Here is a 55,959-nt window from a genome sequence, read left to right as displayed (position 1 = left end):
GCACATCATCTCCGCCACCGGGCGGATGCGATCGCCCGGGCTGATCGGCGGCCCCGCCGCGGCGGTGGCCGCTGCGCCCGCGCGGCTGGTCCGCTTGCCCGGCCTCGCGGCGCGGTGCCGGGCCTCCCGTTGTGAGCAATGGATGCGGCCGGCGCGTCGCTCAGCGCTTCTTCACGAACACCGTGCCGGCCGAGTAGCCGGCGCCGAACGAGCAGATCAGCCCGAGGTCGCCCTGCGCGAGGTCGTCCGAGGTCTTGTGAAACGCGATGATCGAGCCGGCCGACGAGGTGTTGGCGTAATCGTCGAGGATGATCACGTTCTCCTGCGGCGTCGGATCGCGGCCCAGCACCTTGCGGCCGATGATCTCGTTCATGTTGATGTTGGCCTGATGCAGCCACATCCGCTTCAGCGCGTGCGGATCGATGCCGAGTTCGCGGGCGTGCTCGATGATCATGTCGGAGACCATCGGCACCACTTCCTTGAACACCTTGCGGCCCTGCTGGACGAACAGCTTGTCGATAGTGTCGCGGCCTTCCGGCGCGGCGCGGTTGAGGAAGCCGGAATTGTTGCGGATGTTGTTGGAAAACTGCGTCTTCAGCCGGGTGCCGAGGATGTCCCAGCCTCCCTGCGCATCGTCGGCGCGCTCGACGATCGCCGCGGTGGCGACGTCGCCGAAGATGAAGTGGCTGTCGCGGTCGCGGAAGTTGAGATGGCCGGAGCAGATCTCCGGATTGACCATCAGCACCGCGTCGACCGAGCCGCCGCCGACGAAATCCGCCGCGGTCTTCAGCCCGAACGTCGCCGACGAGCAGGCGACGTTCATGTCGAACGCGAAGCCGCCGAGCCCGAGCGCGTTCTGCACCTCGATCGCCATCGCCGGATAGGCGCGCTGCATGTTGGAGCAGGCGCACAGCACTGCACCGATCTTTTCGCGCGGCTTGCCCCAGCGCTCGATCGCTTCTTCGGCAGCCTTGACGGCGATCTCGGCGAGGATCGAGATCTCCTCGTTCGGCCGCTCCGGGATCACCGGCCGCATGATCTGCGGATCGATGATGCCGGGCTTGGCGACGACGTAGCGCGACTTGATGCCCGACGCCTTCTCGATGAATTCGGACGACGACGGCTGCAACGGCTGGGTGGTGCCGGCCGCGATCGCGTCGGCATGCGCCGCGTTGAAGTTCGCCACGTAGCTGTTGAACGCCTCGACCAGTTCCGCATTGGAAACGCTGTCGGGCGGGGTGTAGAGGCCGGTCGCGGCAATGACGGCAGGACGCACGGAAAGCTCCGGTCACGATGGCTGAGTGAGGACCGCCGGCCCAAAGCCATCCGTCGCGCCCCGCCGGGATCCGACGCCGAACGGCCGTCGTCTTCTTTGACGCCGGACAAAAGGCGGCAGCGGCCGGATCGTCCGTTGGTCGAGCGAGGCCGCCGGGCAAGGCGCGCGGGCGTTCTGGCCGGCGCGGGCCGATGCGGTATGAAACGGCCTGCGGCGAAACACAAGCCAATTGCCCGCCAAACAGGCGCTAAAATGCGCTGCACTGCGGGGTCGGCGCGGCGGGTTTGTGGTCTGATGGCCGGCCCGATGGGCCGGCCGCAGCCGATCACATGCGAGGAGTGTCGCCCATGCAAACCGGACATCTGCTGCAGCCGCTGCCGCCCCTCGGCCCGGACGAGTCCCTCGACACGCTGCTGGCCCGCGGCGGCGTCCGCATCGAGCGCATCGTCTCGTTCGGCCAGTCGAGCCCGGAGGATTTCTGGTACGACCAGGCCGAAGACGAATTCGTCGTGCTGCTGTCCGGCGCCGCCACCCTGCGGTTCGACGACGGCCGCGACGTGGTCCTCACCCCCGGCGTCTGGGTCGACCTGCCCGCCCACTGCCGCCACCGCGTCGACGCCACGGCGCCAGGTCAGCCGACAGTGTGGCTCGCCGTGTTCTGGCCAGGGTGCGGCGAAGCCCTCCCCAGCCCGTAGCCCGTAGCCGTAGCCTGGATGCAGCGAAGCGAAATCCAGGACCCGCACACACAAGCCTGTCATTCGGCGGCACGCGTCACGCGAAAGCTCCTCGTCGCTCTCGACAAAATTCCTAAAAGGATTATAATCCGTGCATCACCCCGGCCACATTCTCCACCCCGGAACGATCACTTCCGGAAGCGATTAGGCAGTCAGGGGAGGGGGCATCGGATAACCAAACACGGAGTTTTCACCATGGCAGGCCAACTCGATGGCAAGCGCGTTCTCATTCTCGCCACGCACGGCTTCGAGCAATCGGAACTCGAAACCCCGCGCGATCGGCTGAAAGCGGCTGGCGCGCAGGTCGATATCGTTTCGCCGGAGCAGGGCGAGATCAAGGGATGGGACGGCAAGGACTGGGGCCGGCCGGTCAAGGTCGACAAGGCGCTTTCGTCGGCCAAGGCTGACGACTACGACGCGATCGTGCTACCGGGCGGACAGATCAATCCGGATCTGCTGCGCGTCAATCCCGATGCGCTGAAGCTGATCAAGTCGTTCTTCGATGCCGGCAAAACCGTGGCGGCCGTCTGCCATGCGCCGTGGCTGCTGATCGAGACCGGCATCGCCAAGGGCCGCAAGATGACGTCCTACAACTCGATCAAGCAGGACGTGATCAACGCCGGTGCAAAGTGGGAGGATTCGTCAGTGGTAACCGACAACGGCGTCATCACCTCGCGCAACCCGGGCGACCTCGAGGATTTCTCGGCCAAGATCATCGAGGAAATCCGAGAGGGCAAGCATCAGCGCAAGGCGGCCTAGCTCCGTGCCGCTCATTGCGAGGAGCGCAGCGACGAAGCAATCCAGCTCAGTGCTCGCGGCTGGATTGCTTCGCGGAGCCTGCCATCGGGCGGCGCGGAGCGCCGACCCGGTGGCTCGCAATGACGGGCGTGGTCATGTGCGGCTTCGGCAATTTGCTGCCTGCCGCGCCTCAGCCCCGCAGCCGGCGCCGCCGCAGCTGCGCCGCGCTCTCCACGCGCACCGGGATCGGCTGCGCGCCGTGGATCAGACCCCCCGGCAGGCGCGTACCGCGATCGCCTCGATCGGTACCCATCGCCATAATGGCGGAGCCCATCGCGGCGCTGCCGAAGGTGACGACGAAGCCGAACAGCAGCAGGCCGAACGCGGTGCCCGGCGACGCGTCCGCGACGATCAGGTCGCGCAAATGGCCGGGGTTGATCCACAGCAGCCCGCCGAGCAGCAGCACGGCAAGACACACGCCCGCGCCGAGATTGATGGCCAGAAGCCGGAACAGCGGCTGCCGCAGAAGCGTCCGGGACATGATGCGATCCTCATTGCTGGACAGGCGGGACGTCCTGATCACCAGCGGGCCTGCCGTTCATCCGCTGATCATGTTGTTGTCGTCACATTGTTGTTGTCGTCACAGTGGTTTCCCAGATATGGGCGTCCGCTGCGCGTCTCGCAACGCCGCTGCGGAAATGCTAGATTTGCCGCATTGTGATAGCAATCCCGCATTCACACGCATCCTGAATAATCCCTTCCGGTCGGAGAACAGCGTCAGATGGTCAATTTGCGTCCTGCCCTCGCCACCTGCGCCGCCGTCATCGCGTTGTTCGCCGCCGCTCCCGCCCAGGCTGCGCGCTGCGGAGGTGACTTCAATACCTTCGTTTCCAGCATCTCGGCGGAGGCGTCACAGGCGGGTATCTCGCAGGACGTCATCGCGCAGGCGCTCGGCGGCGTCACGCCCGATCCGGCGGTGCTGGCGTTCGACCGCCGTCAGCGCGGCACCTTCAACAAGACTTTCGAGCAATATGTCTCGACCCGGGTCGGCCCCGGCCGGATCAAGACCGGCAAGGCGATGATGCTGCGTCACGCCTCGCTGCTGTCGCGGATCGAGCAGCGCTTCGGCGTGCCGCCGCAAATCCTGGTGGCGATCTGGGGCCTGGAATCGGATTTCGGCAAAGGCGACATGGGCAAGCTGCCGGTGTTCCGCGTGCTCGCCACCATGGCGCACGACTGCCGTCGCACCGAGCTGTTTCAGGGCGAACTGCTGGCGGCGTTGAAGATCGTGCAGCGGGGTGACCTGCCGCTGCGCGACATGGTCGGCGCCTATGCGGGCGAACTCGGCCAGACCCAGTTCCTGCCGTCGTCCTACATCAAATACGGCGTCGATTTCGACGGCAACGGCCACGTCGATCTGCGCCACAGCATTCCTGACGTGCTGGCCTCGACCGCCAATCTGCTGAAGACCAACGGCTGGCGCGCCGGCGGCTCCTATGAGGAAGGCACGCCGAATTTCGAGGCGATGCGCGAATGGAATCGCGCGCTGGTGTATCGCAAGACGATCGCTTATTTCGCCGATCAGTTGGCGGGGCAGTAAGCCTGTTAATTGGCGGCCTGCACCACCTTCTTGATCTGATCGAGCGTGAAGGTCTGGCCGCCGATCGACAGCAGCGGCGGCGACTTCGTCAGATCGACGGAGTTGATGGTGCCCTGGATCTGTGTCGAGACGGTCGCGGTCTGGCCCGCCGCGTCGGTCGCATTGACCGTCAGCGTGTAGTCCCCTTCGGGCCATTGCGTGCCGTCATTGCCGCGGCCGTCCCAGGTGAAGCCCTGGTTGGCTCCGGCGTTGAGGGTGAACTTGCCGGTGTATACGGTCTGCCCGGTCGAGCTCTGGATCGAAACCTGGGCGCTGACCGGCTTCTCCGTCGTCAGCGACCAGCCGGCGGTCTTGCCGTCGTAATGTGACTTGCTGCCGTCGACCACCGCATTGGCGCCGACGAAATTGATCGCCTGCGACGCCTGCGCCGTGGTCTGCAGTTTCAGCAGCGACGCCAGCGTTTCATTGCCCTTGAGCTGCTGCTCGACTCCGGCGAACTGCACCAGCTGCTGGGTGAACTGATTGGTGTCGAGCGGATCCATCGGGTTCTGGTTCTGGAGCTGCGTGGTGAGCAGCGTCAGGAACGTCTGAAAATTATCCGCAATCCCCGACGACGTGGACGACGAGCTGCCGCTGGTCGCCGTGTAGTTCGCATTCGGTGCCGAGACCGGCGCGGCAGCAGTGGTTGAATCGACAGACATAGCGAACTCCTCAAATTCTGATATCGACGCCGCCGCTCGAACCGAGCATGCGGCCGTAGCTGCGTCCAGCGGTCACCGCCGGCGGCAGTTCTTCGTCCCGGATCACCAGCCGCTGCGCATGACGGCCGCTGTCCTGCTGTTGTCCCTGCTGACCGGACGACGATTGATCACGCAGGCTGAACTGCAAGCCGCTGTCGCCGGTCTTGAGCCCGGCATTATCGAGCGCCCGCTGCAACTGGGTCTGGTCCTGCCGCAGCATCGCCAGCGTCTCCGGCTTCTCGACCGTCAGATGCGACGTCACCTGGCCATGGCGGTCGACCTCAATGCGGACATCGATGCGGCCGAGTTCCGCGGGATCCAGCCGGATATCGAAACGGCTGGCACCGGCATTGGCCCGCGCCGCGATCGTAACCGCGAGGTCCTGCACCGCGACCGGCACGTTGGTGGCGAGCGCGGCGGTGAGCTGCGGCGCCGAGGCGGTCTGCTGGGTGAGGGTGGAGGTGTGTGGCTGCTGGGCGGCCTGCACGTGCGGCTGCAGCATGCTCGGCTCCGGCGCGGTTTGGGGCAGCGCCTCGGCATGATGCTGATGGGTGGCGGGCTTCGGCTGAGCGTCGACCTGTTCGACTGCGTCGCCTGTGCTCGCCGTCGTATTCGCCTGCTCGTCCTGCGGCTTCGCGGCTTCGGCGTGCGCCTGGCCGAGCGCCGCGCTGGACGCCGCGGCGGGCGCAGGAGCTGCCTCCGCGCTCGCCGGGGCCGTGATGGTGCCTGCCGGGCTCGCCTCCGGCGTGACCTCGGCCGTCTTGCCGGCGTTCGGGGCGGCCGCCAGCATGGCCAGCCTGGGATCGGCGGCGACGCCGGTTGCCGTCGTCGCCGCGGCCGTGCCAGCTTCGGCCGGTTGGCTGGTCGCCGCCAGATCCGCGATGGTTTCCTGCACCTTCAAAGCGGCAGCCGTGGCAATGGTGAGCGGCCCGCTGTCGACGGCTGCGTCAGCTCCCGCCTCGGTCGGAACGCCCGCCGCGCCCGGGAGCGTCGTTGTTGCAGGGGCGGGGACGATGACGGCAGGGATGACCACTTGGGCAACGGCGGCGGTGGCGTCGCCCGGCTGGGCCGAATCGACCGCCTTGGCGTCCGAGCCATCTTTGTTGTCACCGGATTTGGCGCCTTCGGCCGGCTTGCTATCATCGCTCTGCACGGCTTTGGCTTCGTTGGCGATCTTCTGAGGCGGGGTAGGTGTGCTCGGTGGCTCGTTCTGTGCCGGCTGGGCGGCGGTGTTGTCGTTGTTGCGGTCACGCGGGCCGCTCTGGTCGGCCGAAGCACTGCGGCGGGAGGGGGGCGCGCGATTGTCAGCGCCGCTCGTGGAGCGAGCGTCCGCAGCCGGAGTCGGTGGTGCACTCGCCGCTTCGGTGTTGCTGTCGACCAGCGAAGCAAAGCTCTCCGATGGCGCACGATCCTGCCGCGCCGCAGGGCGCGCCGTGGCCGGTGCAGTCGAGGCGATCTCCGAAGGGGCGTTCAACACAGGCATGCTCTCACACTGTTCCGCGTTTCTCTCAGCAAGGAGCGGGCCAGCCGGCGCGGCAAGAAATAGTTAAATAGATTCAGTCGGATACGACTTGGATGGGGGCCTGTCGTGGCCGCCGCGCCACGCGCTTTCTGCCGGCCCGGCAAGAATTGCCCCAGCCAGACCGCAATCGCCGAGCCGGCGCATTGCGCCTCTGGAAGGCCACCTATATTAAAGGCCGGCACCATCGAGGTTTGCGGAGTCCGGCTTCACCACCTCCGGAACAGGCGGAAGGAATGGTCGCTGCGGCACGCCGCGCGACCGCAGCGTATGACTGACAGCATGCTCAATAGCCTGGATCTGGAAGGCCGCCCGCAGGATACCCGCGTGGTGGTTGCGATGTCTGGCGGGGTGGATTCCTCCGCCACTGCCGCGCTGCTGAAGTCGCAGGGCTATGACGTCGTCGGCATCACCCTGCAGCTCTACGACCACGGCGCCGCGATGCACCGCAAGGGCGCCTGCTGCGCCGGCCAGGACATCCACGACGCCCGCATGGTGGCCGAGCGCATCGGCATTCCGCACTACGTGCTCGATTATGAAAGCAAGTTCCGCGAGTCGGTGATCGACAGCTTTGCCGACAGCTACGCCTCGGGCGAAACGCCGGTGCCGTGCATCGAATGCAATCGTTCGGTGAAGTTTCGCGATCTGCTGGCCACCGCGCGCGAACTCGGCGCTTCGGCGCTGGCGACCGGTCACTATGTATCGTCGCGCCGTCTGCCGGACGGCTCGCGCGCGCTGATCTGCGCTGCCGATCGCGACCGCGACCAAAGTTACTTCCTGTTCGCCACCACCCGCGAGCAGCTCGACTTCCTGCGCTTCCCGCTCGGCGACATGACCAAGCCGCAGACCCGCGAGCTGGCGCGGCAGTCCGGCCTGTCGGTCGCCGACAAGCACGATAGCCAGGACATCTGTTTCGTGCCGACGGGCCGCTACACCGATATCGTCGAGCGGCTGAAGCCGAACGCATTGGAGCCGGGCGACATCGTCGACCTCAACGGCCGCGTGCTCGGCAGCCATCCGGGCATTGTGCATTTCACCGTCGGCCAGCGCCGCGGGCTCGGCATCGCGTCGCGCGCGCCGTTGTATGTGCTGCGTCTCGATGCCGCCACCCGGCGCGTCGTGGTTGGTCCGCGCGAGGCGCTGCGGATGGAGCGAATTGTGCTGCGCGACGTCAATTGGATCGGCGACGGTGCGCTCGATCAGGCGATCGGCGACGGCCTCGAACTGTTCGTGCGCGTGCGCTCGACCCGGGCGCCGCAGCCGGCGTGGCTGCGCGCAGTCCAGGGCGGCTACGAAGTCGAGCTGGTCGCGGGCGAAGAAGGCGTCTCGCCCGGACAGGCCTGTGTATTCTACGACGCGGCCGAAGGTCAGGCGCGCGTGCTCGGTGGCGGGTTCATCAAGAGCGCCGCGCCGCGCGCGGTCGGAGACAGCGCGCGCGAAGCCGCTATTTCGCCGGCGCTTGCGGCGATACGCGGCTAGGGGTTTCGGGGCAGGGCATGGGGAACGATATCGATCGCGCAGGCGTCGCCAAGGCGTATGCGCGCTGGGCGCCGATCTACGACATGGTGTTCGGCAAGGTGTTCGACAGCGGGCGGCAATCGACCATCGCGGTGGCGGATGCGATCGGCGGCCGCGTGCTCGACGTTGGCGTCGGCACCGGTCTGTCGCTGTCGGATTACTCGCCGACCACGAAGCTGTGCGGCGTCGATATTTCCGAGCCGATGCTGCGCCGCGCGCACGAGCGCGTCCGCACGCTGAATCTCACGAATGTCGAGACGCTGGCCGTGATGGACGCGAAGAACCTTGCGTTCCCCGACGGCTTCTTCGATGCGGTCGTGGCGCAATACGTGATCACCGCGGTGCCGGATCCGGAAGCGACGCTCGACGATTTCGTCCGTGTGCTGAAGCCGGGCGGCGAGCTGATCCTGGTGAATCATATTGGCGCCGAAAGCGGGCCGCGCAAAGTGTTCGAGCTCGCGTTCGCGCCGCTGGCTCGACGGCTCGGCTGGCGTCCTGAGTTTCCGTGGGCGCGGCTGGTGAACTGGGCCAAGCGCCACGGCGGGGTGGAACTCGCCGAGCGGCGTCCGATGCCGCCGATGGGGCATTTCTCGCTGATCCGCTATCGCAAGCTCTAAGCCGAATTCGGAACTGCGCGACGGCCGAATGGTTGTCGTGCATGACCAGGAAAATCGCACTCGCAATCGGCTGTGCGGTGCTGGCGTCAGCTCCGGCGCTGGCGCAGGCTCCGCCCAAGACGCCCGCCGTCCCGGCTCCAGCGCAAGCCACACAATGTCCGCCGGGCGCAGCTCGGATGAATCCCCCCAATCCCGCGGCACCTGGAGCCACAACCGGCCAGACCCAGGAGCCGCTCGGCGATAAGCTGGCTCGTTCTGACGGGGTGCTGTGCCCGCCCGCCGGCGTTGACCCCGAAATGCACGCGCCGCCGCCGAACATCGGAACGATGCGTGTGATTCCGCCACCGGGCTCGCCGGGCGGCGATCAGAATGTCCAACCGAAATAAGGATCTGCGCGGCAACAAGCGGGCTGCGATTGCTTGACAGCGAGGCGCCCGGCTCTTTATATCGCCGCGCGTTCGCACCGGTGTCGTTCACGACACCGCAGGTTCGCTGTGGCGGGGTAGCTCAGCTGGTTAGAGCACGGGAATCATAATCCTGGGGTCGGGGGTTCGAGTCCCTCTCCCGCTACCAAATTCCCCGTAAGTTCCTGAAATTACTCTCCTCGCTGGTGGGCTTCGGGACCGTACTGCGGATGCCGAAGCTCAGCGGCGATCCGCCGCTGATTTTGGAGGTCGGCTGATGTGCGGGTCGATGTGGATCGCTGCCGCGGATGTGCCCGCCAACGGCGCCGTTCCTGCGGGCACAGTCAACCCTGCAGCCGGCGTTACTCGCGTGATCGAGGCCGCGACCAGTGTCACCGTCGGCGCAGCCGGAACGTTCCGACCATGCGTCCATTCGCAACAGCGCGACGCGACTTCTGCTCGATCTCCTCGCTGATCCCCTGTGCCGCCCGGTCAGCGTCGCCAATGGAACGAATGTCGCTCGGGCTCGCCCCGAACTCGCGCAAGGCGGCAGCGTGCCCCTTGTCATTGGCGACGACCATGTCGCGCCAACGCGTCCAGTTCACAGGGTGAGTGTTCTGGATGAGACCGTAGATTTGCTCGACTGATCGAGCTCGCAGAGCGGACGTAGACAGTTGGCCATGCAAAGCGCAACAAGTTTGCTAATTGCACAAGGGTGTCATCGCGCTCGACATCTGCCTCAAGTTTGGATCACGCAGTCAGGCCGCCGTCCATGATCAGTTCGGTGCCGGTCATGAAATTCGAGTCGTCGCTGGCCAGAAACAGAACGCCCGCGGCGATGTCGATCGGGCGGGCCATGCGGTTGACCGGATAACGGCTGGTCCACATCCGCTCGGCTTCTTCGAGGTCGGCGCAGGCGCCGGATGCGACGCTGCCCTCGAACAGCACGGTCGAGGACGCGCCCTCGGTCAGTCCCGGATGAATCGTATTGACGCGGATGCGATATCCGGCCCTGGCGAATTCCAGCGCCGCGCTCCTGCTGAAGTAACGAAGGCCGCCTTTGGTCGCTGCGTAGCACGACAGATTCGCCGTGCCGACGATGCCGGAAATCGAACTGACATTGACGATCGAGCCGCCGAACGGTGTCTGGAGCGCGGTCGTTTTCATCAGCGGCAGAACCGCTTTGGTCCCCACGAACGGACCCTCCAGGTTGATCCGCATCAGCAGGCGCCAATCGTCGACCGTGGTGTCTTCGACGGATTTGGAGACCGCAAGACCGGCATTGTTGACGAGGATGTCGAGGCGGCCGGTGCTTCGTTCGATGTCCGAGACGACGGCCTGCCAGCGATCAGCGTCGCAGACATCGAGCATTGCGGAGCGTGCTTTGCCGCCGCGTGCGCTGATCTCGGCGGTCTGAGTTTCTGCACGCGCGGGATCCTTGTCGGCGAGATACACCAGCGCGCCTGCATCCGCGAGCCGGCTTGCGATGGCGGCGCCGATGCCGCGTCCCGCCCCGGTGATGAGAGCGACTCGTCCGTCCAGCGAAGTATCCATCTCCATCCTACCTGACAGGTCCTGTGTGCATCATCGCTCGGCAAGCCGCTGCACAATTGAGCAGGCTATGCAGGTCGAATGTGCACTGACTAGTTAGTTAATATTGACATTCATTCGCGATCGGGGGAAATTTTGCAAATGTTTTGTCGAGGGAGGGATGTCGATGCCGATGGATACTACGCGCCGCGGCTTTTTGGCGCTTGCGGCAGGTACGACGATGGCCGCGCCCGGCATTCTTCGCGCACAGACGCTGCGCCCGGTAACGTGCCTGACCGACTGGCTGCATCAGGGGCCGAATTGCGGCTTCGCAGTCGCGAAAGAAAAGGGTTTCTACGCCGAGGCGGGTCTCGACGTCGCGCTGAGTCAAGGCAAGGGCTCGGGCGGAACCGCACAGATCGTGGCGAACAAGGCGTCGATGTTCGGCTTCGCGGACGGATTCGTGGTCGGCAATAGCGTCTCCAAGGGCATGCGCCTGACGATGGTCGGCGCGGTGTTCCGTCGCACGCCGACGGCCGTGATCGTGCTCGACGAATCCTCGATCCAACAGCCGAAAGATCTGATCGGCAAGAGCATCGGCATTCCGACCGGCTCCGCGCAATTTCAGCAATGGCCGGCCTTCGTCAATGGCGCGGGGCTGCAGCTGTCACAGATCAAGGTCATCAATGTCGATGCTGCGGGCGCAGTGCCGGCGCTGATCTCGGGCAAGGTCGATGCAATCGCCGGCTTCGCCCAAGGCTGGGTTCCGAGCATCGAGATCCGCGGCAACAAGAAGGCGCGAACGTTCTGGTACGCCGATCACGGCGTTAACGCAGTAAGTAACGGCATTATCGTCCATCAGGATACGCTGTCAGACAAGCCGCTGGTCGCCGCCTTCGTCCGGGCGACCTTGAAGGGTTTTCTGTATGGCCGACAGAATCTCGACGAGACGGCTCAGATCATCAAGAAGTATCAGGAAGCCAGCGATCCTGCGATCACTAAGCGGGAAGCGGAATTGTCCTGGCGGACCTGGGTGACGCCGACCACGAAAGACAAGCCGCTGGGATGGATTGCGCCGGAGGATTGGAGGGCGACGGTGGAAACGCTCAAGGCCTATGGCGGCGTGACCACCGATCTCGATCCGTCGCAGCTCTATACCAACGAGTTCGTGCCGACGGAGCCCGAATTCGTGCCGCCGCAGAACGCCTGACGGAGACGGGTTTCGTGAACATCGCTGTCGCACCGCCATCGCACACCACCCCCTATCTCGAGGTCGACAACCTCAGCAAGGTCTATGCGAGCGACGACGGGCCGGTACGGGCGCTCGATCGCGTCTCGCTGCAGCAGCGACGCGGCGAGTTCGTCTCGATCGTCGGGCCGAGCGGTTGCGGCAAAAGCACCTTGCTGATGATCGCGGCCGGTCTCGCGTCGCGGTCGGAGGGGCGGGTGCTGGTCGACGACAAGCTGGTCGACGGGCCCCGCACCGACCTCGGCATCGTGTTTCAGAACCATGTGCTGCTGGAATGGCGGACCGCGCTGCAGAACGTGATGTTGCAGGCGGTCGCGCGCAAGATGGACATGAAGGTCGCGGAGAAGCGCGCGCGGGAGCTGCTCGCCGCCGTCGGCCTCGGCGGCTTTGAGAACAAATATCCCGGCTCTCTGTCGGGGGGCATGAAGCAGCGCGTTTCGATCTGCCGCGCGCTGATCCACGACCCGCCGCATCTGTTAATGGACGAACCGTTCGGCGCGCTCGACTCGCTGACCCGCGATCAACTGGTGCTCGACCTGCAGCGGATCTGCAGCGAGCGCTCGACGGCGGTGCTGTTCATCACCCACAGCATCGCCGAAGCGGTGTTTCTGTCGGATCGCGTCGTGGTGATGACGCCGCGCCCGGGAAAGATCGACCGCATCATCGATATTGACCTGCCGCGGCCGCGAACCCTCGCGATGCGGGAATCCGCCGAGTTCGCGCGCTACAGCCACGAGATTCTCGAGGTGTTTCTCGCGCGCGGCGTCATCAAGGAGTAGGGGCATGGTCGACATGGCGACCGGGGGCCGCACGCTCTCCATCGAGCAGATCGAGCAGCGCGTTCAGGAACAGACGCGGGCCAGGCGCAAGCGTGACCGCCGCGCCGAGTTGATCTACCCGGTCCTGACTGGGGTTACACTGCTGGTTTTCTGGGAGGTCGCGACGCGGGTGTTCGGCGTCCCGGTCTATCTGTTTCCGCCGCCGAGCGTCGTGCTGCAGGCCACGATCGAGAACTGGGATCTGCTGTTGCGCGAAAGCTGGATCACCTCGGTCGAGATCTTGGCTGGCTACGCGGTCAGCATCATCGTCGGCATTCCGCTGGCCTTCGCGATCTTTCGCTGGCCGGTGTTCTCCAAGTCGATCTATCCGCTCCTGATCTCGTCGCAGGCGATGCCGAAGGTTGCGGTGGCGCCGCTGTTCGTGATCTGGTTCGGCTTTGGCCTGGTACCGAAGGTGCTGATCGCGTTCCTGATCGCGTTCTTCCCGATCGTGATCAACACCGTGATGGGCCTGGCCGCGATCGAACGCGAGAAGATCTATCTGGCGCAGTCGATGGGGCTGTCGTCGTTCGACACTTTCCGGCTGATCCGGCTGCCGAACGCGCTGCCGTCGATCTTCGCCGGGTTGAAGATCTCGATCACGCTGGCGGTGGTCGGCGCGGTGGTCGGCGAATTCGTCGGCGGCGATGGCGGCCTCGGCTATCAACTGATGGTCGCCAACGGCAGCATGAATACGCCTCTGTTGTTCGCCGGGCTGGTGGCGCTGACGGTGCTCGGAGTGTTCTTCTTCTGGATCGTCGAAGTCGTCGAGCGCCTGTGCATGCCGCATCAGGAGAAGACCTCGCCGCCGACCGTGTGATTCCGAACCCGGAGATGTGGAAGAGCGAGCCGATCGCGAGCCCCGCTTGCATATCGGCTCTGGTTCCGGCTCGATTCCGGCGCTAATGCTACGCGCTTCCTACTCTGCATCTGAAAGTTTGCCGCATGGCCAATGCCTCGACCTCCGCTCGGACGACCAAGGTCCGTAAATCCGCGCTATCCGCCGCGCCGGCCAAGGCCTCTCGCGCGCGCGTGAAGCCGGTCAACGGCGCCGGTCATGGCCAGATCGCGACGCGGCAGCGCATTCTGCACGTCGCCACCAAGGAATTCTCGGCGAAGGGCTACGACGGCGCGCGCGTCGACGACATCATGCGCATCGCGCAGGTCAGCAAGAATCTCATCTATCATTATTTCGGCAGCAAAGAAGGACTGTTCATCGCGGTGCTCGAGGCTGCCTATGAGGGCATGCATGCCTATCAGACGGCGTGGCCGCTGGACGTCGCGTCGCCAATCGACGGCGTCCGCAAGCTGGTGCAGTCGACCTTCAAATACTGGCACGATTCACCCGAGTTCATCGGTCTTCTGAATTCCGAGAACTTCCACAAGGGACGCCACCTGCGCAAATCGAAGCTGACCAAGGCCGGCTATTCGGGGCTGATGGCGAATATCGGCGAGTTGCTGAAGCAGGGCGAGCGCTCCGGCGACTTCCGCCGCAACGTCGATCCGGTCGAGCTCTACATCTCCATCTCGGCGCTGGCCTACCACTTCCTCTCCAATCGCTACACGCTCGCCTATCTGCTGGATCGAAAATTGTCGACCGAAGAAGACATGAAGGCGCGCACCGCGCATATCGAGGACCTAATTCTCAGCTATCTCCGCTACGGCGCGCCGAACACCGCGGGCCGGAAGTAACAACCACGCACGTCGTCGCCAAAACGTCTTGACTAACTGGTCAGTATCTTGAATGTTTCGTGGCGGGTGAGTGGACCGGCGGCCGTGCCGGTCGATGCCCTTGCATTCCGGAGCCCTGCTTGTCGTCGTCCACAGCGCTTCTTCGCAATCTCGCCGACAAGACCGAGCCGCGGCTCGCGGCGCTGCTGGTGATCGACGTGCAGAACGATTTCGCCGCGCCCGGCGGTTTCTTCGACCGGATCGGCGCGGACCTCGGCGTCGTGCAGCGGGAGCGGGTCCCCAATCTGTTGCGGCTGATCGACGCCGCGCGCCGGGCCAGCGTTCTGGTGATCTTCGTCCAGGCGATCTATGATCCCGAGCATCTGTCCGATGCGATGCGCGAACGCAACGCGCGGATCGGCAACGAGCTGCCGCGCTGCCGCAGCGGCACATGGGGCGCCGAGTTCTACCGCGTCGCGCCGGAGCCGGGCGAGCCGGTCGTGATCAAGCATCGCTACAGCGCGATGGTCGGGCCGCAATTGCCCGAGCTGTTGCGTGATCGCGGCATCCGGAGCCTGCTACTCACCGGCATCGCGACCGACACGTGTGTCGAATCCGCCGGCCGCGACGCGTATTTCCGCGACTACTATGTGACGCTGATCGGCGATTGCTGCGGCGCCGCCAGCGACGAGGATCATCGCGGTGCGCTGAAGCGGTTCCATCGCGACTACGGACCGGTGGTCGATGCCGACGACGTGATCGCCACCTGGCAAGGCGTCGGGGCGACCGCTGCGGCGGCGAATTCGGCCCGATGAATCTGTATCGTGACGTTCTCGCGCCCGGCCTGTTCCGGATGTCGCCGGATCGCAGCCACGCGATGGCGCATGCGGCGCTGCGCCGCGCCGCGCCGTGGCGACTGCTCGCGGCGGCTGCCACGCTGCGCGTCGACGATCCGCGGCTGGTCACGCGTTTTGCCGGCGTCGAGCTGCCCAATCCGGTCGGTCTCGCCGCGGGATTCGACAAGGATGCCGAACTGATCGCGGCGCTGTCCTGCCTCGGCTTCGGATTCGTCTGCGTCGGCTCTATCATGCCGGAGCCGCGGGTCGGCAATCCATTCCCGCGGCTGGTGCGACGCCGCGGCACCGAGTCGATCGCCGACTCGATGGGCGTGCCGAGCAAGGGCAGGGCGTACGCGACCGAGCGCTTGCGCCGTCTCGGCCCTCGTGCCGTGCCGGTGATCGCCAATATCGGCGGCTTCTCGGCGGACGCGATCGCGGCCGGCGTGATCGAGGTGGCGCCGTACGTCGATCTGGTCGAGCTCAGCCTGATGTGTCCCAACGTGCTGGCCGACGGCGAAGTGTTCGACGAGATCGGCATGCTGCGCGGCGTGCTCGCGCGGCTCGACGGCCGCGCCGGATCGATCGTCGTGCGCGTGCCCAACGATACGACGCGGCTGCATGATCGGTTCGCGGAACTCATCGAGGTGTGTATTGCGGCCGGTGTCGGCGGCATCAAGGTCGGAGGTGGACGGCGGATCGCCGAGCCGGGGCTCGGCACTGGCGCCGGCACTCTCCACGGACGTGAGATCTTCGACACGGCGCTGATGAATGTCGAGCGGGCCGCCGGCTTTGCGCGTGGCCGTCTGGCAATCAAGGGCAATGGCGGCATCAGCTCTGCCGCCGATGTGTTGGCGATGCGCCGCGCCGGCGCAAGCTGCGTCGATCTGTATTCGGCCTTCATCTATCAGGGATGGACGATCGCGCGCGACATCAATCGCGCGCTGGCGCCGATCTGGAAACCCGCGCAAGCCGCGGCAGGGTCGCCGGCAGGCGAACCAAAACGGCAAGGTTGCGTATGATCGTTGAGAAGAACGTCGTCATTCCGGTCAGCGACGGGCATCGGCTCCGTGCCAATATCTATCGTCCCGCGCAGGACGGTCCGTATCCGGTGCTGATGTCGCTCGGCATCTACGGCAAGGACATCCACTTCGCCGACGGCTACGAACTGCCGTGGAAGAAGTTGCAGACGCTCAATCCCGCGATCATCGACGACGGATCGAGCGGACGCTATCTGCGCTGGGAAATGATCGACCCCGAGCGCTGGGTGCCGGACGGCTATGTGGTGATCGCGGTCGACGGCCGCGGCAGCGGACAGTCGCCCGGCTATCTCGACCCGTTCTCGCCGCGCGAGACGCAGGATTATTACGACGCGATCGAATGGGCCGCGGTGCAGCCGTGGTCGAGCGGCAAGGTCGGCCTGATCGGCATTTCGTATCTGTCGATCAAGCAGTGGCAGGTTGCCGCGCTGCAGCCGCCTCATCTCGCGGCGATCTGCCCGTGGGAGGGCGGCAGCGACCTGTATCGCGACTGGAGTCACCACGGCGGCATCTTCAGCAATTCGTTCCCGACCGCGTGGTGGCCACGCCAGGTGCTGCCCAATCAGCACGGCAACGCGGCGACGCGCCATCGCGATCGCGACACCGGCGAGACCACCACCGGCGCGGCGCTGAGCGACGATCTGCTGCGCGCCAACCGCGCCGATCATGCCGGCGATCTGTTGCAGCATCCGCTCGACGATGCCTGGTTCCGGCAGCGCTCGCCGGATCTCGGCCGCGTTCAGGTGCCGCTGTTTTCCGCCGGCAATTGGGGGGGCTGCGGCCTGCATCTGCGCGGCAACGTCGAAGGCTTCTGTCGCGCCGGCTCCGGGTTGAAATGGCTCGATATGCATATCGGCACGCATTTCGAGAGCTTCTATCTGCCGGCCTATATCGACCGCCAGAAGCGGTTCTTCGCGTATTTTCTCAAGGGCGAGGCTAACGGTTGGGATCGCGAGCCGACGATCCGGCTGGAGATCCGCAGCCCCGACGGCGCGGTCGCACGAAACGAGGCGGAGTGGCCGCTGGCGCGCACCGACTGGCAGCGGCACTATCTCGATGCAGCGGCGCAGAGCCTGTCGACCGATGCGCCCGCCGCGGCTGCATCGAGCAACTTCGCCGCGATGAGCGACGGCGCCACCTTCCTCACGCGGCCGTTCGATCAGGCCACTGAGTTCACGGGGCCGGTGACGGCGCGGCTGTGGATCGCGTCGTCGACGCCGGACGCCGATATCTTCGCGACGCTGCGGCTGTTTCGGCCGGACGGCCGCGAAGTGGTGTTCGCCGGCGCCAGTGACACCGAGCCGGTGGCGCGCGGCTGGCTGCGCGCGTCGCATCGCAAGCTCGATGCGGCGATGTCGACGCCGGTGCGGCCCTATCACAGCCACGACCAGATCCAGAAGCTCGAGCCGGGCCAGCCGTATCTGCTCGACGTCGAGATCTGGCCGACCAGCATCGTCTGCCCGCCGGGCTATCGGTTGGCGCTGACGCTGCAGGGACGGGACTACGAGGCGCCCGGTGTGTCCGGCCGCATCCTGCACGATCACGAACGCGATCGCCCGCGTGCCGAGTTCGACGGCCGCACCACGATTCTAACGGGACCCGGCCACGAGTCCTATCTGCTGTTGCCGCACATTCCGTCGCAGTCCGGAGCCACGCCATGAAGATGCCGTCGTTCGACTATGCGTGCCCGGCGACGCTGGACGAGGCGGTGCGGCTGCTCGCCGCCAACGACGGCGCCAAGGTGCTGTCCGGCGGCCAGAGCCTGCTGCCGCTGCTGGCGTTCCGGATGGCGTATCCGCCGCTCTTGGTCGACATCCAGAAGCTGCCTGGCCTTGAAACCATCGACGTGACGGCCAATGGCCTGCGGGTCGGGGCGCGGGTTCGCTGGTGCCAGATCGAACAGGATGCGCGGCTCGCGACCGCGCATCCGCTGTTCCAGGCGATGATCGATCACGTCGCGCACTACCAGATCCGCAACCGCGGCACCGTTGGAGGCAGTCTGGCGCATGCCGATCCCTCCGCCGAGATGCCCGGCGTGGCGCTGGTCTGCGATTGCGAGATCGTCGCGATCGGACAGGCCGGCACGCGTGTGATCGAGGCCGCCGACTTCTTCGTCGCGGCGCTGGACACCGCGCTCGCGCCGGACGAGATCATCACCGAGGTCCGGTTCCCGCGGTGGCCGCCGGGGCGACGCTGGGCGTTTCATGAATTTGCCCGGCGCAAGGGCGATTTCGCCATGGCCGGCGTCGCGGTGTTCTTCGATCTCGACGGCGACGGCCGGATCGTCGATCCGCATGTCGGGGTGATCGGCGCCGGCGAAACGCCGCTGCGGCTCGCCGCTGTGGAACAGCTACTCGCCGGCAGCAAACTCGACGATGGCCTGATCGCGCGCGCGAAAACGCTGGCGTCGGATTCGGTCACGCCGTCGTCCGACATCCATGCGTCCGGCGACTATCGCAAATCCCTGGTCGGGACGCTGACCGCGCGTGCGCTGCGCGACGCCGGCGCGCCAAAGGAGAGTTTCGTTGAAAACGCGGGTTGAATTCGAGCTGAACGGCGCGCCGGTCGCCGCCGAAATCGAGCCGAGGCTGACGCTCGGCGACTGCATCCGCCACGAACTCGGCAAGACCGGGACGCATATCGGCTGCGAGCACGGCGTCTGCGGCGCCTGCACCATCATGATCGACGGCGAAGCGGTGCGGTCGTGCCTGACCCTCGGCGTGCAGGTCGCTGGCAAGTCGGTGATGACGATCGAAGGCCTCGCCAACGGCGACAATCTCGGACCGTTACAGGCCTCGTTCCAGAAGCACCACGGCTTGCAATGCGGCTTCTGCACGCCGGGCTTTCTAATGACCGCGCATGCGCTCCTGACGCGCGAGCCAGACGCCGATGAAGAGCGCATCCGCGATGTGCTGTCCGGCAATGTCTGCCGCTGCACCGGCTATCTGTCGATCGTGAAAGCCGTGATGGAAGCGCGACCGGCCTATCAGCGTGAGCAGGGAGTGGGGGCGTGAACGAGCGCGTGCCGCTGGTTGGACAGCCGATCGAGCGTGTCGAGGATCCAAAGCTGCTACGCGGACTCGGCAGCTTCGTCGACGACGTGCATCGCGACGGCATGCTGCATGCCGCGATCCTGCGCAGTTCGGTCGCGCACGGCGTGATCCGGCGTATCGACGTCGCTGCGGCGCGGGCGATGGCGGGCGTGCATGCGGTCTATACCGCCGAGGATATCGGCGCGGTGCCGCGGATTCCGGTGCGGCTGTTTCCCAACGAGGCGATGGAGCCGTTCCGGCAGCCGGTGATCGCCGACGGCAAGGTCCGCTTCGTCGGCGAGCCGATGGCGATCGTGATCGCCGACACACCGGCGCTGGCGGAGGACGCGCTCGAATTGATCGAGGCGGATATCGACCTCCTGCCGGCGGTGACGAGGTTCGAGGACGAGGTCGTGCACGACGCGCTGCTGTTCGAGGCACACGGCTCCAACCGGGTGTTCGACTACGAGGTCAGCCGCGGCGAGATCGACGATACCTTCGAGACCGCGCCCTACACCCGCCGCGAGCGGCTGTACGTGCACCGCCATACCGGTATCACCATGGAGACGCGTGGCGTGGTGTCCGAATGGGACGCCGCCGCAGGCCGGATGACGTCGTGGGGCGCCACCAAGGTACCGTTCGCCAACCGCAAGATTCTGGCCGGGATGCTCGATCTGCCCGAAGAGCAGGTGGTGATGATCGAGGGCAATGCCGGCGGCAGCTTCGGCGTGCGCGGCGAATTCTTCCCGGAGGATTTCCTGGTCCCGTTCGCCGCGCGCAAAATCGGCAGGCCGGTCAAATGGATCGAGGACCGCCGGGAGCATTTGCTCGCGGTGACCCATTCGCGCGACGTCGCCGCCGACGTCGAAATCGCCTGCAATCGCGATGGCCGCATTCTCGCGATCCGCGCCCGGATGCAGATGAACATCGGCGCGTATTTCCGCACCTCGACAACGATCGCGCCGCGCAATGTCGGGCAGTTCCTGCCCGGCGCCTATCGCGTGCCGCGCTATCGCGCCGACGTCGCGGTGATCGCGTCGAACAAATCGCCGGCCGGCACCTATCGCGGTCCCGGCCGGTTCGAGTCGGATTTCTTCCGCGAGCGGATGTTCGATCTCGCCGCCGATGACCTCGGCATCGATCGCGTCGAATTCCGCCGCCGCAATCTGCTGACGCCGGAGGAACTGCCGCTGGCGTTTCCGGCAATTGCTCCGAACCCGGTCGTCACCGAACTCGACAGCGGTGCCTATGAACAGGTGCTCGATCTCTGCCTCGCCAAAGCGGGCTGGGCCGACAAGCAGCATCTGCAGGGCAAGCTCGTCGACGGCCGCTATCACGGCCTCGCGGTCGGCTGTTTCGTCGAGGGCGGCGCCGCCGGTCCGCGCGAAAGTGCGCGCATGGTGCTGGAAACCGACGGCACGATCTCGCTCTATGTCGGCTCTTCGGCGGTCGGGCAAGGCGTCGAGACCATCCTGATGCAGATCGCCGCCGATGCGATGGACCTGCCGCTCGAGGCGATCCGCGTCTTTCACGGCTCGACGACTTATGTGAAGGAAGGCTGGGGATCCTATCACTCGCGTTCCACGGTGATGGGCGGCAACGCCGTGCTACTCGCCGCAGCGGAGATCAAGGCTCAGCTGCTGACGGCCGGCGCCGGCCTGCTGCAATGCGCCGAGCAGGAGGTCAGCTATCAGGCCGGGCGCGTCGCCGCACGGCACGGCGGGTCGGTCGGGCTGAAGGAACTGGCCGCGAAGGGCATCGCCTTCGAGGCGACATTTCACAACACCAAGCACACCTACACCTATGGCAGCCACGTCGCGCATGTCGCGGTCGATGCCGAGACCGGACATATCGAGATCGTCGACTACGTCGCCATCGAGGATGCCGGCCGTATCATCAATCCGCTGACGCTGCACGGCCAGGCGATCGGCTCGATCGTGCAGGGGCTCGGCGGCACGCTGCTGGAGCACTTCGTCTACGACGACGAGGGACAGATGCTGTCGGGCTCGCTGGCGGACTATCTGGTTCCGCTCGCGACCGACTATCCCAACATCCGCTCGTCGTCGATCGAGATGTGCCCGTCGCCGAACCATCCGCTTGGTGCCAAGGGCGCGGGCGAAGGCGGGACGATTCCGGTCGGCGGGATTCTGGCGAATGCGGTCGCGGCGGCGCTGCGCGATTTTGACGTGCAGCCGAAGGCGCTGCCGTTGTCTCCGGACCGGATCTGGCGGCTCGTGCAAACTGCCGCAGCGCGTCCTGCTTAGCGAGGCGGCTCGCCGGATACTTCCGCTCTGCGGGGCCCGGTGCCCGGCTTGCGGGAGGATGACGCGCGTCCACTGATCGAGCGGCTTCATTCTTCGTACCACTGCTGTGCCGGTACGCAGTTTGCTGCGCAAACCGCCCAACACTGCCGTCAAATTAGACAGACCAGTTAGTCAATTCGGTTTGACTTTGGGTATCACTCGTCAATAATCGGTGACTAATCACGGGTGGGAGTGCTCAATGCCGAGAGGGAAGATCACACGCCGCGATTGGCTGAAGACCGGGGCCGCGACCATGGCCGTCGTGTCGTTTCCGGCGATCGTGCGGGCGCAATCGCTGAAGTCTCTGCGTGCGGTCTCTCTGCAGACCGACTGGATCTACGGCGGACCGAACGCCGGCTTCCTGGTCGCGAAGGAGAAGGGCTACTTCGCCGATCAAGGCCTCGACGTCTCCATCAACCAGGGCAAGGGCTCCGGCAACACCGCGCAGATCGTCGCGTCGAAAGCCGCGCAGTTCGGCTTCGCCGACGGCTACGTCGTCGGCAACACGGTGTCGAAGGGCGCCAAGCTGAAGATGGTCGCCGGGATCTATCGGCGGAATCCATGCGCCGTGCTCGTGCTCGAGGGCTCGGACGTCAAGGAGCCGAAGGATCTGATCGGCAAGACCGTCGGCATCACCACCGGCTCGGCACAGTTCCAGCAATTTCCGGCGTTCCTCAAGAGCTCGGGAGTCGATCCCGCGTCCGTCCGAGTCGTCAATGTCGACGGTGCCGGCGCCGGCCCCGCGCTGATCAACGGCCAGGTCGCGGCGATCGCCGGCTTCGCCCAAGGCTACATCCCGTCGATCGAGATCCGCGGCAAGAAGAACGTGCGGCCATTCTGGTACTCCGACGCCGGGTTGGTCTGCATGAGCAACGGCCTGATCGTGCACGACGACATGCTGTCCGAGCCGGATGTCATCCGCGGCATGGTGCTTGCGAGCGTGAAGGGGTTCCTCTACGGCCGCGCCCATCCCGACGAACTGACGCAGGTCGTGAAGAAATATCTCGAGTCGACCGACCCGGCGATCACCTTGCGGGAGGCGCAGCTGTCGTGGAGCACCTGGGTCACCCCGACGTCGGCCAACAAGCCGCTCGGCTGGATGCCACCCGAGGATTGGGCCTCGACCGTGGCGGTGCTGAAGGCGAACGCCGGAGTCACCACGGCGCTCGAGCCGGCAGCGCTCTACACCAACGATTTCGTGCCCACGGGCCGGGAGTTCGTCCCGCCGCAGAGCGTATAACTCCGGCAGGGGAAAGGTGATCGTGCGCCGCCGCGCCCGATCACCGTGCCGATGCAGCGCCGCCGCGGCGAACCCCGCGGCCGGCGGATCCGGCCTGAAGAGGCGCCAAAACGAAAAGGCCGGCGCGATCGCGTGATCGCACCGGCCTCGATGGCTGGTCCCGGTGTCGTCGCGGCCAACGCCGCGCAGGGCTCAGGCCTTGAGATGCGCGTCGCGGCGCTTGTACAGTTCGTCGTCGGCGTAGCCCATCGTTTCTGGCTTGCCGCGACCGATCATCACCTGGAAGTACACCGGCTCCAGGCTGTCGTTCTGATAGCCGTGGATCACGCCCGCGGGGCAGGAGATGCACTCCCACGGTCCGAGGCGACGAGTGATGCGGCGGCCGCTCTCGTCCTCGACGAACACGTCGAGATGGCCCTGCAGCACGAAGAACACCTCTTCGGCCTCGTGGGTGTGGGGTGCGTTGCCCTGGCCGGGCGGCACGAACATGATCGACAGCGTGAAGTTGCCGGCCGGGATCACGGTGGAGTCGTTGTACTTGCCGGAACCGCCGGCGCCGATGAAGCGGTGCTGGGCGCGCTTGTAGCCTTCGATTTTGGCGTCCTCGAAGGCTGCCCAGTCGGCCCTGCGATCTGCGTAGCGCGCGACGTAACGTTCGATGATTTCGTCGATCGAGACGCCTTCGAGCTCCTTCGGGCGTGCGTGTCTCGCCGTGGCCATGTCAAATTCCTCCAGAACCGTTCACAAGGAGTGTCAGTACGTCATGGGTATTTTGTGTTGACTAACTAGTCAACGAATTTTGCCGCAGTAGTGCCGGCGGTTTGTTTGCATGGCAGATGCGCTACCCGGCCTCGCTGCGTCAAACGATGATCAGACCGGCGCGTTTCTTGATGCTCTGCACGAGACTGTAGGGCGCCAGCATGGATGTCTTGGGATTGGCGGGCAGGGTGGCCGAGCGCGTCGTCATGGCGATTTCGCCGAATGCGCCGCGGGCCACGAAGGAGTGATTGTTGCCGTTCGACGCCGGGTCGACGACGAGGCTCACCTGCGTGCGCTCGAAGCCGAGTCCGGCCAGTGCGATGGCCGCGACCACGTTGGCGTTCTGTGGGAAACGGAGCGCCGCGGTACGCGCGTCGCATTCGAGGAATGTCACGGCCGACGTGATCGATGTCAGGTCCACCATGTCTTCCGCGGGCGTGTGGGTCCAAGCCGCTGGCGCCTTCTTGCCGACATAGGACACCGAATCCAGACCGGCCTCGCGCGCCGTGCTCAGGGCGTCGAGGCCTCCCAATGCGCCGGCGGCGATCAGAAGGCGGCCGCCGTTCCGGGCGGCTGTCCGCAATTGCTGCTCGAGCGCCGGATCGGCGAGGGCGCCGACCGAGACCACCAGCAGATCGACGCCGCTGCGCAGAACGGCCTCGCCGCATTCCGAAAGGGCGCGATGGCCGGCGCATTCGACGACCAGGTCGGGGCGGGTTGCCAGCAGCGCGTCGAGACTGGTGACGACGCGCTCGGTGCGATCGGCCGGCGTCGGCACCGAATAGATCGCCGCTACCTCGACATCCGGAACGGCATCGAGCTGTTCGATCAGGAACCTTCCGATGGCTCCGTAGCCGATGACGGCGATCTTCAATGGCGGCCTCGATCCAGGTAAACGCGTTACGACTTTCGTGCTACAACCAATGTTGACTAAATGGTCAACATAATGTCAAGTCGTCATGGCTGACGCCGGGGCCGCCGGTACGCGCGACGTCGCGGCATCGGCGTCTCCCACCGCGCGCTGAGCAATGGGGTCATATGCAGCCTGATAAGGACGGTCGTTTCGTCGTTTACAATCCCTGGACGGCCCAGGTGGCGTTTACGACGCCGGGCACCAGCGAGGCGCGCGTCGACGAGATCGCGCGTGATGCGAAGGCCGCGTTCTATCAGCATCTCAAGACGCCGGGACACGTTCGGGCGGATTGGATCCAGGGCGCCGCCGCCGCGCTGGATCGGGCGCGGAGCAAGATCGTCGAGGCGATGATCGCGCATATCGGCAAGCCGCGCAAAGCCGCCGAGATGGAGGTCAAGCGCAGCGTCGCCTTCATCGCGGCCTGCGCGCAACATCTGCATACGCTGGGGGGGCAATTGGTGCCCTTAGACATGGTGCCGGCGGGAGTGGGCTCGGTCGGATTTGTGCGCCGGGTGCCGTACGGCGTCGTCGCGGCAGTCACCCCGTTCAATGCGCCGTCCAACCTGCTGGTGCAGAAATTGGCGCCGGCGCTCGCTACCGGCAACGCCGTCGTGATCAAGCCGTCGCTCGAGGGTACGCAGATCGCCGAAATGATCGCGCAAGCTTTCGTCGCGGGCGGTGTTCCCGAGGAGCTCGTGAGGGTGGTGCCGGGCGATCGCGCCGAGGCGCTGGGCCTCGCGGCGCATCGCGACGTCGACCTCGTCACTCTGACCGGCGGCACGGCGGCCGGTGATGCGCTGGCGCGGGCTGCCGGCGCGAAGCGGTTTCTCGGTGAGCTCGGCGGCAATTCGCCGAACATCGTCGCGGCGGACGCCGACCTCACGGACGCGGCGAAGCGCATCGTGCCATCGTCGTTCGAGGCGAGCGGCCAGCAATGCATCTCGACGCAAAGGATCATCGTCGAAGCGCCGGTGTTCGACCGGTTCCTCGCGCTCTTCATCGAGGCGACGAAGCGCCTCAAGGTCGGCGACCCGGCCGCGGCCGATACCGACCTCGGTCCCGTGGTGTCGCGTGTCTCTGCCGAGCGGATTGCGGCGATGATCGAAGACGCGCGTGCCCTCGGCGCCCGCGTGATCAGTTGCGGCGAAATACGGGACTGCGTGATCCCGCCGACCATCGTGGTCGAGCCGCCGGCGACGGCGCGGCTGATCCGCGAGGAGGTGTTCGGCCCCGTCGTCGTGGTGCTCCGCGCCGCCGATGTCGACGATGCCATCCGCATCGCCAATGATTGCGAATTCGGCCTGCAAGGCTCGTGTTTCACCGCGAGCCTGTCGACCGCGTTGCGGGTCGCGGACGAGGTGCGTGTCGGATCGCTGTGGATCAACGAGGCCAGCCGGTTTCGGCTCGATAACTATCCGTTCGGTGGCATGGGCCGCTCGGGCGTCGGCCGCGAAGGCCTGCCTTACGCGCTCGAGGAATACACTCAGCTCAAATTCACCGGCATGCGCGGGGTGTAGTCCGCGCAGGCCGAGGCCTGGCGTGTCAGCCGGTGGCCCGGATGAAATTGAGGCAGGCGCGGCCGAGCGCGTCTTCGGCGGTGTTGAACTGGCCGATGATCGAGGTGTGATTGTGGCCCTTGAGCCACATGAACGGCGGCGCCTTTCGCTTCGCCGCGCCGAGCCGATAGGCCAGCTCGAAGCAATACACGTCGATCAGCGGGTTTTCGAATTCCGCGCAAGCGATCAAGGTCGGCGGGCTCGTTGCGTCGACGTGGCTGACCGGCGAGACGTCCTCGTGGACCGCGGCATCGCTCCCGTAATATTCGGCGACTCGGAGCGCGTTGGGGTTGTGGGCGTGGCTATCGGCGCGGACGCGGCCGCTGATGATGAGCACGCCGGCAAGCCCGTGACCGCCATCGGCCTGGTGCCGGCGGTCGAACGCGTAGCTGCCGACATGTGCCCCGCCGGCGGAATGCCCCATCAGGAAAATCCGTTCCGGGTCGACTCCAAGGTCGGTTGCGTTGGCGCGCATCCAGGCCACGACTTTGGCGATATCGCGCGTCGCCTCGGGATAGCGCGCCTCGGGCGCCAGGCGGTAGCCGGCATTGATGCCGACGATGCCGTGCCGCGCGAAGTAATACAGGACATTGGCGTAGATTTCGCTGCTGCGATCGCGTCGTCCTTCGGTGAACGCGCCGCCGTGGACGAAGATCAGCCCCGGCCGCGGCGTCTGGGACGGTGAATGCGGCCGATAGACGTCGAAGGCCTGGCGCTCGTGCGGGCCATAGGTGATGTTGGGCTGGACGTCGACGCCTCGCTTCGGCGAGTGCTTCAGCAATTCGCTGAACTCGTCGATCATCAGCTGGATGTGGCCTTTGGTGTTGGTCGCCCATTTCGGGCCGATCTCCGCCATCAGCGTCCGGAGTTCAGCCGGAATGGCCGGAGGCGCTACGTCCTGCATCGTCGTTCCCGGCTAGAGCTTGAGCAGACGGCGGGCGTTGCCGCCGACCAGCTTGCGTTTGTCGTCCGGTGAGATCTGCAACTGCTCGATCCAGTCGGTGCCGTCGCGGTTCACCACATAGGGGTAGTCGACCGCGAACATGATGCGATCGATACCGAGCTCCAGCATCGTGCAGATCAGCGCCGGCGTGGAGAAGAAGCCGCTGGTCGTGACGTGGAAGTGATCGCAAAATTGCTTGCGGAAGTCGAGTGGCGTCTGACCCGGCCGCGCCAGGGCCTGGTTGATCCGCCACAGCAGGAAGGGCAGCGTCTCGCCGAGATGGCCGAGGATGATCTGCAGCCGCGGATAGCTTTCCAGCGCGCGGCTCAGGATCAGCCGGATCGCCTGGGTCGCGGTTTCGACGGTGAAGCCCCAGGCCGGCCGGATCACGGTCGGAAATTCGCGCGCGTAGTCGTCGTAATAGTATCGCGTGACGTCCGCGCTGGGGACCGACGGATGCAGATAAATCGGCACGTCGAGCTTTTCGGCGACCTCGAAGATCGGCCAGAATCGCTTGTCGTCGATGAATAGGCCGTTGGTCAGGCCGTGAATCATTGCGCCCTTGAAGCCGAGGTCACGGACGCAGCGTTCCAACTCGCGCGCCGCGGCGTCGGGCGCCGGCGTCGGGAGGGCGGCAAAGGCAGCGAACCGGTTTGGAAAACGCGCGCAGGCTTCGGCGAGCCGATCGTTGACGCGGCGCGTCAGCTCGGGTGCGCTATCCGGCGGCAATTTCTGCGCGGCGGGGGCACCGTGCGACAGCACTTGTACGTCGATCCTGGCCTCGTCCATCGCGCGTAGTCGCACGTCGCCGAGTTCGGTCAGCAGCGAGGACAAGGGCGAAGTGTTCTCGCCGGTTGGGAAATGGGCGACCATCTCCGGGTCCCAATAATGCTCCTCGATCGCGATCACGAGCGTCTCGTTCTGCATCGGGTGACCTTCGCGTCTTCGCTGTTGCGCCGGATGAGATCGATTGATCGCATCCGCACGTGATCGTCGCAAGGTATTCAAGTGTTGACCGTATAGTCAACATCGGACACACTCGCGGGTGCCGGGCTGGTTGGACACGTGTTCACACGCCTCCGGCGCGCGTGACGATCGCATCGGAGCCATCATGAAGCCACCGGCTTTCGACTATGCCTCTCCCTCCACGATCGCAGAAGCGGTAGCATTGCTCGGCTCCCGCGACGGCAACGCCAAGGTGCTGGCGGGCGGCCAAAGCCTGATGCCGATGCTGGCCTTTCGCCTGGCTGCGCCGGAACTGCTGGTCGATCTGAAGCAGCTGAAGGGCCTCGACCGGATCGATATCGGCGCCGACGGCGTTCGTCTCGGCGCCAAGGTGCGGTGGCGCGACATCGAGGCGGATCAGCGGCTGGCCACGGCGCATCCGCTTTTGTGCGAGGCGATCAAGCACGTCGCGCATTATCAGATCCGCAACCGCGGAACGGTCGGCGGCTCGTTGGCGCACGCCGATCCGTCCGCCGAAATGCCCGGCGTCGCCATCACCTGCGACGCGGAGCTGACGATCGTGGGCGGTTCCGGAATGCGCGTCGCCAAGGCCGCGGACTTCTTCCTTGGGGCACTCGAGACCAGCCTTAAGCCCGACGAGATTCTCACCGAAGTTCGGCTGCCGGCGTGGCCCGCGGCGCGGCGCTGGGGGTTCCTCGAATTCGCCCGTCGTAAGGGCGATTTCGCGATGGCGGGCATCGCGCTGCACTACGATTTGGACAATGACGGTCGCATCGTCGACGCGCATGTCGGCGCGATCGGGGTGGCCGATCGGCCGCTCCGATTGCCGGCGGTCGAGTGCGTGCTCGACGGCGGCGTGCTGGACGAGGCGCTGATTGCGGCCGCTTCGACTGCGCTCCGCCAATCGATCGATCCGCCGACCGACATCCACGCGCCGGGCGCCTATCGTGCCTCGCTCGCAGCGACGCTGCTGGCGCGGGCGCTCGCCAAGTCCGCCGCCTAAGGAAACCTGCATGCACGTCCAATTCGAACTCAACGGCCAGCCGGTCAGCGCCGAGGTCGAGCCGCGCACCACGCTCGCCGACTGCATTCGGAACGATTTCGGCCAGACCGGCACGCATCTCGCCTGCGAACATGGGGTTTGCGGGGCCTGCACCGTACTGGTGAACGGCGAAGCCGTGCGCGCCTGCCTGATGCTCGCCGCCCAGGTCGAAGGCGACGCGGTCACCACAGTCGAGGGGCTATCGGGCGATGAACTCACGCCGCTGCAGAAAGCCTTCCGCAAACACCACGCGCTGCAATGCGGATTCTGCACGCCGGGCTTCATCACCACCGCACATGCGCTGCTGAGCAGCGAGCCGGACGCGAGCGAAGAGCGGATCCGCGAGGTGCTGTCCGGCAACCTTTGCCGCTGCACCGGCTACGTCCCCATCGTCGACGCGGTGATGGAAGCGCGCGCCGCCTATGCCGAGGCGCAGCGATGAGCATGACGAAGGTCGCCAATTCATACATCGGTCGCCCGATGGAGCGGGTCGAGGATCTGCGCATGGTGCGCGGACGCGGCACTTATGTGGCCGACGTCAACCGGCCGAACCAACTTTATGCAGTCGTGCTGCGCAGCTCGGTGGCGCATGGCATCATCAGGTCGATCGACGTGTCCGCTGCGCTGGCGCTCGACGGCGTTCACCGGGTCCTGACGGCGAACGATTTCGGCGCCGAGGTGCCGGTGATTCCGCTGCGACTGCAACCGCTGCCGCAACTCGAGCCGTTCCATCAGCCGGTGGTGGCCTCGGGCAAGGTCCGCTATGTCGGGGAACCCGTCGCGGTGGTGATCGCCGACAGCGCGGCGATTGCGGAGGATGCGCTGGAGCGGATCGTGGTCGACATCGACCCGTTGCCGGCGATCGCCAACCGACAGCAGGCGGAAGCGATGGACTCGGTGCTGTTCGAACAGCATCAGTCGAATGTCGCCATCACCTGGACGGCGTTTCGCGGCGACGCCGACGACGCGTTCAAGACCGCCGACTATGTCCGCCGCGACCGCTTCAAGATCCAGCGGCACGCGGCGATGTTCATGGAGCCGCGCGGCTTCGTCGCCGATTGGGACGCGGCAGCCGGCAAGCTCACCGTCTGGGGTGCGGCGAAAACGGCGTGGTACAATCGCCGCGTGCTCGCCGCGGCGCTCGGACTGGCGCTGGAGGCGGTCGACCTGATCGAGGTCGACGTCGGCGGTGGCTTCGGCTCGCGCGGCGAATTCTATCCGGAAGACTATCTGATTCCGGCGGCCGCCAAGATCGTCGGACGGCCGGTCAAATGGCTCGAGGATCGCCGCGAACACATGATGAGCGCCAACCACGCGCGCGATATCGAATGCGATGTCGAGTTCGCGATGTCGAAGGAGGGGCGCTTCATCGGCCTGCGTGGCCAGATCTGGGCCGACATCGGCGCCTATGTCCGAACCAATGGATCGGTCGGCCCTCGCAATGTCGCGCAATACATGTCGGGCCCGTACGCGATCGAGCACATCGATCTGAAAAGTTCGATGCTCACCACCAACAAGACCCCATCGGGGACCTATCGCGGACCCGGGCGCTTCGAGACCGATTTCATTCGCGAGCGCATGATCGATCTGGCGGCGCGCGATCTGAACATCGATCGCGTCGAGCTGCGGCGGCGCAATCTCGTTGCCGACGCCCAGATGCCGTATCCGCTGGCGTCGATCACCCCCTACGACAGCTCGACCGAACTCGACAGCGGCGACTACCACGCGGTGTTCGATCGCTGCCTGAAGGAATTCGCCTGGGCCGACAAGAAGCACCTCAGCGGCAAGCTGATCGATGGCTACTATCACGGGCTCGCCGTCGGCAGCTTCATCGAGGGCGGCGCTGCCGGCCCTAAAGAAGAGGTGCGGCTGGTGCTCGAAATTGGCGGCGGGCTGACGGCCTATCTCGGCTCGTCGTCGGTCGGACAAGGGCTCGAGACCATCATGGCCCAGATCGCCGCGGACGCCACCGAGATCGCCTACGATAAAATCACGGTCCACCACGGCTCGACCACCGACGTCAAGGACGGCTACGGCGCTTACCATTCGCGCTCGACGGTGATGGGTGGCTCGGCGATCCTGCTCGCTGCCGAAAAGCTGAAGCTGCTGATCCGGCAGACGGCCGCCGCCCGCTTCGGCTGCTCGCCGGAGCAGGTGACGATCGACGGCGAAACCGTGCGGCACGAGGCCAAGCATCTGTCGTTCGCGGATCTGGTCGAGACGCCGCTCGAAGTCGAGGCGGAGTTTCTCAACAAGAAATACACCTGGGCCTACGGTACGCAGGCGGCGCATGTCGCGGTCGACCCGGGCACCGGACACGTCAAGGTTCTCGACTACATGTCGGTCGAGGATGTCGGCCGGATGATCAATCCGCTGACCTTGCACGGGCAGGCGATCGGCTCGATCGTGCAGGGGCTGGGTGGAGCGTTCCTGGAGCATCTGGTCTACGACGATGAAGGCCAGCTGCTTACCGGTTCGTTCGCCGACTATTTGATGCCGACCGCCTCCGACTTTCCGAATATCCGGTCGATCACGCTGGAACTGAAGCCGTGTCCGAACAATCCGCTCGGGGCCAAGGGCGCAGGCGAAGGGGGGCTGATTCCGGTCGGCGGCATCATGGCTAACGCGGTTGCGGATGCGCTGTCTCACCTCGACGTTCAGCCGATGGAGCTGCCGCTGTCACCGCCACGAATCTGGCAAATGGTTCAGGACGCCGAGGGCAGGATCCGTGCAAAGCCCTAAGTTCGATTGATTTTTCCTCTCGGCCCAGCATATTTGCAGACGGGCAGGGCGGCCTATTTCGGCCGCCGCTCGGCCATGGAGGATAACGGCTTGGCGCGCAGAAGCAGCGATCCGGCTCGCGTTCGCGAGAAGATACTCAAGCTCGCCATGGAGGAATTCGCTCGCACCGGCTTCGACGGCGCGCGGGTCGACCGGATCGCGGAGCGATCCAAGGTCAGCAAGAACATGCTGTATTACTACTTCAAGTCGAAGGAAGGGCTGTTCGTCGCGGCGCTGGAGCGGATGTACGAGGAGGTGCGCGACCAGCAGCGCGAGCTGTCCGTCCGCGCCCATGACCCGATCCTGGCGATGAGGCAACTCGTCGAACACACCTTCCAGGCGCTCGAGAGCAATCCGAACGCGATCCGGCTGATGAACGAAGAGAACAAGCAGCGCGGCCGGTTCCTGCGAAAATCCAAGCGCATCCGCGATCTCTACAATCCGCTGGTGGAAACGATCAGCTTCATCCTCGAACGCGGCCGGGTGGAAGGCGTGTTCCGGCCGGCGCTCGACTCGGCGGTCGTCTACATGACGCTGTCGTCGCTTTGTTATCATTATCTGTCCAACCGCTACACGCTCGAAATCGCGCTGGGCAAGGATCTCGCCTCGGCAGCCTCGCGCAAGACCTGGGTCGAACACGTCGGCAACATCGTGCTGCTGTACTGCACAGCAGAAGTGCCGAGCACGACCGCGCCGAAGACAGCCGTGATGCGGCAACGCGCGACGTCCGACGCGGACGCGTAGTCTTTCAACGCACATGAATGCGGCCTGTGCGGCGCATAGCCGCTTTGGCATGCGACTGTGACGCCGTGCGCGCCGCGCGGCGTTCGAATTAGCAGCCGCTGCCCAGATTCGATGCACGCTTGATACATGCCTTCGAAGTAAGACTTTTGACTAGACAAGTTCTGCGAATGACAGTTAACTGAATAGTTAACAAGGCTCGCTCGCGCGAAAGCGAGCCTTGTATTTGGTTCGGTCGGCTCCAACGCATCGCAGGAACTCACGATGGCCGCTGTTCAACCTTTGCGAAGCGGGATTTCTGCTCTGCCGGAGCAGCGACCGATCATCGAGATCGGTGGCCTGGAGAAGAGGTTCGCGACCCGCTCCGGCGATATCGTCAATGCGCTGACCAAAATCGATCTCACCATTCGCGAGAACGAGTTCGTCTCTGTGGTCGGTCCGAGCGGCTGCGGCAAGACGACGCTGCTGCGGATCCTCGCGGGCCTGGAGCGCGCGTCGTCGGGCGTCGTGCTATGCGACGGCACCGAGATTGCCGGCCCGCGCCCGGATGTCGGCGTGGTGTTTCAGCAGGCGACGTTGCTGCCGTGGAACACGGTGCTGTCGAACGTGATGCTGCCCGCACAGCTCAAGCACGACAAATCCGCGGAGGCGGTCGCGCAGGCGGAGCGCCTGCTCGCATTCATGGGGCTTCGGGACTTCGCGCAAAAGTACCCGTTCGAATTGTCGGGCGGAATGCAGCAGCGCGTTGCGATCTGCCGCGCCTTGATGCGCAACCCCCGCATCCTGCTGATGGACGAGCCGTTCGGCGCGCTGGACGCGATGACTCGCGAGTCGATGAACATGGAACTGATGCGGGTATGGTCGGAGGAGCGCAAGACCGTGGTGTTCATCACCCACAGCATCCCGGAGGCGGTCCTGCTCGGCGACCGTGTGGTGGTGATGTCGCCGCGGCCGGGACGGATTTCTGAGGTGATCGACATCGATCTCGGTCGCCCGCGCAGTCTTCACACGATGGCTACTCCGCGGTTCGGCGAGCTGTGCGACCGCATCCGCGCGATCTTCGGTGCGCAATCGATGACGGCGACCTCGCTATGAAGTTCAGCCGGAAGACGTCTCATCTGTTGCAATCGCTGCTGTTGGCGGTGCTGTTCGTCTCTGTCTGGGAAGGCTGTTGCTGGCTGTTCGGCATCTCGCAGCTGGTGCTGCCGCCACCCAGCGCGATCGCGGCCCGGCTGCAGTCGCTGGTGTTCGGCGGAATGATCTGGCCGCATTTGTGGGCGACATTGTTCGAGATCCTGAGCGGCTTTGTTCTCGGCGTGCTCGCGGGGCTCGTCGTGGGCGCGCTGATCTCGCTGATTCCGGTGCTCGAGCGGCTGATCTATCCGTATCTGGTCGCGTTGCAGACCTTGCCGAAAGTCGCGATCGCGCCGCTGTTCATCATCTGGTTCGGCTACGGGCTCACCTCGAAAGTGGTGATCACCGCGCTGGTGTGTTTCTTCCCGGTGCTGGTCAGCGTGATCGCGGGATTCCATTCCACCGACAAGGATCAGCTCGACATGATGAAGGCATTCGGGGCGACGAAGTGGCAGACGCTGGTGCGGCTGCGGATGCCGTCGGCGCTGGTGCTGATCTTCGCGGGGCTGGAAATCGCGGCGGTGCTCGCCGTGATCGGCGCGATCGTCGGCGAATTCGTCGGCGCTCAGGTCGGCCTCGGCTATCTGGTGGTGACGCTGAATTTCAGCCTCGACGTGGCCGGCGTGTTCGCGGTTCTGATCGTGTTGTCCGCGATCGGCTTGGCGATGCACGCGATCACCCGCTACGCCGCGCGCCGCTACATCTTCTGGATCAGGCGCAGCGACGCGCCGGTGATTCCCTGATCGCGCCGTCATCCTGCATCGGAGAGACTAGTCATGCATGGCCTGAATTTCGGACGTATTGTGGTCGCCGCCATTGCGAGTATCGCTGTCAGCTTGGGCGGCGTCGAGACCGCCGCGGCAGTGGAGAAGGTGCGGGTTCTGATCCCGGTGAGGAACATCGACGAGGCGTTCTCGCCGTTCGTGGTCGCGAAGGAGAAGGGCTATTTCGCCGAAGAGGGCCTCGACGTGACGTTGATCGCCGTCGGCGGCTCCAACGAGTCCGCGATCCAGGTCTCCGCCGGCAACGGCGACGTTGGCGCGGCGTCGCCCGGCGAGGCGCTGGTCGGGATGCAGACCGGCAAGCTCGACGTGCGCTACTTCTACAGCCTTTACTATCAGAACATCTGGCACATTGCGGTGCTGCCTGACAGTCCGATCAAGACCATCGCCGACCTCAAGGGTAAGAAGCTCGGCGTGCAGTCGCTCGGCAGCGCCGGCACGACGTTCGGCAAGGCTTTCGTCCAGCAGGCCGGGCTCGATCCGCAGGCGGACGTTACCTTCTTGCCGATCGGCGTCGGTGCGCAAGCGGTGACGTCGGTCCGCCAGAAATTCGTCGACGCCGTGGTGTACTGGGACGCCGCGCTTGCCAAGTTTAAATTCTCCGGGCTCGATCTGCGCGAGGTACCGGCGCCGGAAGGCATCCGCTCGCTTCCGGACGTTGGCTTGCTCGCCACCAGCGACACGATCGCCAAGAGGCCGAAGATGCTGGTCGGTGTCGCTCGGGCCGTTGCCAAGGGATACGACTTCTCGATGGCCAACCCGAAGGCAGCCGTCCTGATCACATGGAAGGACTATCCGGAGGCGAAATCGAAAAATCCCGACGCCGCGGCGGCGTTGGAGGAGGGCGTCGCCGTCAATCAGGCGCGCCTCGGCATCTGGAATTCGCCGAAGACGGAAGATCAGCATGGTCGTCTGATCGAGGCGGATTGGCAACGACTGGTGGACTTTTTCGTCGCGCAGAAGGTGCTGCCGGCGGCAGTTCCGGTGGACCGCGTCATCACCAACCAGTTCGTCAAGGATGCCAACAGCTACGACCGTCAGGCGGTGATCGCCGACGCCAAGAAGACGGACGTCTCAAAGCTGGACTGACGAGTCGTCGAACGCGCGCGACGAGAGGGACGTGAGCAAGATCTCTCGCGTCCGGGCGGACGGTGCTCTCGACGCATGATTGAGGACCTGATTGATGGCAATGACGATGAGCGGCGAGTATCTGCTCGAGGCGCCGCGGGAGACGGTCTGGGAAAGGCTCAACGATCCGGCCGTGCTGAAGGAGTGCATTCCCGGCTGTGAACAGCTGGAGCGGACCGACGACGGTTTCGACGCGGTCGCGAAGATGAAGGTCGGGCCGGTGTCGGCGCGGTTCAAGGGCAAGGTCAGGCTCAGCGATCTCGATCCGCCCAACGCCTACAAGATCTCCGGCGAAGGCGAGGGCGGCGTCGCGGGCTTCGCCAAAGGCGGCGCATCGGTGGCCCTCACCGAGCACGACGGCGGCACGCTGCTGAAATATCTGGTCGAGGCGCACGTCGGCGGGAAAGTGGCTCAGCTCGGCCAGCGTTTGATCAACGGCGCTGCGAAGAAGCTCGCCGACGAATTCTTCACGAAGTTCGCCGCCATCGTACAGCGCTGAACGCCGCTGATGCCGTGCGGCATGACGCCTGCGGGCCGCAGCCGCAGCGGGTCCTGCGGCCCTGAGCGAGCGGCGCCGGACGAGTGAGATCCGGCCGCTTCGGCATCGGGGGACTATCCGAACGCGGCGACGATCTGTTCCGGCCTGATCGGCGTCGAGTTGAATTCGATCTTGAGGTGAGAGAGCGCATCGGAGACCGCGTTGGCGATGACCACAGGCGGCGCGATCGCGCTGCCTTCGCCGACGCCCTTGACGCCATAGGGATTCAGCGGCGAGGGGAAGTGCATGTGCTTCAGCTCGAAATGCGGCACGTCGCTGGCGCCCGGCACCAGATAGTCCATGAACGACCCCACCAGCAATTGGCCTTCCGAATCGTAGCTCAGTTCCTCCAACAGCGCACCGCCGAGTCCTTGCACCGCGCCGCCGTGGATCTGTCCATCGACCAGCATCGGATTAACAACGACGCCGCAGTCATGAACGATGACGTATTTCTCGATCTCGACGCGGCCGAGTTCGACATCGAGTTCGACGATCGCGGCGTGTGTCGCGTAAGCCCAGGTCACGGTCGGGGGCTCGAAGTAAGCGGTCTCTTCCAGCCCCGCTGAAACGCCCGCGGGTCGCTTGTTGTCCCAGCCGGGCATCGCCGCTTTGGCGATCCGGGCGAGGGGAATTTCTCTGCCCGGCACGCCGACGAGGCCGACGCTGCCGTTGCGCAGCTCGAGGTCGGCCGGCGAGCATTCGAGCACGTCCGCTGCGATCGCGAACACTTTCTTCTGCAGTGCTTGGCTGGCGTTGTGGATGGCGCCCGACAGATTGACGGTGCTGCGGCTCGCGATGGTTCCGAAGCCGATCGAGATCACGCTGGTGTCGGCCAGGGCGACGACGACGTCCTCCGGTTGAACCTGCCAGGCATCGGCGACGATCTGCGAAAAGATCGTTTCCATGCCCTGTCCCTGGGGGCAAGCGCCGCCGGCGAGATAGATCTTTCCCGTCGGATCAATCCGGACTGTCGCGCTTTCGAACGGGCCGACGCCGGTGCCTTCGACGTAGCATCCGAGTCCAAGGCCAAGGTATCGCCCCTGCGCCCGTGCGTCCCGCTGCCGCGCGCGGAACGCGTCAACACCTCCCAGCGCTGCCAGTGCCTGGCGCAGCGATTCGGGATAGTCGCCGCTGTCGTAGACGATCGGCTCGCCGTCCCGATAGGGAAGGCCGAGACGATAGGGCATCTCGGACGCCGGGATCATGTTGCGCATGCGGACGTCTGCCGGATCGATGCCGAGCTCGGCCGCGATCAGATCCATCACCCGCTCCATCGCGAAGGTCGCTTCGGGGCGGCCGGCGCCGCGATACGGCGCGTTCGGAACCTTGTTGGTGACTACGATTTTCGAGCGAACCCCGAAGTGTTCGAATTTGTAGGGGCCGGGCAGATGCACCGCGGTGTTGTAGGCGATGCCGGAGCCGATCGGATTCCACGCGCCGCAATCGACGATGAACTCGTCCTGAAATGCCAGCAGCCGGCCGTCGTCGTCGAAGCCGAACTCGACATCGTGGGTCTGATCGCGGGAATGGCAGGCACTCATGAAGTGTTCGTGCCGATCCTCGATCCATTTCACCGGACGCCCGACTTCGCGAGCCAAATAGGGGATCAGCAGTTCTTCGGGATAAACGTGACCCTTGACGCCGAAGCCGCCGCCGACATCGAGCGCGACGCAGCGAATGCGGGCTTCGGGCATGCCGAGTACGGTCGACGCTTCGCGGCGGAGCCAGTGAATGACCTGGCAGGCCGACCAGATGTTGATCGAATCCGTGCGTGCGTCGTAGCTGGCGGCGACGCCTCGGCCCTCCATCGGAATCGCGGCATAGCGGTGATGATAGAACCGGCGCTTCATGCGATGCGGCGCGTTCGCCAGTGCGGTCTCGACATCGCCTTTGGCGATGGAGAAGTCGCCGATCAGATTGGTGGCGTACTGCTCGTGCAGCACGACGCTGTCGCGAGCCAGCCCGGCTTCGGGATCGACCACGGCAGGCTGCGGCTCGATCTCCATCGTCACCAGTTCGGCAGCGTCTTCGGCGAGGTAGCGGCTCTCCGCGAGAATGACCGCGACGGCTTCGCCGACATGCCGGACCTTTTCGTGGGCGAGCAGCGGCTGCTGCGGATTGAGGAAGGTGTGCTGGACCCGCGTGGTCCATTTCTTCGGTAGCGACAGTTGCGTATCGGGTACCGGCGGCAGCAGCTTGGCAAGATCCGGCCCTGAGATCGCATAGACCACGCCCGGAGACTGCAATGCGCGCGACAGATCGACCGACTTGATCCGGCCATGAGCGACCTGGCTGCGGACGAAAGCCGCATGCAGCATCGACGGCAGCTTGAGATCCGCGATGAACTCGCCCTTGCCGGTCAAGAGCCGCTTGTCCTCGCGCCGCGGGACCGACTTGCCGATGAACCCTTGCGTCTCAGCCATGGACTTGCGCTCCCGCTTTGGCGTCGCCGCGCATCGCCGCCGCCGCCGCCATCACGGCGGCGACGATGTTCTGGTAGCCGGTGCATCGGCACAGCACGGCCGACAGCGCCTCACGCACTTCCGGCTCGGTCGGGGAGGCGTTGGTGTTGAGAAAATCGATCGCGGTGGCCAGCATGCCGGGCGTGCAGAACCCGCACTGCAGGGCGTGATGGTCGTGAAAGGCCTTCTGGACGGGGTGATACACGCCCGCCTGCGACAAGCCTTCGATGGTCACGACGTCGGCGCCGTTGGCTTGCGCTGCCAGCATGATGCAGGAGCGCACCGCTTCGCCATCGACCAGGATGGTGCACACGCCGCACACCCCATGCTCGCATCCGACATGGGTCCCGGTCAGGTTGAGATGGTCGCGCAGGAAATCGGCCATCAGCGTCCGGGACTCGCAATGCCCCAGGCAGTTCTTGCCGTTCACCCTGAGTTGAACTTCGACTGACTTCGACATCGTGTTGCTCTCCGCCGGTGACGCCGTCATGCTGATTGTCGGGGAGCTGCGGCTCGCTGCAACGCCCGCTTGGTCAGTGCCTTGGTGAGGTGCCGGCGATACTGTTCGCTGCCGTTGCGATCGGCGCTCGGGTCGACGGTCTCGGAGGCTGCCTGTGCGGCACGCCCGATCGCGTCCGCGTCGAGCGTGCTGCCTTCGAGCCATTGTTCGGCCTCGCGCAGGCGCCGCGAAACCGGCGACACGCCGGCGGTCGCCAGTCTCGCACTCCGGCAGACACCGTCCTGCATCAGCACCGTCACCGCCACGGCCGCGATCGCGAAGTCGCCACGCCGCCGCGAGAATTCCTCGATGGCAAACCGCGTGCCCTGCGGCATCACCGGCACGCGGATTGCGACGAGCATTTCGTGTTCGGCGAGGCTTGTGGTCATCGCATCGACGGCGAACTCCGCCGCCGGGATGGTCCGCTCGCCGTGCGGCCCCCGCACCAGCATCTCGCCCTCGAGCACCTGCAGCACCATCGGGATCTCCGCGGACGAATCCGCGTTGGCGAGCGACCCGCCGATGGTTCCGCGCGAGCGGGTCGGGAGATGGCCGACCATCTTGACGGCCTCGTGCAGCAAAGGCAGGTGGCGCGCGACGACGGGCGAAAATTCCAGCGCGCGCTGCCGCGTCATCGCGCCGATCCGGACATGGTTGCCGTCGGCTTCGATGAAGGCGAGATCCGGAATTCGACCGAGATCGATCACCACTTCGGGCGCCACCAAGCGGAAATTCATCATCGGCAGCAGCGTCTGGCCGCCGGCCAGCAGCCGAGCGTCGCTGCCGTGACGTTCCAGCAGTGCCAACGCGTCGGCGATCGTGGTGGGGGCTTGATAGTCGAAGGCGGCGGGCTTCATGCAGGTTCCAGCAGGACAGAGGTCCAGGTGTTGAAGTGGCTCGTCACGGCGCTTGCAGCTGCCGCGCTCGCCGGGAAACGATGCGCTCGGTTTGATCGACAGGAGAAACAGCCACCGGATCAGTGTCCCTTGTTGGCGCGTTGTGAGACATGCCACGGCAGCATCCAGCGCTCGATCCATTCGATGGCGAAGAACATGATCGTGCCGAGGACGCCCAGCACCACGATCGCCGCGAAGGCGCGGGTGCTGTTGAAGGTCGCCTGGCTGGTGAGGATGACGTAGCCGAGCCCTTGTTCGCCGGCGACGAACTCGCCGACGATCGCGCCGATCAGCGCGAACGAGACGCCGATCTTGGCGCCCGCGAACAGGCTCGGCAGCGCGTTGGGAAAGCGCACCTTCATCATGATATCGAGCCGTGAGGCTCTGGCCGAGCGCGCGAGGTCGATCATGTCGCTGTCGATCGCCCGCAGGCCGACGGTGGTGTTGATCACGATCGGAAAGATGGCGATGATGGCGGCGATTGCGATTTTCGGTGCGCCGCCGGTTCCGAGCCAGATCACGAACAGTGGCGCCAGGGCAACCTTCGGAATCGAATTGGTCGCCACCAGCAGCGTATAGAAAGTTCGATCGATGAAGCTCGACGACACGATGGCGATGGCAGCCAGCACGCCGCCGACCAGTGCGATCAGAAATCCTGCGGTGGTGACGTAGAGCGTGTACAGCGATTGCCGTCCGAAGAACCCCGGATGGGAGACGATATCGGCAATCACGATCGACGGCGCCGGCAGCAGGAAGGCGCGAATCCCGAACAGGTGGACCGACAACTCCCAGATCGCACCGAGAACCGCCAGCACCACGATGATAGTTCGCGCGTGCTCCGTCCTGCGCCAATAGCTCATACTGTTACTCAGCTTTGACGAGCCCCATCGACGCGAAGAGATGACGGATGTGCTGGACATATTTGCCGAAGTCCTCGGTTTGACGAATGCTGAGCGGGCGCGGCCGCGGAATGTCGATATCGACGATCTCGGCGATCCGGCCGGGATTGCGCGCCATCACGACGACGCGGTCTCCGAGATAGACGGCTTCGTCGATTCCGTGGGTGATGAAGACCACGGTCTTGCGCGTATCGTACCAGAGCCGCTCGAGGTCCGCGTTCAGATCGTCGCGGGTCATCGCGTCGAGCGCGCCGAACGGCTCGTCCATCAGCAGCAGATCCGGATCGACGATCAGCGCCCGGCAGATCGCCACGCGCTGGCGCATGCCGCCGGACAGCTCCCAGGGGAAGCGATGCGCATAGCCGTCGAGCCCGTACTCTCGCAGCAGCTTGAGCGCGCGCTCCTGATAGTCCTTGCGTCGCAGTCCCTTGAATTCGACCAGCATCAGGACATTGTCGAGCACGGTGCGCCAGTCGAACAGCACGTCGCGCTGGAACACGATAGCCATGTCCTCCGGCGGCGCATTCACCGGCCGGCCGCGAATCGAGATCGATCCGGCGCTGATCGGCTGCAGGCCGGCGATGCATTTCAACAGCGTGCTCTTGCCGCAGCCCGAGGGGCCGACGATGCTGATGAATTCGCCGGCCGCGATGTCGAGATTGATGTCCTTCAGCGCGGCGATCGGACTTTCGGCGCCGTAACTTTTGTCGACATCGGTGATCGAGATGTAGGCGGAGCCGCGAGGCGCGCCGAGCGGCTCGATCGAAAGGGCGCCGACGGGCAGCGCCGTCATGCGCCGACCAGATCGTTGGTGAAGAACCCGGAGATGTCGGCGTCGGCCTTGGCCTGGCCGGCCTCGGCCATCATCGCGATGGTGGCCTTCCAGTCGTCCGGTGACTGCCAGCCGAGCGGCTTGCCTTTGGTGTTTTCAGTGTCGACGAACTCCTTGCAGAGCGCGGTCTGCCCCTTGAGGATGTCGAAGTTGAGTTGCTTGTCCGGCCGGTTGGCGATGATGGCGCGCGCCCCCTCGTCGATATGGGACGGGTCCGCGAAGATGTAGCTCCAGGCCCGCCGTTGATTGGCCACCAGCTTGGCGAGCAGATCCTTGCGCTTGCTCAGCGTCGTATCCGTGGCGATCAGACCGTAGCTCGGAAACGCGATGCCGAAATTGGCCGCCAGCAACGATCGTGCCGGCCGGGTCTGTTCGACATAGGGTTCGCCGAACTCCTTGAGCGACATGAAGCCGTCCGCGGCTCCCGACGCATAGGTCGAAACCATCGCCGCAGGCGACACCATCACGACGTTGACTTTGTCGGGACCTTCGCCGCGGGCGAGGCCGATGCGCTTCAAGTAGACGTCGACGAACGGCGCCCAGGGGCTGTTGGCGAAGCAGACGATCTTCTTGCCGGCGAGCTCCTTCGGAGTCTTCGGCCCGGTCTTGGCGTCGACCAAAGTGGCGAGATCGCCTTTGCGCAGGAAGCCGGCGAACGACGTGACGGGAAGCCCCTGCGACCGCGCGATCGCCAGCATCCCGAGTTGCACCAGACCGACATCGACATTGCCGGCGGCGACCAGATTGATGGTGTTGAGCGTGCCGGTTCCATCCTGCAGGTCGACGTTCAGGCCGTCGTCCTTGAACCATCCCTTCGCCTTCGACAGATGCAAAGCGGAGTGCACGCCCCAGGGCGCGAAGTCGACGCGAACCGACAGAGGTTCGTCGGCCAATGCCCGGCCGCTGCGCAGCACGAACGGAGCGGCGAGAACGCCGCCGAGCAATGTGCGACGCGATAGGCTCGGCGCGTTCGACCCGGAAATAGCAGGCACGGCTCCCTCCCCCAACATCCTGTCTGATGGTGATTTCACGGACTTCGAGATCGTCATCTGATCACCTTACCTCCATCATAGGGATTGACTGTCTAGTCAGTCAACATGTGCAAGGCGTATTAAGCAACAACCGTGCCATCAGTCGTGCGTACTGCGGGTGCGAGGTCATGCCGCCGTGGTGGCTACGTTGCCCGCGGCGATTTGCTTCGCGATATCTTGCACCGCGATGTGGGCGAACACGATCGCCGGCCCCAAAGTGATCCCGGGCCCGGGATAGTTTCCGCCCATCACCGAATGCATGTCGTTGCCGCAGGCGTAGAGCCCTTCGATGCGGCTTCCATCCTGACGCAGCATGCAGGCGGTTTCGTCGGTCACGAAGCCTGTCGCAGCGCCGATATCGCCGGGGAACAGACGCACGGCGTAGAACGGCGCGATCTCCAAGGCGCCGAGGCACGGATTCGGCCCGTGGCTCATGTCGCCCGCGGTGATACGCTGATAATCGGTCGATCCGCGGCCGAAGTCCTGATCGATCCCGGTTCGGGCGAACTGATTGAAGCGGCGTACTGTCTCGGTGAGGTCGGCGGGTGAGATGCCCAATTTGGTGGCAAGCTCGGCGAGAGTTTCGGCACGCGTCAGGTAACCATCCCTGATGAATGCAGCGCGACCCCAGCGACCCGGCCTCACGATGCCGAGTCCATATTTACGCAGCGCCATCTCGTCGGCGATCAGAAATGCCGGGATCGACGGTGAGATTGGATCGGCGTCGAGCATCGCCTGCGTGAAGGGATGATAGGACAGCGCCTCATTGACGAAGCGGCGTCCGCTCTGGTTGACGGTGATCGTCCCCGGCCGTCCGCGATCGAAGATGAAATGAGGGAACACTGCCGTCTCGCCGTCGGCTCGCTTGCGAACCGACACGGGCGCCCAGAACGCGCTGTCGCGGTCGTCCGCTCCGTAGCGCGCGCCCAGTTCCGACAGCAGATCGTGCAGCTGTCCCGTGTGCCCCGGCGCGCCTGGGCAGTACTGCGCCACGGGCTTTCGAAGCAGCTCAGTCCGCAGGCGAGGATGCCGGTTGAAGCCGCCGGTGGCACTGATCAGGCCGCCGCGACAGGTCAGCGTGCGGGTCACGCCGCCCTGCACGATCGTCACTGATAACGGACCGCTATCGCGCGTCTCGATCGCCGTGACCGAAGTGTTCAACAGCAGCGGCACTGCGCGATCCCGCAGCGACAGCAATAGCCGTGCTGTCAGCGCATTGCCCATCATCAGCCGCGTGCCGCGACGATGCGAGAGGCGATCGATCGCGTGCCGGGCGAGCAGGGCGGCAGAGTGCCGGAACGCCTTCCAGGAGCGGCCGGCTGCGAGGAAGTTCAGCACGTCCTCCTGATTGACCATCATGCCGCCAAGCACCGTGAATTCCGGAATCGGTTCCCGCACCAGATCGAACAGATCGCCGAGTTTGCGGCCGTCGAACGGCGCGGCCTCGAGGACGCGTCCCTTCAGCGTGGCTCCCGGCAGGTTGCTGTTGTAGTCAGGGTGCAATTTGCGGGCGCGGAATTGCACGTGGGAATGCTGCTCCAGATCGGCGACCGCTCTCGGTCCGTCGGCAAGGAACGCCAGGCGCATCGATTCCGGAGATTCATTGCCGACGGAATGCCGCAGATAAAGAGCGGCCTTGTCGATGCTGTCGTCCGCGCCGACTAACGCTGCGTGATGCGTATTGGGAATCCAGGCGCTGCCGGCCGAATAGGCGCTGGTGCCGCCGACCCGGTCGGTACGCTCGACCAGCAGCGGCTTCAGCCCGGCCATCGCCGCGAACAACGCTGCCGACATCCCCGCCGCGCCGGCGCCGACCACGATCACGTCGAATGAGCCGCTCTCGGCGATGTCGCCGAGCTGATGAGGGCTCGCAATTGTCCTGACGGTCCGATCCACAACTGCCCTCATGTTGTTGTCCTGTTGAACGGGTATTCAACAGAAGTCTTCGGTCGAAGGCAATCGCGGGTCGGGAATTGATGCTGATTGTGATTTTTCATGGAATAGAGACCCCGCTACGGGACTGATTTTCATCCGATCGGGACCCCGGTCGCGACGGGTCCACACTGGCCTTCAGGACATCTGGAGGCCGCGATTGGGATGCTGGTTGTGGAGACGATCGCCAAGATTCGTCGGGGCGTATTTCAGCCAAGGTTCAAGGACACGCCGACCAACGAGATGCTGGTCCGCGACCTCGCAGGCGGCGGCTTCATCGCCAGCAGCGCAACGTCGTGCTGATGGGCGGCACCGGGACCGGCAAGACCCATCTGGCGATCGCGATCGCCCGCAATTGCATCCGCGCCGGCGCCCGCGGCCGCTTCTTCACCACCATCGACTTGGTCAATCGGCTGGAGACCGAGGCCCGCTCCGGCCGCCAGGCGAGGCTCGCCGACTATCTCACCCGCCTGGACTTCGTCATCCTCGACGAACTCGGCTATCTGCCCTTCGCCCAGGCCGGCCAGCTCCTGTTCCACCTGATCAGCCGGCTGTACGAACGCACTTCGATCATCGTCACCACCAACCTGGCGTTCGGCGAATGGCCGACCGTGTTCGAGTCCCTCTCCCGCTACAAATTTTATACACACTCCGTGTCTTGAATGGCCCGCCGTTGCGGGCTTTTCGTTTTGCGGTTGGCCTTCCACGCCGGCTGCTGCAGCAGCGCGGGTGGTTTCGGGCGACCATCTCGGCGACGCGGCCGTTCAGGCCCCGCGAGGTGAGCGAACGCAGCGCCGGCCGCCGAACGCAGCCGGCGTGCAGCACGCAACTGGCGCGGAGCCAGTCACAACCAGCGTGCCTCAGCGTCCGATCGGAAGCGGCCGGCCGTCGATGATGGCTTCCATCGAGAAGTACGACGTCACGGTTTCCAGCTCGGTCTTGTTGATGATGGTCTGATACACCTTGTCGTAGTTGCCCATATCGCGGGCGGCGATCTTCAACATGTAATCGAAATCTCCGCTGATCCGATAAAACGCGACGATCTCTGAGATCGATTCGATCTGCGCCCGGAAGCGCTTGAGCCATTCGGCGGAATGCCGCCGGGTTCGAACCATCACGAAGACAGTCATCGGCACGCCGACGGCCTCCTGTGAGACGCGTGCGCCGTAACCGGTGATCGCGCCGCTCGCCTCGAGCGCCTTCAGGCGCCGCCAGAACGCATTCTGCGACAGACCGACTTCCTCCGCGAGCTCGCGTTGCGAACGCGAAGAGTCAGCTTGCATGGCGGCAAGAATGCGAAGATCGATTTGATCGATTTTGTGGGTCATTATTGGGTCAAACACACCAAATTGAGTCTGCTGGATGGTAAAATATGTGAACATTCTTGCCATTTCAATCATTAATCTCACCCCCACGATGGCCGCTGCAGCAAGCGACGCAGCGACCTCGGGGCGATGATCGAGGCGTACCTCGTCTCGCCGATGCAGACGTCAGGCGTTCGCGCTTGGCTCGCTGTTCCGAAGGCGCTTGGGGTGCGTGGACTGATGACGATTATTCAAGTTGCGACAGCGCGAAATCTTCCCGCGGAGCCCAAGCGGGTCTTGGGTCTGTTCGGCGGTGAGATCGCCGAGCAGGAGTGGGTGAGAAACGCTGTCGACATTCTCGAAGCGGATGCGAGGCGCTCGGCCGACACGCATCTCTTCAAGCTGCGCTTTCCGGGCCTCGACGGCATCGACGTCTATTTCAAGGACGAGAGCACGCATCCGACCGGCAGCCTGAAGCATCGCATGGCGCGGTCGCTGATCATGTTCGGACTGTGCAATGGTTTGATCGGACCGGGGACCGCTCTGGTGGAGGCGTCATCGGGGTCGACCGCCGTATCGGAAGCATACTTCGCCGAGCTGCTCGGCCTGCCCTTTATCGCCGTGGTGCCGCGTTCAACGTCGCGCCAGAAGGTCACGGCGATCGAGCGGTTCGGCGGCCGATGCCACTTTGTCGACAGGTCGTCGGAGGTTTACGGCGCGGCCCAGATGATCGCCGCCGATCTCGGTGGTCTGTATCTCGACCAGTTCACCTATGCCGAGCGCGCGATCGACTGGCGCACCGGCAATATCGCCGAGAGCATCTTCAAGCAGATGGCCGGCGAGCGTCACCCGGTGCCCGAATGGATCGTGATGAGCACCGGCACGGGCGGCACTTCTGCGACGATCGGCCGCTACATTCGATTCAGCAGGCAGAAGACGCGGCTCTGCGGAGTCGACGTCGAGAACTCCTGCTTCTTCGAAGCCTATAAGTCGAGCAGCCGCACCGCCAATTGCATCCGCGGCTCGCGCATCGAGGGCGTCGGACGTCCCCGCGTCGAGCCGTCCTTCGTGCCCTCCGTGATCGATCAGATGATGCGAGTCCCCGATGCCGCGTCGATCGCTGCGACGCGGGTGCTGACGTCGCGGCTGTCGCATCGGGTCGGCGGATCGACCGGCGCCAACTTCATCGGATTGTGCTGGTGCGCGGCCGCGATGCTGCGTGAGGGGCTTTCTGGATCGCTGGTGACTGTTCTGTGCGACGACGGCGAGCGTTATTCGGACACGTACTACAACGACGACTGGTTGAAAGAGCAGGACATCGTCATTGCGCCCTATGTCGCGGCGATCGAGCGGTTTCTCGACTCCGGCGTGTTCGAGATGCCGGCTGATGGCGCGGGATTTGAATGTGCGAGCCGGCCGACCCCACGCGCGCGCAATGCGAGCGAAGACGGCGTGTGAATTTGACCTTGCTGTGATTGGCGAACCTCAGGAACCTCAAATGCCGATTGAGAACTGGACCGCGCGCTACCTGGACGAACTCAAGGAGTTTCGTCACGATCTGCACCGCAACCCCGAGCTGCTGTACGACGTGCATCGCACCGCCCAGCGGGTCGCGGCGCGGTTGCGCGAAGCCGGCGTCGACGAGGTGCATGAAGGCATCGGTGGAACAGGCGTCGTCGGAATCATTTACGGCCAATCGCGTAGTTCAGGCCGGATGATCGGGCTGCGCGCCGATATGGATGCTTTGCCCATTCTCGAGGCAACTGGCGCGGAATGGGCCTCGCAAGTCCCCGGCAAGATGCACGCATGCGGCCACGACGGCCACACCACCATGCTGTTGGGTGCGGCGCTTGGCCTCGTCGAGAGCCGGGCCTTCGACGGTGGCGTCGCGCTGATCTTCCAGCCCGCTGAAGAAGGCGGTGCGGGCGCCAAGGCCATGCTTGATGACGGCCTGCTGCAGCGTTTTCCGATCCAGGAATTCTACGGCATGCACAACCGCCCGGGACTTCCCTTGGGGACGTTTGCGACGGGCCCTGGGCCGCAAATGGGTTCGGTCGACGAGATCATCATCTCGATCGAAGGTCGCGGCGGCCACGCCGCTCAGCCGCATGCCACGGTCGATCCGGTGGTGGTCGCCGCGGCCTTGATTCAGGCGACTCAGGCGATCGTCGCGCGCAATCTCGATCCGCTGCAATCCGCGGTTATTTCGATCACACAGATGACCGCCGGTGACGCGTTCAACGTCATTCCTCAAACGGTGACATTGCGCGGCACGGTTCGCACACTGGACGAGCCGACCCGCGACATGGTCGAGAAGCGGCTGCGCGAACTCACCGAGAGTATTTCGGCCGGGTTCGGCGCTGTCGGTACGCTGTCTTATCTGCGGCACTACCCGGTGATGAGCAATTCCGAAGTCGGCGTCGACCGCGCGGTCGCGGCGGCCGGAGAAGTGGCCGGCGCCGCGCACGTCGACGCCGCGATGGTGCCTACGCTCGGCGGCGAGGATTTCGCTTTCATGCTGAACGAGCGGCCTGGCGCGATGATCATGATCGGCAACGGCGATAGCGCCCCGTTGCATCATCCGCGCTTCGATTTCAACGACGACGTCATCCCGTGGGGCTGTTCGTATTGGACCGCCTTGGTCCGCCAGCGCATGCCGTTGGTCTGAACGCGGTGAATCGAAGAACGGACATTCTGAAAAATGCAGCGCGCAGAGATCGTCTACCTCGGAACGCCGGTAAATTTGGAGAACAGCTTCCGCGGATTTTTGCGATACCTCGGCGGCCTCCGTTCCTTGGGTAGGAACGAGTCGATGGCAACCGAACAAGAATGACTGCCGCACCACCCAGCCAACAAAAAAAGGAAGTCGAATGACTGACGTAGAGGATGGTCATCCGCGCAGACTGCCCGCCGAGCTCGATCATGTCATCGTGCTTGTTCACGGTGAGCTCGATCAAGCAGCTGCGGCCTACCAGGCACTCGGCTTCTATCTGACACCGCGTGGTCACCATTCGCTGGGGTCGTCCAACAATCTCGCGATCTTCAACAATAACTATCTCGAGCTGCTTGGCTACGAGCCCGGAAAGAAACAGCAGCGCCCCGAACAGTGGCACGATCCAAAAGGACTGTCCGGCATCGTCTGGCGCTGCCCAGATCCGTCCCGCGCGCAACTCAACGCGTCGCACGCCGGCGTGACCGCCGAAACGCCGCTCGATTTCGTCAGGCCGGTCGAGACCGGTGCGGGAACGTTCGACGCGGCATTCACGGTGCTGCATTTGCCGAAGCTCGGCTTCGACTACGGGCGGACCTTCTTCTGTCACCATAAAACGCCCGAGCTGGTGTGGCGTCCGGAATGGCAGACGCATCCGAACGGCGTGCAGAACATCTCCGAGTTCGTTTTCTGCGGCGATGATCCGCGTTCTGCGCTCGGTCTGTTCGAGCGGATGTTCGGCCCGGGGCTGCTGAAGGAGATTCCTGGCCGTTACGGCTTCGACGCAGCCGAAGTGCGCGTCGTCGCGCTGACGCGCGAGGCTGCGACGCAGCGTTTCGGAGCCGATGCGCCGCTTCCCGAACCAGGCAAGACGCAGATGATCGGGCTCGGCTTCAAGACCGCGTCGATCGCGCAAGCACAGGCGGCATTGCAGGCGGGCGGCGTGCCGTTCACCGCAACTGATGGGCGCTTGCGCGTCGGGGCGTCGTCCAGCTTCGGCGTGGTCATCGAGTTCTCGGAATAATCCAAGCCACCGCCTCCGGCGCGCCAGAGCGCCGCAACAGACAAAACGAAAAAGGAGAAATGAATGCGTGCAGTGCTGCTTCGTGACCACGGCGGTCTCGACCAGATGGCTCATGTCGAGGATTACGCCACTCCGGAGCCCGGCGAAGGCGACGTGCTGATCAAGGTCAAGGCGACGTCCTACAATTATCACGACATCTTCACGCGCCGCGGGATGCCCGGCATCCGCATTCCAATGCCTATCATCATGGGAATCGACATCGCCGGCGAAGTCGCTGCGCTCGGCGCGGGTGTCGAAGGCTGGAAGATCGGCGACCGCGTGTTGATCGATCCGATCAATCGGGTCGAAGGCGGGTTGATGGGCGAAACGCGCGATGGCGGCCTTGCCGAATACTGCGTCACGCGTGCGCACCAGCTGATCGCGCTGCCCGACGATATCTCGTTCGAGCAGGCGTCGTGCCTGCCGGTGGCGTACGGCACTGCGCTGCGGATGATGACCACCATCGGCCATGTCTCGGCGGGCGAGAAGGTGCTGATCCTCGGCGCGTCCGGCGGCGTCGGCATCTGCTGCGTGCAACTTGCCAAGGCGGCGGGAGCCTATGTGATCGCCTGTGCTGGATCGGCGGAGAAGGGCGAGCGCCTGATGGAGATCGGCGCCGACGAGGTCATTCTCTACAACGAATTCGACTTCATGCAGGAATGCCGCGCCCGCCACGGCAAGCCGCGTGCCGGCAAGGCCTCGAAAGGGGCGGGGGTCGACATGGTCGTCAACTTCACCGGCGGCGACAGCTGGGTGCCTTCGCTGAAATGCCTGCGTAAAGGCGGCCGGCTGGTGACTTGCGGCGCCACCGCGGGGTTCGATCCGACCGAGGACATCCGCTTCATCTGGACCTTCGAATTGCAGATCCTCGGTTCGAACGGCTGGGAGCGCGAGGACATTCTCAAGCTGTTCGAACTCATCCGCGCCGGCAAGATGAAGGCCGTCATCGACCGAACCTTCCCGCTCGAGGGCGCGATCGAGGCGATGGGCGTTCTCGAAGACCGCAAGGTGCTCGGCAAGCTCGTGGTGACACCATGAGCACCGCCGCGGCGAAGACGCTCGGCATTGCCGAGCTGCAGGTGATGGCCGACCGCGCCCCTTTCATCGCGTTCTGCCAGTTGAAGGTGACGGAGGCCGATATCGAGCAGCAGGTGCTGACGATGGAGGCGCCGTTCCGTCCCGAATTCGAGCGTGGTCCGGGCACCAAGCAATGGCATGGCGGACCGCTGGCCTCGATCATCGACACCGTCGGTGACTTTGCGATCGCGATGCTGGTCGGCGGAGGCATCCCGACGATCAATTTCCGGGTCGACTATCTGCGCCCCGCCGTCGACACCAAGCTCGTCGCCAAAGCGACGGTGCGCCGCGTCGGCCGCACGGTGGGCGTCGCCGATATCGATGTATTCAACGACAAGGGTGTCCTGGTCGCGATCGGCCGCGGATCCTATGCGATCCCCGCGTCGGTCAACTGATCTTCAAATTATCCCCGCCGAGCGCTGCTCGGCGGCCAACTGACAACGTCCAACAGTTAGGGATCGGAGATTCGAGATGACTAGCCACATCAACAGACGAGTGTTTCTGGGTACGTCCGCCCTTGCGGCGATCGCCGCCGGAACGTCGCTTGGCTTTCCATCTGCTGCACTCGCGCAGGAGAAGCCGAAGAAGGGCGGCGTGCTGGTAGCGACCTGGGGTGGCTTCGAGCCGCAGGCCGTGTTCGTTCCCGGCGGCGGCGGCTCCAGCCCGCTGATCAGCTCGACCAAGATCCTGGAGCCGCTGCTGCGTCAGGACAGCCAGGCCGGCTTCCTTCCCGTGCTGGCCACCGAGGTCAAGCCTTCGGCCGATTTCAAGTCGTACGACATCGTGCTCCGTAAAGGCGTGACGTGGCACGACGGCAAGCCGTTCACCGCAGACGACGTGGTCTTCAGCATCGAAAAATACTGGCTGCAGACGATCGCCAAGGCGGCGCTGAAGAATTTCTCCGGGGCCGAGGTGACCGAAGGCGGGGTGCGCGTGAGCTTCAAAGAGCCGACGCCGGAGTTCTTCTTCAAGTCGGTGCTGGCGACCTCGCTGGTCATTCCGAAGCACGTCTACGACGGCTCGGAGATCGTTACCAACCCCGCCAATAACGCGCCGATCGGCACCGGTCCGTTCAAGTTCAAGCAGTGGGTGCGCGGCAGCCATATTGAATATGCCGCCAACGACAAATATTGGGATGCGGGCAAGCCCTATCTCAACGGCTTGGTGATGCGCTACTGGCGCGACGCCGCATCGCGCACCGCGGCCCTGGAAGCCGACGAACTGCAGCTCGGCATCTTCAACCCGATCCCGACCCCGGACATCGACCGGCTGTCCAAGTCCGGCAAGTTCGTCGCATCGAACGACGGCTATCTCGGCGCCGCCTGGGCTTCGACCATCGAATTCAATAGCCGCCGCGATATCGTCAAGGACCCGGCCGTGCGCCGCGCACTACTCACCGCCATCGACCGGGCGACCATCTCGGACGTTGTGTATTTCGGCCGCGCCAAGCCCGGCACGTCCTTCGTCAGCTCGACAAACCCGAAATTCTACAATCCGAACCTGCCGCGATACGAGTTCGACGCCAAGAAAGCCGCCAAGATGCTCGACGATGCCGGCTACCCGAAGAAGGGCAAGTCGCGCTTCAAGGTTCACTTGCTTGCGGCCGGCTGGTTCGAGGAGAACGGCAAGGTCGGCCAGTTCGTGAAGCAGAATCTGGAAGACATCGGCGTCGAAGTGACGCTCACCGTTCCCGACCGCGCGACTTCGCTGAAGCAGATCTATGGCGATTACGATTACGACATCGCACTGTCGAACTACGCGGCGCGGGTCGAGCTGGTCCCCCAGCAGACCGACTACCTCAGCACGAGCGGGATTGTGAAGGGCGCGGCCTTCCGCAACGCCACCGGCTATTCCAATCCCGAAGTCGACGACATCGTCGCCAAGATGTCGGTGGAGTCCGACGAAGCCAAGCGGAAGGACTTGGCCTTCAAATTGCAAGAGATTGCAGCGCGAGATCTGCCGATCACCGTTCTGGTCGAACTGATCCCGACGACGATGATGTCGAAGAAGGTCAAGGGCGTCGGCAATCGCGCCGATATTTCGGCGGACAGCCTGTCGGACGTTTGGCTCGACGTCTGATTTGTAGAGGAGATGACGTGATGAAACGTTCGATCGTGCGGCGACTGTTTCAGATCATCTCGCTCATCCTCGGCGTCATCGTGATGAACTTCACGCTCATCCAGATGGCGCCGGGATCGCTGCTCGACATCATGACGTCCGAGCAGCAGGTCACCGATCCGGCGACGTTGCAGCACCTCAAGCATTTGTACGGCCTCGATCAGCCGGCGATCGTGCAGCTGCTGCGCTACACCTGGTCGGTGTTCAGCTTCGACCTCGGCTATTCGTATCGCCAGAACGCGCCGGTGTTCGACATCATCATGGCGCAGCTGCCCTCGACGCTGCTGCTGATGCTGACGTCGCTCGGGGTGGCGGTGACGCTCGGGATGATCGCCGGCGTCATCGCGTCGGTGAAGGTCAACACGGCCTGGGACGTGGTGATCTCACTGGCTGCGGTGTTCTTCTTCGCCGCGCCGACGTTCTGGCTCGGAATCATGCTGATCATCTTCTTCGCCGTACATCTGGATTGGCTGCCGGTCGGCGGCATGACCACGATCGGTGGGAAGTTCGGGCCGGTCGGGCAGGTGGTCGACGTGATCCGCCACCTCATCCTGCCGGCGCTGTCGCTCGGCCTGTTCTACGCCGCGATCTACACCCGGGTGATGCGTGCCTCGATGCTCGAGGTGTTCTCGCTCGACTTCGTCCGAACGGCGCGCGCCAAGGGCCTGAGCAAGACCCGCGTGATCCTGGCGCACGTCTTCCGCAACGCGCTGCTGCCGGTCGTCACGCTGCTCGGCCTGCAGCTCGGGACTGTCCTCGGCGGCTCGGTGGTGATCGAGGCGGTGTTCTCCTGGCCGGGCATCGGCAGTTTGATGCTCGATAGTGTGATGAGTCGCAATTACCCGGTCGTGTTGGGCGTCTTCGTTCTGTCGGCGGTCGTCGTTGCCGTCGCCAATCTGCTGGTCGATCTTGCCTACTACCGGCTTGATCCGCGAATCCGGAGCCGATGAACATGAAAGATCGATCCGCTTTTGCCGAGTTTGCCTTGCGCTTCGCCCGTAACCGCGGCGCGCTGCTCGGAATGATCATCCTTGTCGTCGTGTTGGGGCTCGCTCTCGCCGCACCCTGGCTGATCGAACAGAATCCGCTGCGCATCGTCTCGCGGCCGGAGGTCTGGCCGTTCACCAACCCGCGCTACCCGCTCGGCACCGACTCGATCGGCCGGAACATCCTGGCGATGATAGCCTACGGTGCTCGAACGACGCTGATGATCGGCATCGTCGCGGCACTGACTGCGACCGCCATCGGCGTCGTTATCGGCGCCGCCGCGGCATGGTTCGGCGGCTGGATTGACGAGGTCCTGACCCGGATCACGGAGCTGTTTCAGACGGTCCCGAACATCCTGTTGATCATGACGGTGGTGGCGATCCTGGGCCAGACCATCGACAACATCACGATGGCGATCGGCGTCACGATGTGGCCGGGCATCGCCCGGCTGACGCGAGCCGAATTCCTTACGCTGAAGAACCGCGAATTCGTGCTGGCGTGCCGTTCGATGGGCATGAGCAACATCCGGATCATGGCGGGCGAAATCCTGCCGAACGCGATTCCGCCGGTCATCGTGCTCGCCTCGGTGATCATCGGCAGCTCGATCCTGTTCGAGAGCGCCATCTCGTTCCTCGGTCTCGGCGATCCCAATGTCGCAAGCTGGGGCGCGCTGATCGGCGACGGCCGCACGTTGATCCGCCGCTCCTGGTACATCTGCGCGATCCCCGGCGTTGCGATCATGTTGACGGTGCTGGCGATGAACCTGATCGGCGATGGGCTGAACGATGCGCTCAATCCCAAGCTGAGGGACCGCTGAGATGGCGGCGCTGCTCGAAATTCGCGATCTCGAAGTCGATCTGTTCACGCGGCGCGGCGTGATGCGCGCGATCGACCGCTTTTCCCTCACCGTCGAACACGGCCAGACGCTTGGTCTGGTCGGTGAGTCCGGCTGCGGCAAATCCATGACGTCGCTGGCGATCATGGGGCTGCTACCGATGCCGCCGGCAAAGGTGACGGGCGGCGCCATTCTGCTCGAAGGCCGCGATCTCATCGGCTTGAGCGACACCAGGATGCAAGCGGTGCGGGGACGCGAGATCGGGATCATCTTCCAGGACCCGATGAGCTCGCTGAACCCGGTCTATACCGTCGGCTATCAGCTCACCGAGGTGCTCCGCCGGCATTTCAAGCTGGATCGACGCGCCGCGGACAAGCGGGCGTTGGAATTGCTGGACCGGGTGCATATTCCGGATGCCCGGCGTCGCTTCGATGCCTATCCGCACGAATTGTCCGGCGGCATGAATCAGCGCGTCGTCATCGCCATGGCGATCGCGTGCGAGCCGAAATTGCTGATCGCCGACGAACCGACCACGGCGCTCGACGTCACCATCCAGGCCCAGATCATCGAACTGCTCAAGGACATCCAGCGCGAATCCCGGATGGGGATGATCTTCATCACCCACGATCTCGGAGTGATCGCCGATGTCGCCGACCGCGTCACCGTGATGTACGCGGGCAAGAAGGCCGAGGAGGCGCCGGTCGGCCTACTCTTCGACGATCCACGCCATCCCTACACGCGGGGTCTGATCGGCGCCACGCCGAAGCCGGGCGACGAACGGCGGCGGCGGCTCGTCGAAATTCCCGGGACCGTGCCGGGCTTGTCGGACCGTCCGAAAGGCTGCGCGTTCGCCAACCGCTGTCCGCTGGTGTTCGAGCGTTGCCGCGTCGAACATCCGGCTTTGATCAATCAGGGTGCGGGCCACGAGGCTGCCTGCTTCCTGGCTACCGAAACGGAGGACTACAATGTCGCTTCTGTCGGTGCGTAGTCTCGTCGTCGATTATCAAACGTCGTCCGGCGTCGTCCACGCGGTGAACGACGTCAGCCTGGAGATCGAGCCGGGTGAAACGGTGGGCCTCGTCGGGGAATCCGGCTGTGGCAAATCCACGCTCGGCAAGGCCATCATGCACCTGATCCCGGCCACCAACGGGCAGATCGTGCTGGAC

At 64.8% G+C, this 55,959-nt stretch carries 54 protein-coding genes, 1 tRNA gene and 1 pseudogene (1 of these 56 cut by a window edge); 38 read left to right on the top strand and 18 right to left on the bottom strand.

Going from position 1 to position 55,959, the window contains the following annotated elements; all coding sequences use genetic code 11:
* Nucleotides 1-160: 160 nt before the first annotated feature.
* Nucleotides 161-1,276 (bottom strand): beta-ketoacyl-ACP synthase III, encoded by a 1,116-nt coding sequence (locus LPW26_RS11625; protein ID WP_238735310.1) that lies wholly within the window; start codon nucleotides 1,274-1,276, stop codon nucleotides 161-163.
* Nucleotides 1,277-1,623: 347 nt separating this feature from the next.
* Between LPW26_RS11625 and LPW26_RS11620 the strand changes: the two genes are divergently transcribed.
* Together LPW26_RS11620 and LPW26_RS11615 are read left to right on the top strand one after the other, a co-directional pair.
* Nucleotides 1,624-1,971: a cupin domain-containing protein gene (locus tag LPW26_RS11620; protein ID WP_238735308.1), complete on the top strand. Its 348-nt coding sequence runs from the start codon at nucleotides 1,624-1,626 to the stop codon at nucleotides 1,969-1,971.
* A 234-nt stretch (nucleotides 1,972-2,205) separates the two neighbouring features.
* Nucleotides 2,206-2,769 carry a type 1 glutamine amidotransferase domain-containing protein gene (locus tag LPW26_RS11615; protein WP_238735306.1) on the top strand — a complete coding sequence of 188 codons (564 nt, stop codon included), beginning with the start codon at nucleotides 2,206-2,208 and terminating at the stop codon, nucleotides 2,767-2,769.
* Between the two features lie 169 nt (nucleotides 2,770-2,938).
* Here the strand turns inward: LPW26_RS11615 and LPW26_RS11610 are convergent, their stop codons facing one another.
* Entirely contained in the window at nucleotides 2,939-3,289 is a 351-nt protein-coding gene (locus LPW26_RS11610; protein WP_238735305.1) for a hypothetical protein, read from the bottom strand.
* 240 nt (nucleotides 3,290-3,529) lie between these two features.
* Here LPW26_RS11610 and LPW26_RS11605 point away from each other — a divergent pair, with 240 nt between their 5' ends.
* Complete coding sequence (locus tag LPW26_RS11605) at nucleotides 3,530-4,348, top strand: lytic murein transglycosylase (RefSeq protein ID WP_238735303.1); 819 nt, start codon at nucleotides 3,530-3,532, stop codon at nucleotides 4,346-4,348.
* A gap of 5 nt (nucleotides 4,349-4,353) precedes the next feature.
* On the opposite strand, the gene LPW26_RS11600 is transcribed toward LPW26_RS11605, so the two are convergent.
* Nucleotides 4,354-5,049: a flagellar hook assembly protein FlgD gene (locus LPW26_RS11600; RefSeq protein ID WP_238735301.1), complete on the bottom strand. Its 696-nt coding sequence runs from the start codon at nucleotides 5,047-5,049 to the stop codon at nucleotides 4,354-4,356.
* 10 nt (nucleotides 5,050-5,059) lie between these two features.
* Nucleotides 5,060-6,571 (bottom strand): flagellar hook-length control protein FliK, encoded by a 1,512-nt coding sequence (locus LPW26_RS11595; RefSeq protein WP_238735300.1) that lies wholly within the window; start codon nucleotides 6,569-6,571, stop codon nucleotides 5,060-5,062.
* 318 nt (nucleotides 6,572-6,889) lie between these two features.
* Between LPW26_RS11595 and mnmA the strand changes: the two genes are divergently transcribed.
* The 4 genes from mnmA to LPW26_RS11575 all read left to right on the top strand — a co-directional run bounded on the left by mnmA (nucleotide 6,890) and on the right by LPW26_RS11575 (nucleotide 9,315).
* A complete protein-coding gene (gene mnmA, locus LPW26_RS11590) occupies nucleotides 6,890-8,086 on the top strand; it encodes a tRNA 2-thiouridine(34) synthase MnmA (RefSeq protein WP_238735298.1) in 1,197 nt (398 codons plus the stop codon).
* A gap of 17 nt (nucleotides 8,087-8,103) precedes the next feature.
* On the top strand, nucleotides 8,104-8,742 hold the full coding sequence (locus LPW26_RS11585; RefSeq protein ID WP_054160726.1) for a class I SAM-dependent methyltransferase: 639 nt from the start codon (nucleotides 8,104-8,106) through the stop codon (nucleotides 8,740-8,742).
* A 41-nt stretch (nucleotides 8,743-8,783) separates the two neighbouring features.
* Complete coding sequence (locus tag LPW26_RS11580) at nucleotides 8,784-9,128, top strand: hypothetical protein (RefSeq protein WP_238735295.1); 345 nt, start codon at nucleotides 8,784-8,786, stop codon at nucleotides 9,126-9,128.
* Between the two features lie 110 nt (nucleotides 9,129-9,238).
* A tRNA-Met gene (locus LPW26_RS11575) sits at nucleotides 9,239-9,315 on the top strand.
* Nucleotides 9,316-9,538: 223 nt separating this feature from the next.
* Here LPW26_RS11575 and LPW26_RS11570 read toward each other — a convergent pair.
* Together LPW26_RS11570 and LPW26_RS11565 are read right to left on the bottom strand one after the other, a co-directional pair.
* A complete protein-coding gene (locus LPW26_RS11570) occupies nucleotides 9,539-9,727 on the bottom strand; it encodes a hypothetical protein (protein ID WP_238735293.1) in 189 nt (62 codons plus the stop codon).
* Nucleotides 9,728-9,896: 169 nt separating this feature from the next.
* On the bottom strand, nucleotides 9,897-10,700 hold the full coding sequence (locus LPW26_RS11565) for an SDR family NAD(P)-dependent oxidoreductase (protein ID WP_238735291.1): 804 nt from the start codon (nucleotides 10,698-10,700) through the stop codon (nucleotides 9,897-9,899).
* A gap of 163 nt (nucleotides 10,701-10,863) precedes the next feature.
* On the opposite strand from LPW26_RS11565, the gene LPW26_RS11560 reads away from it, so the two are divergent.
* From LPW26_RS11560 to LPW26_RS11510, 11 genes are all read left to right on the top strand, one after another.
* Nucleotides 10,864-11,886 carry an ABC transporter substrate-binding protein gene (locus LPW26_RS11560; RefSeq protein WP_238735289.1) on the top strand — a complete coding sequence of 341 codons (1,023 nt, stop codon included), beginning with the start codon at nucleotides 10,864-10,866 and terminating at the stop codon, nucleotides 11,884-11,886.
* A gap of 14 nt (nucleotides 11,887-11,900) precedes the next feature.
* Entirely contained in the window at nucleotides 11,901-12,704 is an 804-nt protein-coding gene (locus tag LPW26_RS11555) for an ABC transporter ATP-binding protein (RefSeq protein ID WP_238735288.1), read from the top strand.
* A 4-nt stretch (nucleotides 12,705-12,708) separates the two neighbouring features.
* Nucleotides 12,709-13,563, top strand: coding sequence for an ABC transporter permease (locus LPW26_RS11550; RefSeq protein WP_238735286.1), 855 nt, complete (start codon nucleotides 12,709-12,711; stop codon nucleotides 13,561-13,563).
* A 125-nt stretch (nucleotides 13,564-13,688) separates the two neighbouring features.
* A complete protein-coding gene (locus tag LPW26_RS11545) occupies nucleotides 13,689-14,435 on the top strand; it encodes a TetR/AcrR family transcriptional regulator (protein WP_238735284.1) in 747 nt (248 codons plus the stop codon).
* 119 nt (nucleotides 14,436-14,554) lie between these two features.
* On the top strand, nucleotides 14,555-15,229 hold the full coding sequence (locus tag LPW26_RS11540; RefSeq protein WP_238735282.1) for a cysteine hydrolase family protein: 675 nt from the start codon (nucleotides 14,555-14,557) through the stop codon (nucleotides 15,227-15,229).
* The gene (locus LPW26_RS11535; protein WP_238735280.1) at nucleotides 15,226-16,272 is read left to right on the top strand and encodes a dihydroorotate dehydrogenase; all 1,047 of its coding nucleotides are present in this window, start codon (nucleotides 15,226-15,228) and stop codon (nucleotides 16,270-16,272) included. Before LPW26_RS11540 ends, LPW26_RS11535 begins: the two co-directional genes overlap by 4 nt.
* The gene (locus LPW26_RS11530) at nucleotides 16,269-17,951 is read left to right on the top strand and encodes a CocE/NonD family hydrolase (RefSeq protein ID WP_238735278.1); all 1,683 of its coding nucleotides are present in this window, start codon (nucleotides 16,269-16,271) and stop codon (nucleotides 17,949-17,951) included. The genes LPW26_RS11535 and LPW26_RS11530 overlap by 4 nt, the downstream gene beginning before the upstream one ends.
* Nucleotides 17,948-18,832 (top strand): FAD binding domain-containing protein, encoded by an 885-nt coding sequence (locus LPW26_RS11525; protein WP_238735276.1) that lies wholly within the window; start codon nucleotides 17,948-17,950, stop codon nucleotides 18,830-18,832. Before LPW26_RS11530 ends, LPW26_RS11525 begins: the two co-directional genes overlap by 4 nt.
* On the top strand, nucleotides 18,816-19,304 hold the full coding sequence (locus tag LPW26_RS11520; RefSeq protein ID WP_238735275.1) for a (2Fe-2S)-binding protein: 489 nt from the start codon (nucleotides 18,816-18,818) through the stop codon (nucleotides 19,302-19,304). Before LPW26_RS11525 ends, LPW26_RS11520 begins: the two co-directional genes overlap by 17 nt.
* The gene (locus LPW26_RS11515; protein ID WP_238735274.1) at nucleotides 19,301-21,586 is read left to right on the top strand and encodes a xanthine dehydrogenase family protein molybdopterin-binding subunit; all 2,286 of its coding nucleotides are present in this window, start codon (nucleotides 19,301-19,303) and stop codon (nucleotides 21,584-21,586) included. The genes LPW26_RS11520 and LPW26_RS11515 overlap by 4 nt, the downstream gene beginning before the upstream one ends.
* Before the next feature lie 238 nt (nucleotides 21,587-21,824).
* Nucleotides 21,825-22,865, top strand: a complete 1,041-nt coding sequence (locus LPW26_RS11510) for an ABC transporter substrate-binding protein (RefSeq protein ID WP_238735273.1) — start codon at nucleotides 21,825-21,827, stop codon at nucleotides 22,863-22,865.
* Nucleotides 22,866-23,057: 192 nt separating this feature from the next.
* On the opposite strand, the gene LPW26_RS11505 is transcribed toward LPW26_RS11510, so the two are convergent.
* Nucleotides 23,058-23,585 (bottom strand): cupin domain-containing protein, encoded by a 528-nt coding sequence (locus LPW26_RS11505; protein ID WP_011441991.1) that lies wholly within the window; start codon nucleotides 23,583-23,585, stop codon nucleotides 23,058-23,060.
* Nucleotides 23,586-23,724: 139 nt separating this feature from the next.
* The gene (locus LPW26_RS11500) at nucleotides 23,725-24,498 is read right to left on the bottom strand and encodes an aspartate dehydrogenase (protein ID WP_238735272.1); all 774 of its coding nucleotides are present in this window, start codon (nucleotides 24,496-24,498) and stop codon (nucleotides 23,725-23,727) included.
* 164 nt (nucleotides 24,499-24,662) lie between these two features.
* Between LPW26_RS11500 and LPW26_RS11495 the strand changes: the two genes are divergently transcribed.
* Nucleotides 24,663-26,054 (top strand): aldehyde dehydrogenase family protein, encoded by a 1,392-nt coding sequence (locus LPW26_RS11495; RefSeq protein ID WP_238735271.1) that lies wholly within the window; start codon nucleotides 24,663-24,665, stop codon nucleotides 26,052-26,054.
* A 25-nt stretch (nucleotides 26,055-26,079) separates the two neighbouring features.
* On the opposite strand, the gene LPW26_RS11490 is transcribed toward LPW26_RS11495, so the two are convergent.
* Both LPW26_RS11490 and LPW26_RS11485 read right to left on the bottom strand, forming a co-directional pair.
* Nucleotides 26,080-26,997: an alpha/beta hydrolase gene (locus LPW26_RS11490; RefSeq protein ID WP_238735270.1), complete on the bottom strand. Its 918-nt coding sequence runs from the start codon at nucleotides 26,995-26,997 to the stop codon at nucleotides 26,080-26,082.
* Between the two features lie 12 nt (nucleotides 26,998-27,009).
* Nucleotides 27,010-27,963, bottom strand: coding sequence for an amidohydrolase family protein (locus LPW26_RS11485; protein ID WP_238735269.1), 954 nt, complete (start codon nucleotides 27,961-27,963; stop codon nucleotides 27,010-27,012).
* 184 nt (nucleotides 27,964-28,147) lie between these two features.
* Here LPW26_RS11485 and LPW26_RS11480 point away from each other — a divergent pair, with 184 nt between their 5' ends.
* From LPW26_RS11480 to LPW26_RS11445, 8 genes are all read left to right on the top strand, one after another.
* Nucleotides 28,148-29,005 carry an FAD binding domain-containing protein gene (locus tag LPW26_RS11480; protein WP_238735267.1) on the top strand — a complete coding sequence of 286 codons (858 nt, stop codon included), beginning with the start codon at nucleotides 28,148-28,150 and terminating at the stop codon, nucleotides 29,003-29,005.
* Nucleotides 29,006-29,015: 10 nt separating this feature from the next.
* The gene (locus LPW26_RS11475; RefSeq protein ID WP_238735266.1) at nucleotides 29,016-29,486 is read left to right on the top strand and encodes a (2Fe-2S)-binding protein; all 471 of its coding nucleotides are present in this window, start codon (nucleotides 29,016-29,018) and stop codon (nucleotides 29,484-29,486) included.
* Nucleotides 29,483-31,786: a xanthine dehydrogenase family protein molybdopterin-binding subunit gene (locus LPW26_RS11470; RefSeq protein WP_238735265.1), complete on the top strand. Its 2,304-nt coding sequence runs from the start codon at nucleotides 29,483-29,485 to the stop codon at nucleotides 31,784-31,786. The genes LPW26_RS11475 and LPW26_RS11470 overlap by 4 nt, the downstream gene beginning before the upstream one ends.
* A 90-nt stretch (nucleotides 31,787-31,876) precedes the next feature.
* A complete protein-coding gene (locus LPW26_RS11465) occupies nucleotides 31,877-32,569 on the top strand; it encodes a TetR/AcrR family transcriptional regulator (protein ID WP_238735264.1) in 693 nt (230 codons plus the stop codon).
* A 261-nt stretch (nucleotides 32,570-32,830) separates the two neighbouring features.
* Nucleotides 32,831-33,661 carry an ABC transporter ATP-binding protein gene (locus LPW26_RS11460; protein ID WP_238735263.1) on the top strand — a complete coding sequence of 277 codons (831 nt, stop codon included), beginning with the start codon at nucleotides 32,831-32,833 and terminating at the stop codon, nucleotides 33,659-33,661.
* Complete coding sequence (locus LPW26_RS11455; RefSeq protein WP_238735262.1) at nucleotides 33,658-34,443, top strand: ABC transporter permease; 786 nt, start codon at nucleotides 33,658-33,660, stop codon at nucleotides 34,441-34,443. The genes LPW26_RS11460 and LPW26_RS11455 overlap by 4 nt, the downstream gene beginning before the upstream one ends.
* A gap of 33 nt (nucleotides 34,444-34,476) precedes the next feature.
* Nucleotides 34,477-35,571, top strand: a complete 1,095-nt coding sequence (locus LPW26_RS11450; RefSeq protein WP_238735260.1) for an ABC transporter substrate-binding protein — start codon at nucleotides 34,477-34,479, stop codon at nucleotides 35,569-35,571.
* 94 nt (nucleotides 35,572-35,665) lie between these two features.
* Entirely contained in the window at nucleotides 35,666-36,109 is a 444-nt protein-coding gene (locus tag LPW26_RS11445) for an SRPBCC family protein (protein ID WP_238735258.1), read from the top strand.
* A gap of 113 nt (nucleotides 36,110-36,222) precedes the next feature.
* Here the strand turns inward: LPW26_RS11445 and LPW26_RS11440 are convergent, their stop codons facing one another.
* From LPW26_RS11440 to LPW26_RS11410, 7 genes are all read right to left on the bottom strand, one after another.
* Entirely contained in the window at nucleotides 36,223-38,571 is a 2,349-nt protein-coding gene (locus LPW26_RS11440) for a xanthine dehydrogenase family protein molybdopterin-binding subunit (protein ID WP_238735256.1), read from the bottom strand.
* On the bottom strand, nucleotides 38,564-39,070 hold the full coding sequence (locus tag LPW26_RS11435) for a (2Fe-2S)-binding protein (protein ID WP_238735254.1): 507 nt from the start codon (nucleotides 39,068-39,070) through the stop codon (nucleotides 38,564-38,566). Before LPW26_RS11435 ends, LPW26_RS11440 begins: the two co-directional genes overlap by 8 nt.
* A 26-nt stretch (nucleotides 39,071-39,096) precedes the next feature.
* A complete protein-coding gene (locus tag LPW26_RS11430; RefSeq protein WP_238735252.1) occupies nucleotides 39,097-39,966 on the bottom strand; it encodes an FAD binding domain-containing protein in 870 nt (289 codons plus the stop codon).
* Between the two features lie 119 nt (nucleotides 39,967-40,085).
* A complete protein-coding gene (locus LPW26_RS11425; RefSeq protein ID WP_238735250.1) occupies nucleotides 40,086-40,865 on the bottom strand; it encodes an ABC transporter permease in 780 nt (259 codons plus the stop codon).
* 4 nt (nucleotides 40,866-40,869) lie between these two features.
* The gene (locus tag LPW26_RS11420; RefSeq protein ID WP_238735248.1) at nucleotides 40,870-41,697 is read right to left on the bottom strand and encodes an ABC transporter ATP-binding protein; all 828 of its coding nucleotides are present in this window, start codon (nucleotides 41,695-41,697) and stop codon (nucleotides 40,870-40,872) included.
* A complete protein-coding gene (locus LPW26_RS11415; protein ID WP_238735246.1) occupies nucleotides 41,694-42,728 on the bottom strand; it encodes an ABC transporter substrate-binding protein in 1,035 nt (344 codons plus the stop codon). Before LPW26_RS11415 ends, LPW26_RS11420 begins: the two co-directional genes overlap by 4 nt.
* A gap of 165 nt (nucleotides 42,729-42,893) precedes the next feature.
* On the bottom strand, nucleotides 42,894-44,675 hold the full coding sequence (locus tag LPW26_RS11410; protein WP_238735244.1) for an FAD-dependent oxidoreductase: 1,782 nt from the start codon (nucleotides 44,673-44,675) through the stop codon (nucleotides 42,894-42,896).
* 204 nt (nucleotides 44,676-44,879) lie between these two features.
* On the opposite strand from LPW26_RS11410, the pseudogene LPW26_RS11405 reads away from it, so the two are divergent.
* Nucleotides 44,880-45,316: pseudogene (locus LPW26_RS11405) on the top strand (ATP-binding protein); the annotation flags it as partial.
* 243 nt (nucleotides 45,317-45,559) lie between these two features.
* On the opposite strand, the gene LPW26_RS11400 reads toward LPW26_RS11405, so the two are convergent.
* Nucleotides 45,560-46,027, bottom strand: coding sequence for an Lrp/AsnC family transcriptional regulator (locus LPW26_RS11400; protein WP_238735324.1), 468 nt, complete (start codon nucleotides 46,025-46,027; stop codon nucleotides 45,560-45,562).
* A gap of 216 nt (nucleotides 46,028-46,243) precedes the next feature.
* Between LPW26_RS11400 and LPW26_RS11395 the strand changes: the two genes are divergently transcribed.
* The 10 genes from LPW26_RS11395 to LPW26_RS11350 all read left to right on the top strand — a co-directional run.
* On the top strand, nucleotides 46,244-47,461 hold the full coding sequence (locus LPW26_RS11395; RefSeq protein WP_011441970.1) for a PLP-dependent cysteine synthase family protein: 1,218 nt from the start codon (nucleotides 46,244-46,246) through the stop codon (nucleotides 47,459-47,461).
* Nucleotides 47,462-47,501: 40 nt separating this feature from the next.
* Nucleotides 47,502-48,671, top strand: a complete 1,170-nt coding sequence (locus LPW26_RS11390) for a M20 aminoacylase family protein (protein ID WP_238735321.1) — start codon at nucleotides 47,502-47,504, stop codon at nucleotides 48,669-48,671.
* 202 nt (nucleotides 48,672-48,873) lie between these two features.
* A complete protein-coding gene (locus tag LPW26_RS11385; protein ID WP_238735241.1) occupies nucleotides 48,874-49,737 on the top strand; it encodes a VOC family protein in 864 nt (287 codons plus the stop codon).
* A gap of 63 nt (nucleotides 49,738-49,800) precedes the next feature.
* A complete protein-coding gene (locus LPW26_RS11380) occupies nucleotides 49,801-50,814 on the top strand; it encodes a quinone oxidoreductase family protein (protein WP_238735240.1) in 1,014 nt (337 codons plus the stop codon).
* Nucleotides 50,811-51,248, top strand: a complete 438-nt coding sequence (locus LPW26_RS11375; RefSeq protein WP_238735238.1) for a PaaI family thioesterase — start codon at nucleotides 50,811-50,813, stop codon at nucleotides 51,246-51,248. Before LPW26_RS11380 ends, LPW26_RS11375 begins: the two co-directional genes overlap by 4 nt.
* Nucleotides 51,249-51,324: 76 nt before the next feature.
* Entirely contained in the window at nucleotides 51,325-52,932 is a 1,608-nt protein-coding gene (locus tag LPW26_RS11370) for an ABC transporter substrate-binding protein (RefSeq protein ID WP_238735236.1), read from the top strand.
* 20 nt (nucleotides 52,933-52,952) lie between these two features.
* Nucleotides 52,953-53,921 (top strand): ABC transporter permease, encoded by a 969-nt coding sequence (locus tag LPW26_RS11365; protein WP_011441964.1) that lies wholly within the window; start codon nucleotides 52,953-52,955, stop codon nucleotides 53,919-53,921.
* Between the two features lie 2 nt (nucleotides 53,922-53,923).
* Nucleotides 53,924-54,775 carry an ABC transporter permease gene (locus LPW26_RS11360; RefSeq protein WP_238735234.1) on the top strand — a complete coding sequence of 284 codons (852 nt, stop codon included), beginning with the start codon at nucleotides 53,924-53,926 and terminating at the stop codon, nucleotides 54,773-54,775.
* Between the two features lies 1 nt (nucleotide 54,776).
* Complete coding sequence (locus tag LPW26_RS11355; protein ID WP_238735232.1) at nucleotides 54,777-55,781, top strand: ABC transporter ATP-binding protein; 1,005 nt, start codon at nucleotides 54,777-54,779, stop codon at nucleotides 55,779-55,781.
* Nucleotides 55,759-55,959, top strand: partial view of an ABC transporter ATP-binding protein gene (locus LPW26_RS11350; RefSeq protein ID WP_238735230.1) — the 5' portion only. Its footprint extends 831 nt past the window's final position; only the first 201 of its 1,032 coding nucleotides appear in the window; its start codon is at nucleotides 55,759-55,761; its stop codon lies off the right edge, out of view. Before LPW26_RS11355 ends, LPW26_RS11350 begins: the two co-directional genes overlap by 23 nt.

This window comes from Rhodopseudomonas infernalis, from assembly GCF_022271405.1.
GTDB lineage: Bacteria > Pseudomonadota > Alphaproteobacteria > Rhizobiales > Xanthobacteraceae > Rhodopseudomonas > Rhodopseudomonas infernalis.
Note: the sequence above shows the minus strand (reverse complement) of the source record. Positions and strands in the feature narration are given on the sequence as shown.

Excerpts from the sequence above, each read along its gene's own strand:
- LPW26_RS11620 (WP_238735308.1), top strand. The coding sequence starts at position 1,624 with ATGCAAACCGGACATCTGCTGCAGCCGCTGCCGCCCCTCGGCCCGGAC.
- LPW26_RS11615 (WP_238735306.1), top strand. The coding sequence starts at position 2,206 with ATGGCAGGCCAACTCGATGGCAAGCGCGTTCTCATTCTCGCCACGCAC.
- LPW26_RS11610 (WP_238735305.1), bottom strand. The coding sequence starts at position 3,289 with ATGTCCCGGACGCTTCTGCGGCAGCCGCTGTTCCGGCTTCTGGCCATC.
- LPW26_RS11605 (WP_238735303.1), top strand. The coding sequence starts at position 3,530 with ATGGTCAATTTGCGTCCTGCCCTCGCCACCTGCGCCGCCGTCATCGCG.
- LPW26_RS11600 (WP_238735301.1), bottom strand. The coding sequence starts at position 5,049 with ATGTCTGTCGATTCAACCACTGCTGCCGCGCCGGTCTCGGCACCGAAT.
- LPW26_RS11595 (WP_238735300.1), bottom strand. The coding sequence starts at position 6,571 with ATGCCTGTGTTGAACGCCCCTTCGGAGATCGCCTCGACTGCACCGGCC.
- mnmA (WP_238735298.1), top strand. The coding sequence starts at position 6,890 with ATGCTCAATAGCCTGGATCTGGAAGGCCGCCCGCAGGATACCCGCGTG.
- LPW26_RS11585 (WP_054160726.1), top strand. The coding sequence starts at position 8,104 with ATGGGGAACGATATCGATCGCGCAGGCGTCGCCAAGGCGTATGCGCGC.
- LPW26_RS11580 (WP_238735295.1), top strand. The coding sequence starts at position 8,784 with ATGACCAGGAAAATCGCACTCGCAATCGGCTGTGCGGTGCTGGCGTCA.
- LPW26_RS11570 (WP_238735293.1), bottom strand. The coding sequence starts at position 9,727 with ATGGTCGTCGCCAATGACAAGGGGCACGCTGCCGCCTTGCGCGAGTTC.
- LPW26_RS11565 (WP_238735291.1), bottom strand. The coding sequence starts at position 10,700 with ATGGATACTTCGCTGGACGGACGAGTCGCTCTCATCACCGGGGCGGGA.
- LPW26_RS11560 (WP_238735289.1), top strand. The coding sequence starts at position 10,864 with ATGCCGATGGATACTACGCGCCGCGGCTTTTTGGCGCTTGCGGCAGGT.
- LPW26_RS11550 (WP_238735286.1), top strand. The coding sequence starts at position 12,709 with ATGGTCGACATGGCGACCGGGGGCCGCACGCTCTCCATCGAGCAGATC.
- LPW26_RS11545 (WP_238735284.1), top strand. The coding sequence starts at position 13,689 with ATGGCCAATGCCTCGACCTCCGCTCGGACGACCAAGGTCCGTAAATCC.
- LPW26_RS11535 (WP_238735280.1), top strand. The coding sequence starts at position 15,226 with ATGAATCTGTATCGTGACGTTCTCGCGCCCGGCCTGTTCCGGATGTCG.
- LPW26_RS11530 (WP_238735278.1), top strand. The coding sequence starts at position 16,269 with ATGATCGTTGAGAAGAACGTCGTCATTCCGGTCAGCGACGGGCATCGG.
- LPW26_RS11525 (WP_238735276.1), top strand. The coding sequence starts at position 17,948 with ATGAAGATGCCGTCGTTCGACTATGCGTGCCCGGCGACGCTGGACGAG.
- LPW26_RS11510 (WP_238735273.1), top strand. The coding sequence starts at position 21,825 with ATGCCGAGAGGGAAGATCACACGCCGCGATTGGCTGAAGACCGGGGCC.
- LPW26_RS11505 (WP_011441991.1), bottom strand. The coding sequence starts at position 23,585 with ATGGCCACGGCGAGACACGCACGCCCGAAGGAGCTCGAAGGCGTCTCG.
- LPW26_RS11495 (WP_238735271.1), top strand. The coding sequence starts at position 24,663 with ATGCAGCCTGATAAGGACGGTCGTTTCGTCGTTTACAATCCCTGGACG.
- LPW26_RS11490 (WP_238735270.1), bottom strand. The coding sequence starts at position 26,997 with ATGCAGGACGTAGCGCCTCCGGCCATTCCGGCTGAACTCCGGACGCTG.
- LPW26_RS11485 (WP_238735269.1), bottom strand. The coding sequence starts at position 27,963 with ATGCAGAACGAGACGCTCGTGATCGCGATCGAGGAGCATTATTGGGAC.
- LPW26_RS11480 (WP_238735267.1), top strand. The coding sequence starts at position 28,148 with ATGAAGCCACCGGCTTTCGACTATGCCTCTCCCTCCACGATCGCAGAA.
- LPW26_RS11475 (WP_238735266.1), top strand. The coding sequence starts at position 29,016 with ATGCACGTCCAATTCGAACTCAACGGCCAGCCGGTCAGCGCCGAGGTC.
- LPW26_RS11470 (WP_238735265.1), top strand. The coding sequence starts at position 29,483 with ATGAGCATGACGAAGGTCGCCAATTCATACATCGGTCGCCCGATGGAG.
- LPW26_RS11460 (WP_238735263.1), top strand. The coding sequence starts at position 32,831 with ATGGCCGCTGTTCAACCTTTGCGAAGCGGGATTTCTGCTCTGCCGGAG.
- LPW26_RS11455 (WP_238735262.1), top strand. The coding sequence starts at position 33,658 with ATGAAGTTCAGCCGGAAGACGTCTCATCTGTTGCAATCGCTGCTGTTG.
- LPW26_RS11450 (WP_238735260.1), top strand. The coding sequence starts at position 34,477 with ATGCATGGCCTGAATTTCGGACGTATTGTGGTCGCCGCCATTGCGAGT.
- LPW26_RS11445 (WP_238735258.1), top strand. The coding sequence starts at position 35,666 with ATGGCAATGACGATGAGCGGCGAGTATCTGCTCGAGGCGCCGCGGGAG.
- LPW26_RS11440 (WP_238735256.1), bottom strand. The coding sequence starts at position 38,571 with ATGGCTGAGACGCAAGGGTTCATCGGCAAGTCGGTCCCGCGGCGCGAG.
- LPW26_RS11435 (WP_238735254.1), bottom strand. The coding sequence starts at position 39,070 with ATGTCGAAGTCAGTCGAAGTTCAACTCAGGGTGAACGGCAAGAACTGC.
- LPW26_RS11430 (WP_238735252.1), bottom strand. The coding sequence starts at position 39,966 with ATGAAGCCCGCCGCCTTCGACTATCAAGCCCCCACCACGATCGCCGAC.
- LPW26_RS11425 (WP_238735250.1), bottom strand. The coding sequence starts at position 40,865 with ATGAGCTATTGGCGCAGGACGGAGCACGCGCGAACTATCATCGTGGTG.
- LPW26_RS11420 (WP_238735248.1), bottom strand. The coding sequence starts at position 41,697 with ATGACGGCGCTGCCCGTCGGCGCCCTTTCGATCGAGCCGCTCGGCGCG.
- LPW26_RS11410 (WP_238735244.1), bottom strand. The coding sequence starts at position 44,675 with ATGAGGGCAGTTGTGGATCGGACCGTCAGGACAATTGCGAGCCCTCAT.
- LPW26_RS11400 (WP_238735324.1), bottom strand. The coding sequence starts at position 46,027 with ATGACCCACAAAATCGATCAAATCGATCTTCGCATTCTTGCCGCCATG.
- LPW26_RS11395 (WP_011441970.1), top strand. The coding sequence starts at position 46,244 with ATGACGATTATTCAAGTTGCGACAGCGCGAAATCTTCCCGCGGAGCCC.
- LPW26_RS11390 (WP_238735321.1), top strand. The coding sequence starts at position 47,502 with ATGCCGATTGAGAACTGGACCGCGCGCTACCTGGACGAACTCAAGGAG.
- LPW26_RS11385 (WP_238735241.1), top strand. The coding sequence starts at position 48,874 with ATGACTGACGTAGAGGATGGTCATCCGCGCAGACTGCCCGCCGAGCTC.
- LPW26_RS11380 (WP_238735240.1), top strand. The coding sequence starts at position 49,801 with ATGCGTGCAGTGCTGCTTCGTGACCACGGCGGTCTCGACCAGATGGCT.
- LPW26_RS11375 (WP_238735238.1), top strand. The coding sequence starts at position 50,811 with ATGAGCACCGCCGCGGCGAAGACGCTCGGCATTGCCGAGCTGCAGGTG.
- LPW26_RS11370 (WP_238735236.1), top strand. The coding sequence starts at position 51,325 with ATGACTAGCCACATCAACAGACGAGTGTTTCTGGGTACGTCCGCCCTT.
- LPW26_RS11365 (WP_011441964.1), top strand. The coding sequence starts at position 52,953 with ATGAAACGTTCGATCGTGCGGCGACTGTTTCAGATCATCTCGCTCATC.
- LPW26_RS11360 (WP_238735234.1), top strand. The coding sequence starts at position 53,924 with ATGAAAGATCGATCCGCTTTTGCCGAGTTTGCCTTGCGCTTCGCCCGT.
- LPW26_RS11355 (WP_238735232.1), top strand. The coding sequence starts at position 54,777 with ATGGCGGCGCTGCTCGAAATTCGCGATCTCGAAGTCGATCTGTTCACG.